Origin of the sequence: Erythrobacter rubeus (assembly GCF_014705715.1) — a bacterium.
Classification (GTDB): Bacteria; Pseudomonadota; Alphaproteobacteria; order Sphingomonadales; family Sphingomonadaceae; genus Erythrobacter; species Erythrobacter rubeus.
Genome location: NZ_JACXLC010000001.1, coordinates 2,149,360 through 2,206,838, shown reverse-complemented (window position 1 = coordinate 2,206,838; position 57,479 = coordinate 2,149,360). Strand labels below are relative to the sequence as shown.

Genomic DNA, 57,479 nt, shown 5'->3' with positions numbered 1-57,479 from the left:
GGTCGATGATTGTTGCCGGGCCCAGCTCGGCACGGAAGGTCGGGTTGATCCCGATCCGCTCTCCATCGAAGAAATCGCGTTGATTGTTGAGGTCTTCGTAGGCTGCGTTGATGCGCAGCGCGGTGCTCTCGCTGGTGGCAAAGTTGACGTCGATCTGGCCGGTGAAGGCACCGAAGGTGTCGACCGAGCCGAGATAGCCGACAAATTGCTGGCCGATTGCGCCCTTCTTGGTCACGCGGTTCAGCACGCCGCCGGTTCCGCCGCGACCGAACAGCAGCGCGTTCGGACCGCGCAGGATCTCAACCTGTTCTAGGTTGTAGAGGCTGCGGTAATACTGCACGTCATCGCGCACGCCGTCGACGAAGAAATCGGCGGTCGAACGCACTCCGCGAAATACGACTGCGTCGCGGTGGCCTTCGCCTTGCGAATTGGTGACGCCGGGCGTGTAAAGGACGATATCGGCGATACTGTCGAAGCCCTGCTGAATGATCTGTTCCTGCGTGACGATCGAAACCGATTGCGGGACATCGATAACCGGTGTCGGGGTCTTCACCGAATTGAGCTGATCGCTGTAGAGAACATCGCCGCGCACTTCGATTTCGCGGTCGCCGTAATCGACCGAGTCCGCAGCGCTGTCTGTAGTTTCTGCAGCTGCCGGGAATGCAAAAGTGGCGCAGCCAAGCAGGAGCGCCGCGCGCGAGAGGCGATGAATCATTTGGGTAATTTCCTTCCGTCCGTTGAAAGGCTGCTATTGCAACTTACTCGCAACTGCAAGCTGTAATTGAGAAAAGATCGCAAAAGGTCTTTGATGTGGCAAACAAGTCGCGCCCGGGTTAGCGCGTTGAATCGAAACGGTTAGGAGATCAGGGCATGAAAGCGACCATCTGGCACAATCCGAAATGCGGGACGTCGCGCAAGACGCTCGCGATTCTTGAGGACACGGACGGCGTGGATTTGACGGTCGTCGAATACCTCAAGAACCCGCCTACGCGAGACAAGCTTAAACAGCTTTACAAGGATGCAGGGATCACCCCTGCGCAAGGCCTGCGGCTGCGCGGAACCGATGCCGAGGAGCGCGGCCTGCCCGATGCGGATGCCGACACCGTGCTCGATGCGATGGTGGCCGATCCGATACTCATCAACCGCCCGCTGGTCGAAACCGAAAAGGGCGTGGCGATCTGCCGTCCGCAGGATGAGGTGCATAAGCTGCTTTAGGCGCTCTCGCGGGTCAGCTTGCTGTCGAGCTGGAGCGTCCGAGCGCCGACCAGTGCCACGATCAGGCATAGCGCGATGATGAGCCCGAAGCCGAGCCAGTCGCTGACATTGTAAAGCCACACGCCGAGCGCGGGCGCATAGATGAAGCTCGCTCCGGCAACCGACGCGACGATGCCCGAGGCTTGTCCCTGCTCAGCGCGCGATACCGCCAGCGATGTCCCTGCCGTCGTGCCGGGCCGGAACAATCCGAACCCAAGCGAGGCGATGGCGTAACCCAGCGCGATCATGTGCAGATCGCCCGCCGCGCCAAGCAAGGCGACCCCCGCCGCCGCGACGAGGATACCGGACAAAGTGGCCGCTCGCGGGCCCAGGTCGAAACGCGGGATCAGCCCCCACTGCGCCAGCAATGTCGCGATGGCTCCGCTCATCAGCACGATACCGACCGGGCCTGCGCCCTCCGCCGGGCTATCGCGCAGGCCAAGGCGGTCGAGGACGAGGAAGCCCGATATGCCCAGCACCATCGCCTGCGCATGACCCCCGATCAGCCCGGAGATGACCCAGGGGCGCAATCGAGGCTCGAACCACCGCAGGCGCTTGACCGGCGCGTCCGGTAACGCCGCGGGCCCGCTTTCCTGATCGTCGTCGTCATCGTGATCGTAATGCTCATGCGGCGCGCCTCCCGAGCCATTGGCATAGGGTGCATCATACGCGCGGCCTCGCGCGGGGAATTGCGGCTCATCATTGGGCAGGCGCAGGCGCAGCAGGATCAGCGCGGCGAGGCCGAGCACTGCGAAGCAGATGAAGGGCCCTGTCAGGCCGAGGCCAAGGAAAGGCAGCACCATCAGCGGCGCAAGCGCGGGGCCGATCACCGTGCCGAGGCCAAAGCTCGATGCAATCAGCGAAAGCGCCTGCGTCCGCTCGGCGCGCGGAGTTCGCGCGGCAACGTAGGCCTGAACGGCGGGAGGGGCCGCGCTGCCGAACCCGCCATAAAGGCTGCGCGCGGCCGCGAACGCGATCAGTGCCCAGAACGCGGTGATCCAGCCCGACAGACCGGCCCACAGTACAAGGCCGCACAGCGCCATCGACACGATAAAGCCAGTAAGACCCAGCGCCATCATCGCCTTGCGCCCGCGCCGGTCGGACCTGTCGGCCCAGATCGGGGCGCACACGACCCACAGCAACGCCGACCAGCTATAGGCTAAGCTGATCCAGACATCGTCCACGTCGAGCGCGGTGCCGATCGACGGCATGACCGATTGCATCGCCGTATTGCCCGCCGCCGTGACCAGCATGACCGTGAAGAGCAGCGCCATGCGCCCGCGCGACACGGGCCGGGGTGCGGTTACGCTCGGAAGAGGTTCGACGTCGGCCATCAGGCGGATTGGCTAAGCCAGCGGCTGGGGACTTGCAAACGGATATGCAGTCTGCGAACCGAAGGCTCTGTTTTCAATCGATGATCCGGCAGGGCCGGGCGGCAGAGGAATATGACCGGCAACAACGTAGCACTCGGAAAACGCGGCGGTTTTCGCGCAAGATGGCGCGATTATGCGGCGCAGTGCTCCGTCTTCTTTCGCGGATTTTTGGAGCACCCGCGGATGGTCGGATCGATCATTCCATCCTCCCGCTTCACCGTTCGGCAAATGCTCGCGCCGGTCGATTGGGGAAAATGCGAGGTCTTCGTCGAATATGGTCCCGGAATCGGCACTTTCTGCCGTCCCGTGCTCGATAAATTGCGCGGCGACGGCGCGCTTGTGGTGATCGATACCAACCCGATCTACATCGACTACCTCAATCGCTCGATCCGCGACAAACGGTTCCACGCTGTCTTGGGATCAGCGGAAAATGTCGAGCAGATCCTGCGCGATCTCGGTCTGGGTCAGGCCGATTACGTCCTCTCCGGCTTGCCCTTTTCGACGCTTCCCGCAGGCGTCGCCTCGGCCATCGCAAAGGCGACGCATGATGTGCTGAAGCCCGGCGGCGGCTTTCTCGCCTACCAGTTTACCTCTGCAGTGAGGGACGAATCCGCACCCTATTTCGAACGGATCGACGCGGGCTTCGAATGGCTCAACATCCTGCCCTGCAAATTGTACTGGGCATGGAAAGCGCCTGAGCGCGGCTGACTGAACTCATTCAAAGGTAGACGTCAGCTCCGCCTCGCTCGGTCCGGCGAGCTGCCCGTGCATGGCGACCGCAAGTCCGGATACGATCATGCCGATGCCCATGCCCAGCAACCCGTTGGTGAGCCCGAGGATCAGCATGGCAACCACGCTGTCGCCAGCGAGCGCTGCGATCAGGCCAAAGATCGAAGTGAGAAGCAGCGCGACCACCATATATGCTGCGAACAAGACGCCCCAAAACAGCATGATCGACCACTTTTTCGGGCCCGTCAGGCGGAAGCTGCGCGAAACCGCCTTGATAGGATTGAGCGTCCCTTCCAGCACGAGGACGGGCAGGCTCATCGACATTCTTGCAAGCAGGAAGACGACAAACGCGAGAACCACGATGGCCGCGATGAAGGCCAGGGACGCGAGCCCCGAGAGGCTGACAATAATGCCGACCGGCACCGAAATCACGATTGCGCTCAAAACATACGCAAGGATGAAGATAACGAGCACACCGAAAGTGCTCGGCACGACTTTCAAGCCTGCCTTCAGTGCGTCGCCGACGGTCGGCCGCGCATTGCCCATCAGAGCAACCATCGCGCCGTAACCTGCAAACTGGAATATCATCGCGACGATCCCCACTCCAAGGAGCGGTCCAAGCTTGTCCTGAAGCTGCGCTGCAAGAACCTCGGGATCGGCGGCGGGGTCCATGACCGCCTGCAAATCGGGGATGAGCAGGTAAGCAGCGAGCGTCGGCAGCAACAGGAAGATGCCTGCGATCACCACCAGAAACTGGAAATTGTCGCGCACCAGCTCCATCGCGCGCGACCATATCTTGTTCATATCAAAATTCATCGATCCCCCGCGCGCATCTCGCGTCTTGTCCCTTGATCTGAACACTCAATGCCCCCACCAACAAGGGATGGCAAGCATCGCTCATCAGCAGGATGGTTTTGGTCCCATGGAATGGCGGCGCGAGAGCGCTCAAATCCCTTATCGTGCCGCGCTCGATGAGATGGAGGCGCGCAATGCGGCTGTTTCCGCAGGCGATGCCGCTGAGCTGATCTGGCTGCTTGAACATCTGCCGGTCTACACCGCCGGCACCAGCGCCGATCCCAGCGAGCTTGTCGATCCGCGCTTCGAAGTTGTCGAAGCCGGGCGCGGCGGGCGCTACACCTATCACGGTCCGGGGCAGCGGGTCGGCTATCTCGTGCTCGACCTAAACAAGCGCGGCAAGGATGTGCGCTGCTTCGTCCATGCGATCGAGGGGTGGGTAATCGACACGCTCGGCGATTTCGGGATCGACAGCTGGCGAGCGGAAGGGCGCGTCGGCATCTGGACGCAGGATATCGACGGGCGCGAGGCCAAGGTCGGCGCAATCGGCGTTCGTGTCCGCCGCTGGGTGACGATGCATGGATTTTCCGTCAATCTCGACCCGGACCTGTCGCATTTTGGAGGGATTGTGCCGTGCGGTATCGAAGAGTTTGGCGTGACCAGCATGGCGAGGCTCGGGAAACAGATCTCGCCTCAGGAATGGGACGAGGCCTTGATCGCCCGTTCACAGAGCTTTCTTGACGCGCTCGACAAATCTGCGCGAAAGGCGCGGGCGACATGATGAAGCGATCGATCACTGCCTGTGCGGCTTTCGCACTGCTAGCCGCCTGTGGGAGCGATGATCCCTCCGGCGAAGACACCGCGGCAAATGAGGGCGGCGAGGTGACCGGCAATGTACTGGGCGGTTCGATCAGCGACGACATGCTGCCTCTCGATCAGCTGACATCGCAGTCCCCGCCGATCGAACCCGTGGATGAGGCAGCCACATCAACGACGACTTCGGACGATGGCGATGACGACGGGGAGGCTGAGAGCGAAAGAACGCAGGCGGCTGACGCTGCGAGCAATGGCGAAGGAGGCTCCCTGCCTGTCGCTCCGCCCCAGCCTGCACCACCGGCGCCGCCAGCGGTGCAGGAAGAGGGTGAATAGGGTCTGATCAGGCTGCGTTCGCGGCCTTCTCTTGCTCCATAGTCGGATAATCGATGTAGCCCTGCGGGATCGGGAAGTACCAGCTTTTCGGCACGTCCTTGTTCGGATTGAACGGCGCTCCGGCAGCGATCCGCTTTTCAAGATCTGGGTTGGAGATATACGGCCGGCCAAAGGTCACTGCCTCGCAGCGTCCGCTCGATACATCGTCGGCGGCTTCCTGCGCGGAATAGTCGGAATTCAGGATCAGCGGCCCGGTGTAATTCGCCCGGATGACGGGATCCTGCTTCGGAACATCGGTGCTGCCGAAAGTCCCATCGGGCCCCGGCTGGCGCAATTCGACGAATGCCAGGCCGAGCTCTTCGCAAACCTTGGCAGCGGCACCGAAAGTCGCGGCGGGGTTGCTGTCGTCGGTTCCTTGCGAGTCGCCATTGGGCGAAAGCCGGATACCGACGCGGTCCGCGCCCCACACTTCGATAAGAACTTCCAGCACTTCGCGCATAAGCCGCGTGCGGTTTTCAGGCGATCCGCCATATTCGTCGGTGCGCAAATTGGTCTTGTCGCGCAGGAACTGGTCGATCAGGTAGCCATTCGCACCGTGCAGTTGGACGCCGTCGAAACCGGCCTTCTTCGCGTTCTCCGCCGCGCGGCGATAATCGGCGATCGTCGGGTCGATATCTTCCTTCGTCATGGCCCGCGCCTCGGCGTAGGGCTGCTTGCCCTCGGGCGTGTGCGCTTCACCGGGCGCAGTCGTTGCGCTGGCAGAAAAGGGCGGGTTGCCATCGAGGAAAACCGGATGGACGATCCTCCCCATGTGCCAGAGCTGCATGACGATAAGGCCGCCTTCGTCATGAACGGCCTTGGTAATCGGCTTCCACGCTTCGGTCTGCTCATCGCTCCAGATACCGGGTGCCGAAGGCCAGCCCAGACCTTCGCGGCTGATCCCCGTAGCCTCGGTCAGGATCATCCCGGCACCGGCGCGCTGGCGGTAATAGGTCGCCATCATCTCGTTGGGCACGAACATCGGATCGGCAGCGCGCCCGCGAGTGAGCGGGGCCATGAAAATGCGGTTCTTCGCCTGTAGGGCACCCATGGTGAGCGGCTGGAACAGAACGTCGTGCATAGCGGTGTATCCTCCTGCTGTATTGCTTGGCTATTCACTTGGAGACGAGCGCGCTAGGGCGCAACCATGGAAAAAGAGGGGATCCGCGAAGCAAAACTTTATGATGCGCGCGCAGCCTTGCTGCTCGCCGCACTGCTCGCTGGTAACATCGCACTGGCGCTGGGGCCGTGGCTGGTGCGGCTGGCCGATACCGGTCCCGTCTCCGCCGCTTTCTGGCGCGTCTTCCTCGCTCTGCCGTTCCTTATCGTATTCGCGAAGATGGCGTCGCAGCCGCTGTTGGGAATGCCGCGCAAGACGCTGATCCTGGTCGCGGTCGGATCGACGGCCTTTGCGCTGGACCTTGCCAGCTGGCATGTCGGCATCGGGCTGACCCGGCTGGGCAATGCGACCTTGTTCGGCAATGCGGGGTCGATCATCCTGATGTTCTGGGGCTTTGTTGCCGCCCGGATGCTGCCGCGAGGCAGCGAATGGCTCGCTATCGTTTTTGCGCTGGGCGGGGCGGGCATCCTGCTCGGGCGAAGTCTCGAAATCTCCGCCGAAACGTTCATCGGAGACCTGTTCTGCCTGACGGCGGGCGTGCTCTACGCGGTCTATCTCGTCACCTTGCAAGGGGAGCGCGCGCGCTTCGGATCATGGAGCCTTCTCGTGTGGGTCAGCATTTTCGCCTGCCCGGTGCTGCTTATGCTCGCTATCGCGCTCGGAGAGCCGGTGTGGCCGAAGGACTGGACGCCGATCCTCGTGCTGTTCATTACCAGTCAGCTAATCGGACAGGGTCTGCTGGTCTTTTCACTCGGCCATTTCCCGCCGTTGGTGATTGGCTTGGCGCTGTTGACCCAGCCTGCAATTGCCGCGGTGATCGGGTTTAGCGTTTTCGGTGAAGTGCTTACCCCGCTCGATATCGCAGGGATGATGCTGCTCGGCTGCGCGTTGGTGGTGGCGCGCGCAAGTCAGGCGAAACCATCTGCCGATACCCGCGAACCCTAGCGAACTTGTGAGAAACGCTCTTTGAACGCCTGGTGCTTTTCGCGGACGCGTTCGAGATCAGGTCCCGCTAGCTCGGTTTCGGCCTGTTCGATTAGCAAACGCGCCTCTTCGCGCAGAAGCCCCCGGCGTCCGTCATGGGGGATCGGCAGAGCGGCGTCGGCGAGCACATCCAGCATCACCAGACAGGCATTGGAACTCGCGGCGACAGCGCTACGGATTGAGCCGAAACCGCGCCCGACATAATGATCGAAGCTGTCGGCGAGCGGGATGACGGGGCAATCCTCCGCATCCTCTCCGCACACGTCCTTGCGCAGATCGCGCCGCCCGATGTCGGAAACTGCCGCGCCAAGCCAATGCAGCGCCGTGATCGCCGTAAAAGGATCGTTGATGCCAGGGGAAAGCGCGCGCAGGCCGATCTCGACCAGCTCATCGATAAGGAACTGCGGATCCTGTTCCGGCGTTCGCACCGGGCCGAGGGTAATATCCTCGCGAACGCGCTCTTCGATCTCCTCGGGATCGGCGCCTTTCACGTCCATCAACGGTAGGCCCCGGTGGACGAAGTCTCCCGTGCGCACCCGCAGCGAGAACACGCAATCGCTTTCGCGAGCCTTCTTTTCCAGATCTTCAAAATCGATCAGCTGCACATATCCGGTCGCCCATGCCGTCACCGTCTCGCCGCCTTCGCCCTCGCGGGCATCTGCAAAGGAATCCTCAACCGGGTAGGTTTCGCGGATCGTATCAAGCAGGCGGCGCCCGATCGCTTCCAAGACCTTGTTGATGCGGATGGAGGAAGGGACGTGGTTGAGGAAGAACACCAGTACCGCGACGCATGCCGCCATGAGAATATAGGCGACGAGCAGCGACAATTGCGGCGCGAAACCGGGCAGCATGTCCGCGCCCGCCTGACCGGCAGAGGCAGGCGATTCTCCCTCGGCGCGAACTGCGCGCAGTACGATCAGCGTGTAAACGAAGGTGCCGATAAAGGTCGCCAGGCTGACTTGATTGCCCTTGTCCTCGAGGAAGTTGGTAAGCAGCCGCGGGCCGTAATTGCCGCTGGCGTAGGTCACCGCGACGAGCGTGATCGAAAACACGGTGGAGGCGACCCCAATCATTGCGCCGGCCATGACTGTGAGAATGTCCGAAGCCCCGCTCGGGCGAACCGGGACGAGCCAATCGGTGTCGTTCAAAAATTCGGAGAAACCATACCGGTCGAGATAGACCATTGCGAAAGCGAGCAAAGTTGCAAGAATCGCAAAGAGGGCCGGATAGAACCAGTAATTGGCGTTAAGGCGCGCCCAGAAAAAGCGAATTTCAGCGGTCATGCGCGGTTAAACGCATGAGACGCCGAAATGGCCCACGCTGATCAGTCCCCGCTGGGCACTTCGTCTTCGGGAATATCCTCGATCTCGACTGCGCCGATATCGCCTTTGCCGACGCTGCTGCTCGCCATCTCAAGCATGCGGTCGAGGCTTTCCTTAGCCTTCAAACGGAGATTTTCCTCGATCTCGATCCGCGGTTCCAGATCGCGCAGCGCGACGTAGAGCTTCTCCATCGTGTTGAGCGCCATGTACGGACAGATGTTGCACGAACAATTGCCGTCCGCCCCGGGTGCGCCGATAAAGTTCTTCTCCGGCAGCGCCTTTTCCATCTGGTGGATGATGTGCGGCTCGGTCGCGACGATCAGCGTGTCGCCTTCGAATTCCTGCGCGAACTTCAGGATTCCGCTGGTCGAGCCGACAAAATCGGCGTGATCGACGATGGTTGGCGGGCATTCCGGGTGCGCAGCGATGGGCGCGTCGGGGTGCTCCTCTTTGAGCTTCAGAAGCTCGGTTTCGCTAAAAGCTTCGTGGACGATGCACACGCCCGGCCACAGCAGCATTTCGCGATTGAATTTGCGCGAGAGGTATCCGCCAAGGTGACGGTCCGGGCCGAAGATGATCTTCTGATCTTCAGGGATCTGCTGAAGGATTGTTTCCGCGCTCGAACTGGTGACGATGATGTCCGACAGCGCTTTCACTTCGGTCGAGCAATTGATGTAGGTGAGCGCGATGTGATCGGGGTGGGCTTCGCGGAAAGCCTTGAACTTTTCCGGCGGGCAGCTGTCTTCTAGGCTGCACCCTGCATCCATGTCTGGCAGCACCACGATCTTTTCGGGCGACAGGATCTTGGCCGTATCGGCCATGAATTTCACACCGCAAAAGGCGATGACATCGGCATCGGTCTCCGCCGCCATCTGCGAAAGCTGGAGCGAGTCCCCGACATAGTCGGCGATATCCTGAATATCGGGGGTCTGGTAATAATGCGCGAGGATCACGGCATTGCGCTCTTTGCGCAGACGGTCGATTTCGGCGAGCAGGTCTTCACCGGCAGGAACTTTGGTCTCGATGCTCATGGTCAGCCCTCAGTAACAATATTTCGCTTCATCTAGGGAGGCCCGCGCGCAATTTCGAGCGAATTCGGCAATCAGCGCGTACGCCAGATTTCGACGCCAGCCTCGTGCGAGCGGCCTGCAAGGCCGCGCTTTTCCAGGTCGATGAGATGTGCGGTCACGCTCATTTCTGCGGCAGGGATAAGCCGCTCATCCAGCCCCTTATACATCTGCGGAATAAAGGCGGAGACGGGCCGGGCCTGTTCGCCCATAAGCCGCAAGATCTGGTTCTCGCGCTGGCGCCGGTGGCCGATCATGCCGCGCACCAATTGTTTGGGCTTGGTAATCGCAGCGCCGTGCGCCGAGTGATAGACCGTGTCCTCGCGCGCCTGCAGCTTTTCGAGGCTCGCCATGTAATCGCCCATGTCGCCGTCGGGCGGAATTACCACGCTCGTCGACCAGCCCATCACGTGATCGCCGGTGAACAGAGCGCCGCTCTCTTCGAGCGCGAAGCAGAGGTGGTTGGACGTGTGGCCGGGCGTCGCGACAGCGGTCAGCGTCCAGCCGGTCCCGCGCATCTGCTCGCCATCTTCGAGCACGCGGTCAGGTTCATAAGTGGTGTCGAACGCCTCATCGGCGCGCGGCAGATCGGTCTTGAGCACCAGCGGCGCGCAGCCGACAATCGGTGCCTGCGTGAGTTTCGCCAAGGGCGCAGCAGCGGGTGAGTGGTCACGGTGTGTGTGGGTACACATGATTGCGATGACCTTCGCATCGCCAACCGCTGCCATAATCGCTTCGATATGTGCAGGGTCATTGGGGCCCGGATCGATTACCGCCACATCCGCGCCCGCTCCGACCACATAGGTCTGCGTGCCGGTGTAGGTGTAGGGGGAGGGGTTTGGAGCAAGCACGCGCTGCACCAGCGGTTCGAGCTGTTCGGCCTCGCCCGTAGGCCATGGTTTGGGAGGGATGCCTGCCATACCTTTCCATATGGAGCCCGGCAGGGGGTCTGTCGAGGTCATCCACTTGCGGTGACCGCGCGAGCGATTTAGCTCTGCATGCCAAGAGAGGGGCGTTGCCGAGAATTCCGCTACGCTCAAGCAGCGAAACGGTGGCGCAGAAAACATGTCCGACTACATCCTTGTCCTCGACGAAGGCACGACTTCCACCCGGGCGATGCTGTTTGCGAGCGACGGAGTTTTCGTCGCGTCGGCGCAGCGCGAGCTGACTCAGCACTATCCGCAAAGCGGATGGGTGGAGCATGACGCGGCGGAGATCTGGGACAAGACGCTTGAATGCGCGCTCGACGTCATCCCCAAGGCTGGCGGCGCGGCCGCGATTGCGGCGATCGGCATCACCAACCAGCGCGAAACCGTGGTCGCGTGGGACAAATCCACCGGCGAGCCTTTGACGCGCGCGATCGTGTGGCAGGACCGGCGGACCGAGCCGTTCTGCGCGGAATTGCGCAAGGCCGGGCATGAAGAGACCGTGCAACAGCGCACGGGCCTACTGCTCGATCCCTATTTTTCGGGCACGAAAATGCGCTGGATCCTCGACAATGTGGCGGAGGTCCGGGCCGCGGCGGACAAGGGCACGCTGGCATTCGGCACCGTCGAAAGCTGGCTGACCTTCAAGCTGACCGGCGGCATGCACGTCACCGATGCCAGTAATGCGAGCCGCACTTTGTTGCTCGAGCTGGCAGGCGCGCAATTCGATGAAGGGCTGTGCGACCTTTTCGGCGTGCCGCGCGCCGCACTGCCCGAAGTTATCGATATGTCGGGCGCGCTCGCCGAAACCGACCGTTCGCTGTTCGGGCGCTCGATCCCGATCGCGGGCATGGCGGGTGATCAGCAATCTGCCACCATCGGGCAGGCCTGTCTCTCACCTGGCGAGACCAAGGCGACCTATGGCACCGGCGCTTTCGTGCTGACCAACCAGGGTTCAGCGATCCCGCATTCCGACAATCGCCTGCTCGGCACAGTGCTGTCGCAGATTGGCGGGACGCGGACCTATGCCATCGAAGGCTCCGTATTCGTCGCGGGAAGCCTGGTCCAATGGCTGCGCGACTCGCTCGGCATTGTCGAAGTGGCGAGCCAGACCGAGGAACTGGCGCGTTCAATTCCCGATTCAGGCGGAGTCACGATTGTACCCGCGCTGGCAGGGCTCGGCGCCCCGCATTGGCGAGCGGAAGCGCGCGGCGTGATCTCCGGTTTGAGCTTTGCCAGCGGAAAGCCGCAATTGGCGCGCGCCGCGCTGGAGGCGATGGCGCATCAGACGCACGATCTCGCGAAAGCATTCTCTGCAGATGGTACCGCTTGGGAAACGCTCAGGATCGACGGTGGTATGGCGGCCAACACCTGGATGGCGCAGGACCTAGCCAATGTGCTGAACCTTCCGGTTGAACGACCGGATTTCGTCGAGACGACCGCTCTCGGTGCGGCGATGCTGGCGGCGGCCGGGGCGGGGCTTTACCCGGATTTGCAGAAAGCGGCCGATGCCATGCGCGGCAAGCTTACGCGGTTCGAGCCCGACATGAGCGAGGATATCCGGTCGGCGCGGCTGGAAAGTTGGGCGAAAGCGCTCGCCGCGGCCTAATTCAGCGCTGCGCGGGGCCTGATTTAGCGCTGCGCGGGGCCGGGCTGGCGCAATTCCATGCGCGAGAATTCCTGACCGATCCGGTGCTGGAAGACGCGGACCGGCGATCCCATGTCGAAACCTTGCCTCCACGCGCGGTCCAGCCGCGCGATGCGCCGGTGCAGTGCTTCGGTCTCGGCGATCAGCGCGCATGTTTCAGGTTCGAGCAGGTCGAGCTGTTTCTGATCGGCCGGGCTATCGGGCGGAAGCGCGCCGTGATTGCGCACCTGGTTGTCACTCAATTCGCCCGAGAAGAACGCCCGCTGGTTCAGCAGCCATGCGAGCAAGTGCATCATCCGTGTGGTGGTCTTCAGACCCTCTGTGGACAGAGCGAGCCTTGTGCTCGGATCTTCGCCAGTGGCTGGCTCCCGCGTACCGAGCGCGAAAACCGCGCGCACTTCGTCGGCTAGGACGAGCGCTTCGCTGTAGAGTGCCTCGATTATCGGGCGAGAAAGATTGCTTGTGCGGGCCATGTCTGCATGGCTCGCTACGCCGCGATTGCACGCAGGGCCATACGGGTATGGTTACTATCCGCGCAAAATTTCACTTCGTCTCTCGGCGGGACAGAAATGCGCGGGCGTTCATGAGACGAGGTGCCCGCTGCGTGCGGCAATCTCGCCGAAGTCCATCAAATGACGCCGGAAATTTGGGCGATCACGCGATGATGTCGGGCAGCAGCGTATCCTCGATGATCGAAATCTGATCCTTCAGACGGAGCTTTCTTTTTTTCAGCCGGGCGATCTGAAGCTGGTCGGAAGACCCTGCTTCAGTGAGCGCCCCGATCGCTGCATCGAGATCGCGGTGCTCCGATTTGAGCAGCTCCAGCGTCTTGACCAGCTCTTGCTCATTCATTCGACCAGTTTCCCTATTCTCGCGCTGCCTGCGCCAACCATTTGCCGCGCAATTACGCGCACACACCGTTTCACCCAAATGAAGTGCTTTGCAAGTTAACCCAACTGTGGTTTCATCGAAATTAGCGGCCCGGCCGCCTTGTGCCGAGTCGTTCCCCCGGGGGCATTCCCCCGATCTAAAGGAGAACCTGTATGGCATCGTCCCACGTCAACGCACTCCAATCCAAACATGCCGGCCTCGAAGCCAAGCTTCGCGAAGAAATGGCCCGGCCCGTGCCTGATACTGCGACGATCCAACAGCTCAAAAAGCACAAGCTGCGATTGAAGGAAGAAATCCGTCGATGTTGACGGGCGCACGCTCGCTTACTTCCTGACCGACGGCAAATTCCGGAGCGATTGCGAGCTTTCGTGCACGCCGCGCTTTCGGAATGCGCGGGCAGTCCGGTCGCAATGCGCGAGGCAGCGCGGGCCGCACCGCTTGGCTTTGCTTTTGCGCGCCGGACTGCCTAAGCCGAAACTACAATGACCGCCGCCGCTTCAGCACGCCAGATTCTCACGAGCCTTCACGAGGTTATGGCCTCGCGCCTGCACGCGCAGGCTAAGCTTGATCGCGTGGTGGAGATCGTCGGCGAGAGCCTGACGAGCGAGGTGTGCTCGATCTATCTCTTGCGCGAAGGGAGCCTCGAATTGTTCGCGACGCGCGGTCTGAACAAGAGCGCGGTCCACGTCACCCGCATGGCCATCGGGGAAGGTCTGACCGGCGTGATCGCGGACAATGTCGAGACGCTCAACCTCGCTGAGGCGAAAGCACATCCCGATTTCCAGTACAGGCCCGAAACCGGCGAAGAGAAATTCCACTCCTTCGCAGGCGTACCGATCGTCTACCGCGAACGCGCGGTCGGCGTGCTGTGTGTCCAGCATGTCGAGCCGCGCCGTTACGAAGAGGTCGAGATCGAGGCGCTGCAGACCACCGCCATGGTCCTGTCCGAGCTCATAGCCAACGCCGAGCTGGTCGATGAAGAGGAAGCACGCGGCCTGATCGAGGGCAAGACGGGCCAGCAGACGGTTTCCGGCCTTACCCTGGTGACCGGCCTTGCCGTGGGTCATGCCGTGTATCACCAGCCGCGTGTGCAAATCACTCAGGTTGTGGCCGACGATATCGAAGCCGAACGTCAGCGCGTTTACCGCGCGTTCGACAAGATGCGTGAGCAGATCGACAATCTCACCGGCCAGGCCGAATTCGGCATAGGCGGCGAGCACGAGGAGGTCCTCGAGACTTACAAGATGTTCGCCTATGACGAAGGGTGGTCGAGGCGGATCAACGAAGCGATCGACAGCGGCCTTACCGCCGAAGCTGCGATCGAGCGGGTTCAGCAGCACACGCGCATGCGGATGCGCGAGATCGATGATCCGCTGCTGGCGGACCGCATGCACGATCTGGAGGATCTGGCGAACCGCCTTGTGCGTATCGTGTCCGGTCAGCTGGGCACGGCGGCGTCGCAGGGTCTTCGCCGCGATACGATCCTGATCGCTCGCAATCTGGGTCCGGCGGAATTGCTCGAATACGATCGGCGGCGGCTGAAGGGCGTCATCCTCGAAGAAGGCTCGCTCACCGCGCATGTCGTAATCGTGGCGCGGGCCATGGGCGTGCCGGTCCTCGGTCGGGCGAATGGCATTCGCGGCATCATCCGGGACGGCGATGAAGTCCTGCTCGATGCAAGCGCGGCAACTGCCACCATTCGCCCTACCGCGTCGGTCGCCGAGGCGTTCGAGGCACGCTTTGCGAAATCACGCGAGAAGCAGGCAGCCTATGCCGAGCTGCGCGATGTGGAACCCTTCACCCGCTGCGGCACGCGCATTCAGGTGATGATGAATGCAGGCCTGCGCGACGATATCAGTTCGCTCGCCATGACCGGCGCGGACGGGGTGGGGCTCTTTCGGACCGAATTCCAGTTCCTGGTTTCAGCGACCTTGCCGCAGCGCGAGCGGCAGACCCGGCTCTACCGTGACGTCCTCGATGCGGCTGGCGAAAAACCGGTGATCTTCCGCACGGTCGATATCGGCGGTGACAAGTCCGTGCCTTACCTCGCCTCCGACATCGCTGATAATGACGAGAACCCGGCGATGGGATGGCGCGCATTGCGACTTGCTCTGACACGAGAGGGTCTGATGAAGGCGCAGGCGCGTGCGCTGCTGGAGGCGAGCGGCGGGCGCTCGCTCTACGTCATGTTCCCGATGGTTTCCGAGCCGTGGGAATTCGACGCTGCCAAAAAGGTTTTCGACGAGCAGTTGGCGTTTCTGAGGTCGAAGAAAAAGCTGCTACCCGAAGCGATCCATTACGGCGCCATGCTGGAAGTCCCGGCGCTCGCCGAAGTGCTCGATCTGCTGCTGCCCAAGCTCAGCTTTTTGTCCGTTGGGACCAATGATCTCACCCAGTTCCTGTTTGCTGCAGATCGCGCCAACCCGAAGCTGGCAGAGCGCTACGATTGGCTCAGCGTCCCGATCCTGCGTTTCCTCCGGCGGGTGATGCAATCCTCGATCGGCAGCGGTGTCGATATGGCGGTATGCGGTGAGATGGGCGGAAGGCGGCTGGAGGCTCTCGCGCTGCTGGGGATCGGTTTTCGCCGCCTGTCGATTACACCGGCCGCGGTCGGCCCGATCAAGGAACTGGTGCGAAAGGTCGATCTCGCCGAGCTCGGCGATGCGATGTCGGGCTGGCTGATGGACCCGTCGGTCAATTTGCGCGAAGAGCTTTCCGCGTGGGCTGCCGCAAGAGATATCGATACTGATTGATCGGCGGCGGCCGGAGGTGAAATGCCCTGAGCGAGCGCCCGGCTGCTTTTCGAATCGTTGACAGAAGTGACCGAAAAATATGGTGTGCCGGGCACCAAAAACGTCTAGACCCGCGCGCAAACGGGCAGGATCATGACAGAAGAGCACGACAGCAGCGAAGACGACCTGATCGCCGAGCCTGAAGAGGCACAGGCGACAGCAGGCGGCTATTTGCGTGCCGCGCGCGAGCAAAAAGGGTTTGAGCTCGATCATATTGCCGCCGAAACCCGCATTCCCGTCCGGCATTTGCAGGCCATCGAGGATGGTGCTTTCGACGAACTGCCTTCCCGTGCTTACGCCATCGGTTTTGCGCGAACCTATGCGCGCGCAGTCGGCCTTGATGATGGCGATGTCACTGACCTCGTCCGAGAGGAACTGGCTGAAGGCCACGCCCGGCAATCCGCACTCGCCGGCGGTATGGAACCGGGCGATCCGGCCAAGCTTCCATCGGCGGGTCTCGCATGGTTCGGCGCTGCCGCCGCGATCATTCTCGCCATAGGTGTATTCTCTTTCTACCAGACATATTTCGGAGCAGGCACCACACCGGCCCCGCTAGTTGCCGAGACGGAGGAGGATGAAGCGGCTGAACAGCTCGCCGCGTCCGAAGACGGCGAAGGTACGGACGGAGCCGGGCCCGGTATCGACCCTCAAGGTAAGGTCGTCTTTACTGCGCTTGAGGACGGGGTCTGGGTCCGCTTTTACGAGGATAATGGCGAGCGTTTCTTCGAGGCCCAGATGGCAAGCGGCGATACTTTCGAAGTGCCGGCGGACTCCGAGGCTCCCCTTATAAACACGGGGCGGCCAGACGCCTTTGCGATCACAATTGACGGGCAGGAAGTGCCAAAGCTCGCGGATGAGCCAATCACGCTCGGCGACACGCCGATATCTGCCGCCGCTCTGCTCGCAAGGGCCGAAACCGGACCCGCGGCTCCGCCGCAGCTAAACTGAAGCGGACAACGGCTTAGCAGCCTTTCCCACTGTTTTGGCGACCACTGCGCTCGACTTGGCAGAGCGTAGGCGGCACAGATTCGGCTGACATTGATGCTCGGTCCGGCACACACGCCATTTCGGGAAAGAGCGGCTGATGCGAGCATTCAGCAGCGTGCAACGCCACCTCGGAAACAGCCGCGCGCACACATTAAGAGAAGGAGCAGGCAGGCTCATGAAAATCGCTCTTCGATCGAAAATTTCAGGCACCGTCATGCGCGCTGGGGCGGCATTCGCCATCGCCGCGACGGTGGCGACATCGCCCGTGCCTACGATGGCGCAAGACGGCGTCTCGGAATCGCGCGTCCGCAAGATCGAAGCGGAGATCCGCGCGCTGCAACGCCAGGTCTTTCCGGGCGGCGATGAGCGCTATTTTGAACCGCAGATCACCTCGGAGCAGGGCACCGGTAACCAGTCCTCACCGAACGCACCATCGACCACTGCCGTAACCGACATCCTTGCGCGGCTTGATGCGATGGAAAGCCAGTTGCAGCGTCTCACCGCGCTCAGTGAGGAGAACACCAACTCGATAACGCAAATGGAAAGCCGCCTGGCGCTTCTTGAGGCGGCTCCTGCCGCAGGCGCAAGCGTCGCGAGCACCGTCGATACAGATGACCTGCCTTCGACCGAAACCAATCTCGACGCGATGACGGGCGGCGCATCGTCCGCTGAGCCCGCTGAACCTGATCAAAGCGCCGCTGACCCCCAGACCGGCCCGAGCGCAGAGCGGCTCGCAGCTGTTCAGCAGATCGCAAAGCCGCAGACCGGCGATGCCGCGGACGATGAATATTCCTACGGCTTCCGCCTTTGGAACGCGGGCTTCTACCCTGAGGCCCGCCAACAGCTGTCGAGTTTTGTGGAGCAATATCCGGACCACTGGCGCGTTACCTGGGGGCGCAATCTGTTGGGCCGCGCATTCCTGGATGACGGCATGGCGGAAGAGGCCGCGCGGTGGTTCCTGCGCAACTACCAGGCGGACCGAACTGCACCGCGCGCGCCGGACAGCCTGCTCTATCTCGCCGAGGCGATGATCGCGATGGAAGACACCCGCCGCGCGTGCATCGCGCTTGCCGAATTCGGCGATACCTACCCTGCTGTGGCCAGCGGGCGTCTGCTCGATCAGTACGAGGCCAATCGCCGTAGGATCAATTGCGAAGCCTGACCATGCAGGCTCAAGGGGGCGCTGATTGATACCGAGCTTGACCCGAAGCTGATCGCGCGGTTCCGCGCCACGCTGGAGCGTTTCGGATTTGCCGATGCGCGGCTGGGCGTCGCAGTTTCCGGTGGGCCCGATAGCCTGGCGTTGCTTCTACTGGCGCATGCGGCAAGCGGCGGCGGAAAAGTTGCAGCCGCGACCGTCGATCACGGCCTTCGCCAAGAGAGCGCCAGCGAGGCGGACTTCGTTTCCGATATCTGCGCAAAGCTGGGTGTCGAGCATACAGTGCTGAACGTCGAGGTCTCCGAAGGAAACCTTCAGTCGAACGCGCGCGCGGCGAGATACCTCGCGCTTGGTCAGTGGCATGACGAGGCGCGGGTCAGCGCAGTCATGACCGCACACCATGCCGATGATCAGGCCGAAACTCTCCTCATGCGCCTCAATCGCGGCAGCGGAGTACCCGGCCTCGCGGGCATTCGATCAACCACCGAGATTCCCGGCTGGGGCGGGAGCCTGTTCCGCCCGCTGCTGCGCTGGAGCAAGGCCGAGCTGGAAAGTGTCGTAGCGCAGGCGGGTATCGAACCGGTGCGCGATCCATCGAACGCCGATGAGCAATTCGACCGGGCAAGAATGCGGCGGTTTCTCGCAGAGCAGGACTGGATCGACAGCCAGGCGCTTGCCGCCAGCGCCGAGCATCTCGAGGATGCCTGGCGCGCTATCGAGTGGTTTGCCGCGGAAGACTGGGAAACACACGTCGTCCCCGATTCCGATGAGCAGGGGCGCGGCTTTCGCTACTACGCCAACGTCCCGCGCGCGATATCCATCGAAACGATCTGCCGGATCATCGCCGAGCTTGGCGGAGCGACAACGCGCAGCGAGGCCGGGATGGCTTTCGATCGGCTATGGAACGGCGAGAATGCATCGCTCGCCGGGGTGCTCGCAATCCCGGGCACCGAAAAGATCGAGCCAACGGGCGTGACCATGCGCGTCTGGCGTTTCAGCCCGGAGCCCCCTCGCAGCGCAGGTTAGACGGGTCCGGGCGTTTATCCATGAGCGCCAAACTGGTTGGCGATGCTCACCGACAGGCGCAGCATCAGGGCATAGGCGCGTTCGATCGGATCGATAAAGTCCCTGCCGATTTGCGCGTACCCTTCGCTGGAGGCGTCCGGGTAATCGGCAGGCGCATCCATCGCGAAATCGCCGGGCTCCGGAAAGTGCGTCGGGAAGGCCCGGCGCATCTGCGCAAGCGCCTCGTCGATCCGCAACGAGAACACCATTTCGAGCACATCTTCGCGGCTCACGTCGTTTGCGCGGCTGAAAACCGGGACCGAGACCGCTTTCAGGAAAATGTGCTGCATCAAGGCGAGCCGAACGGACTGTGCCGCCCCGATCATTCGCCGCGTATTCTCGCGTTCGCTGTCGCGGCTTTCGGCGGGCAGCAGGTCCAGCAGCCGGTGGAATTTAAGTGCATCGACCCGCAGCCGCGATGCGAGCCTCCGATAAACGCCTGTGCGATCATCCTTCGTCAGGAACTCGGCCAATGTCTCGCACGCCGCCGAAAGATGCGGCTCGGTCCCGCGATAGGGGCGGCTCGCCCAATAGGCCGAGTTGAAAAGCTCGCCGTGCGCGGCGACAGTTTTGATACTGGCCAGCGCGTTCGAAGCACGCGCCAGGCCCATCAATTGCCGCCCGCGCCGGCTCGATTCGATGAGGCTGGCGAGATCTTCGTAATTGCCGTCCGCAGCGCTGCCGATGCCGGAAATCACGTTCACCGGGTAGCCTAGCTGCTGGAGAATGGAATTGTGCGGGATCGCCCGGATCTGCCGCAGGTTCATGTCGCGGTCGGCGGAGATATCGGACTGGCGGCGCGAGACCCGGCTCCCGGTTGAATTCAGCAAGCCCAGACCGAAAGCGGTCACCGCGCGTGAATATGTTGCGCTGCGCAGATGGCGCCGCTGGTCGGCGCGGATCGCGCGGTAGAAATCGAGGCTGAGGTCGGTCCGGTCGTAAAACGGATCCTTCGCCGCTTTCGGATCGTGGCGCGGCGCGCAGGCGATACGGGTGAGTGTCGCGAGCGCCAGTTCCGGCCGTGCGAAGAACAGATAGCCATCGCCGCCCTGAAAGCTGACTTCGGGCTCCAGCTCGATCTCCGAGCGAGCAAACCGATCGCGGGCCCATGCGCTCATCGGCCACGTCAGGCGTTCCTCGAACCCGCCCGGATGCGCGCCCCGTCCCATGCTTTCGCCGTGGGTGTTGAAGATCAATGCGGCGACATCCGTAAGATCGTTCTTGGCCATCGCCTGCGCGAACCGGCCCTGTAGGCGCTCGATAGCGAGGCTCGCCGGAATCTGTCCGACAAATCGGCCTGCATCGGAGAAACCTGTCTGAATGCAGGCGCGACCGCGCAGGCGGACGTAATTGCGATATTGGTCCTCCGCGCACAGCGCATCGAGGAAGCGGCCCCCATGTTCGAGAGCGCTTTCGGTTTCGAACAGCGGGGAGACATCGACCATGTCCTCAATGCCGAAAGCTCGCGCGAAATAGAGTGCGGCAAGGATTGTCGACGGCTGCTCGCATTCCGCGATCAGCATCCGGATCGGCGTATCGGCATCGATATGTTCGAGGATTTGCGCCATCGCCAGGAATTGCCGGATCGCTGTCGAGCTTTCGATGGCGAGGCTGGCGAAATTGGTGCGCATCGGTTCGATCCGGGCGAGCAGCGTGCGCAAAGCGGCCATCGCGCCTTTGCTGGCGAGGTCGAGGTTCGGCTGATCGGTCAGGCGGCTGCGAATGGCGTTGTGCAGCTGTTTCGCGTTCACGCGGAAATGGATGTGGCCCATCCCGAGGCCGTCGGCGCGCATGCACGAGGCGAGCGTTTTCAGCGCAATAGCCTGCTCGCTGTCTTCGGCCAAGCGCGCCTCGTTTTCGAGCCGCTCGATGATCGCAGCCAGCGAAGTCAGCTTGTCGGGATGATCGTAGGTCAGCCGGTTGGCGGCCTGAGACAGGGCTTCGGGTTCGGACAGATCGCCCGCAAAATCCTCGGCACTGCGGGCCGCATGGTCCGAGCCGGCGCGCAGAGTTTCGACGATCTCGTGATCGGCATCGATCTGCGCGAGGTCATCGGCGAACCGGCGCAGCCGCTCGGCCTTCTCCGACAGTCGGAAACGGATCGAGGTGTACCACTTGATATCAGTCCGCCCATCCATGTCGTATCCGACCCAGGTTGCGAACCGGAACGGCAGGGGATCGAGGTCGAGCCATTTGTCCGGCCATTTGCTGGCTGCATGCGTCAGCGTGTCACGAACGATCTGCGCCCGCGCGTCCTGCGCGTTGGCCAGGGCTTTGCTCACCTCTCCATGTTCGTAATCGAGCGTGATCTCGGGCCGCTCGGAATGCGGCGTGCACACGGAGCGCGTCACGGGAGCATCGGTGCTTGCGGCTTCAGCCACGGCGGCGGTTTGAACAGGCGTCAGCAGAAATGTCGGGTGAGCGGTGAAAACGGCATGCAGCCGGGGGCTCTCCCACGCTTTTCGGAAATCTTCGAAATCGCTCGTTGCCGATAGCGCCTCGGAAAGGGCGGAGTGGTTGGCCTCTGGCGTGACCGGAGCGACAAGCCGTTGCAGCCGCTTGGCACGCGCTTCGACGCCCGAACACTCGAGTTCCTCCACCAGCGCCTCCAGCGCATCGAGATCGGTCGATCCTGCTTCCAGCGCCCGCGACAGATCGAGCCCCAGCTGAAACACCGGGTTGAACAGCGGTGTCTCACGCGTACGTGCGTGCAGTTCCTGAAGGCGCGCGCTGAGATCGGCGGTGGATTTGAGCGGCAGGGTCATGCGCGATTTTCTCCGAGATATTCTTGAGCGAAGGCCGCTGCGGCGCCGAGCAGGCCGGGCTGTGGATGGGTGATGAGCTTGACCGGCAGCGACGCCATCAATCCCGCGAACCGTCCCTTGGCAGTAAACCGCGAGGCAAAGCCGGACGCCCGCAGCGTTTCGCGGATACGATATCCGAGTCCGCCAGCAATCACGACACCCTCCGCGCCCTGGATCAAGGCGATGTCGCCCGCAACGGAACCCAGCGCAAGGCAGAACCGGTCAACCGCTGCGGCGGCCAGGGTGTCCTCGCCATTCGTGCCCGCCGTCCAGATCTCGACGTCGCTTCTTTCCTTCACCGCGCGCCCCTCCATTGCGGCGAGCGCGGCGTAAATATCGGTGATCGCCGGGCCCGAAACGACGCGTTCATCCGATACGCGGGTGTGCCGTTTTCTGAGACGCGCGAGGATGGCATCCTCGATCGCATCCACTGGAGCGAAATCTCCGTGCCCGCCTTCGGTCGCCTGCACGCGGTAGGCACCATCCGTGCTCCGGTGGAAATAGGCCACGCCAAGGCCCGTACCGGGGCCGAGAACGCTGATCGTGCCGGAAGCGGGCAGCGTGACCTCCGGGCCGGCCAGATGCAGAAAATCATCGCCCGGCGCTCTGGCGGCGGCATGTGCGACAGCCTCGAAATCGTTGACGATCGCCGCCTGCGAGCATCCCAGCTTGCTCTCGATCATGAGCGGGCGGATGATCCAGGGATTGTTGGTGAAACGGATGAGATCGGGACTAATCGGCCCGGCGACCGCCATGGCGATACTACCGGGGAGCGTTCCGCCCATCCGTTCACGGTAGTGCTCCCAGGCTGTCTCAAAACTGGCGTGGTCATCTGTGTTGAGGGTGATCGGCTCATCGAGGGTGATCACACCGAGTGGGTCGATCGTCGCAATTGCGAAACGGGCGTGCGTGCCGCCGATATCGACCGTGACGATTTTTTCGCCGCCGCTCACCGTGTTACAGACCCGCGCCTGCAAGGATCGCCGATGCGCCCTTTTCGGCGCTGTCGGCCTGGTTTTGCAGCATGCGGTACATTTCGCGGCCGACGCCCCATTCAGGCTGAGGCTCGGGCGCGGGCGTGCGAGCGGACAGATCGGCAGCGGTCGACAGCGTTCCCGTTTCTGCGCACACCCTTACCACGTCTCCATCCTGCAGGAGTGACAGCGGTCCCCCGCCCAGCGCCTCGGGCGTGCAATGGATCGCGCTGGGAACCTTCCCGCTGGCCCCGGACATGCGTCCATCGGTGACGAGCGCGACCTTGTGCCCGCGATCTTGCAGGACGGCGAGTGAAGGGGTGAGCGAATGCAGTTCGGGCATGCCGTTGGCGCGCGGCCCCTGGAACCGCACGACGACCACGACATCTTTGTCGAGCTCGCCTGCCTTGAAAGCCGCGACCACATCCTTCTGGTTCTCGAAAACCCGGCACGGTGCCTCGATTGTCCAGCGCTCCTTCGCCACCGCGGACGATTTGAAGCAGGCCCGCCCAAGGTTGCCGGTGACGAGCCGCATGCCGCCATCGGGTTGGAACGGATCGGAAGCGGAGCGCAGCATTGTGTCGTCGCGGGTTTCGGTCACCGGGGCCCATGCGAGTGCCTCTTCATCACCGATCACCGGCTCGGCCGTGTAAGCATCCATCCCGCCGTCCCAGACGGTCAGAAGGTCGCCATGCGCCAGTCCCTCTTCGAGCAGGGTCCGGGTGATGTACGACATGCCGCCTGCCGAGTGAAAGTGGTTCACATCGCCCGACCCGTTTGGATAGACCCGCGCGAGGAGCGGGACGACGCTCGAAAGCTCGGCCATGTCGTTCCAGTCGATGATCACGCCAGCTGCGCGGCCCATCGCCGGGATGTGGATCGCGTGATTGGTCGACCCGCCGGTTGCGAGCAGGCCGATGACCGCATTCACAATCGCCTTTTCGTCGACGACCTGCGCCAGGGTGCGCGTCGTCGTGCCTGCGAGTTCAGCGAGGCGGTGCATGGCGGCGCGATCGAGTGCCTGCCGCAGCTTTGTACCGGGCGTGACGAAGGCGCTGCCGGGCACGTGCAGCCCCATCATTTCCATCATCATCTGATTGGAATTGGCCGTGCCGTAGAACGTGCAGGTTCCGGGTGAATGATACGAACCGAGCTCGCTTTCGAGCAGCTCGTCGCGCCCGATCTCGCCCGCGGCGTATTTCTGGCGGGTTTCCTGCTTCTGCTTGTTCGAAATGCCGCTGGGCATCGGTCCGCTGGGCACGAATATCGCGGGCAAGTGGCCGAAGCGCAGCGCACCCATTAGCAGGCCCGGCACGATCTTGTCGCAAATGCCGAGGCAGGCGATGCCGTCATACATCTGGTGCGAGAGCGCAACCCCGGTCGACAGGGCAATGATATCGCGGCTGAAGAGCGACAGCTCCATCCCGTCTTCCCCCTGTGTTACGCCGTCACACATGGCCGGGGTTCCGCCCGCGACTTGTGCCGTGGCGCCGACTTCACGGGCGTAGATCTTCATCCGGTCCGGATAACGGCCATAGGGTTGATGCGCGGAAAGCATGTCATTGTAGGCGGTGACGATGCCGATATTCGGCCCGCGCCGGTTCTTCATCGCGTCCTGATCCTCAAGCGCACCGGCAAAAGCATGGGCAAGGTTGGAGCAGGCGATATCCTTGTGTTCGGGTTTGCGATCTGCTTCGCGCTGCATCAGCTCAAGATAGGATGAACGGGGGCCGCGCGAATTCTCGATTACCCGCTCGGTCACGCGGTGAATGGTATCGTTGAGCTTATTCATGCCAGCTAACTCCGTCCCGCTCGGCAAGGGCGATGGCCGCGCTCGGCCCCCAGCTTCCGGCGCCATAGGTTTTTGGCTTGATGTCGGCGGCTTCCCAGACCTCGCGAATGGCATCGACCCAGTGCCACTGCGCCTCGACCTCGTCGCGGCGGACGAACAGGGTCTGGTCGGCGTTGATCAGATCGAGCAGCAGGCGTTCGTAGGCGATGCGGCGATGCTGACCGACAAAGGCATCGGGCATGGTGATTTCCAGCGGAACTTCGCGCAGCCGCACGCCATCGACGCCCAATCCCGGAACTTTCGCCATAAGCGACAGCGTGATGTTCTCCTCCGGCTGAATGCCGATGACGAGGCTGTTGGGCTGCATGGTCGCGCCCATCTGTTCGAAGATCGAATGCGGCACGCAGCGGAAGCGCACGACGATTTCGGTCACGCGTTCCGGAAGCCGTTTGCCAGTGCGCAGGTAAAAGGGGACGCCTTTCCAGCGCCAATTGTCGACATGCGCCTTGATCGCGGCGAAGGTTTCTGTGTCGCTTTCCTTGCCCAGTTCATCGTCATAGCCGGGCACCGCTTCGCCCTTGATCGCGCCTGCACGGTACTGGCCGGTAACCGTCTCGTTCGCCTCGACCCGGCGCAGCGCGCGCAGGACCTTCACCTTTTCGTCGCGCACCGCGGTGGCATCGAAGCTGGTCGGCGGCTCCATCGCAACAAGAGCGAGCAATTGCAGCATGTGGTTCTGCACCATGTCGCGCAGTGCCCCGGCATCGTCGTAGAACGCGACGCGGCCCTCCAGCCCGACAGTTTCGGCGACCGTTATCTGGACGTGCTCGATATAGTTGGAATTCCAGATCGGCTCGAACAGGATATTGGCAAAGCGCAGCGCCAGCAGGTTCTGGACCGTTTCCTTGCCGAGATAGTGATCGATGCGGAAAATCCGGTCTTCGGTGAACGCATCGGCCACCGCATCGTTGATTGCGCAGCTCGATTCCAGATCGGTGCCAAGCGGCTTTTCGAGGCCGATGCGGACATGGTCGCCTGTCAGACCAGCATGTTTCAACCCGGCGATGGTGGGACCGAACAGGCTCGGCGCGGTCGACAGGAAGATGGCGAGCCCCCCATCTTCGTTGGCGTTGTCGGAAGGGCCAACCTTCTCCGCCAGGGCTTCATATCCTGTCAGAGTCGTCGCATCGAGCGCCTGATACGACAGTCGATTAAGAAATGTCGCCATGCCGCCGCGTCGCTCTGCGGGCAGAAACGTCTCCAGCGCCTCGCGCGCCATATCGCGAAACGTGTTGTCGTCCATCTCGCTCCGCGCCGTGCCGATGATCCGCAGATTCTCGGTCAGCAATCCATCGGCATCGAGAGCGCACAGGCTGGGAAGCAGCATCCGTCGTGCCAGATCGCCGGTGGCGCCAAACAAAAGCAGGCGATCTGCCGTAATCGCTGGTGCGACCATAAAGCGTATTTCCTCTGTTCGCAGGGGGCCGGGAAGGGGATTCCGCGCCTCTTTCCAGCAATATTAGCGAGATGCACGCGTAGGGGCTATAGTCCCGTGCTAGTCTTCGTGCTCGGTCACTTCGACGTTGGAGTACAGAAACTGATTGCGCCCGAATGTCGTCAGGAAGCTGACATCGGCGGCATCGCGCCCGACGCCGATTTTGGCGGTTTTGGCAGGGTCGGCCATCCCCGTCGCATCGATGATCTGCCATGCCCCTCCGTCATCGCGGCTGGGATCGGCCAGAAACACCTCCGCTACTGCATGAAAATCGGGCGGGGTGACGCCCGGCGCATAGCAGGCGACATAGCGCGCCGGGATGGTCGAAGCGCGAGCGAGCGTAATGAGAACGTGAGCGTAGTCCCGGCAGATGCCCTCTCTGGCGATCATGCTGTCGATCGCGGTGGTCGAGGGATTGCTGGCGCCGGGCGAGTAACTGAAGTGCTGCTGAAGCCACTGCGAAATCGCGTCTATCCGCTCGCCGCCGCTGCTTTCGCCAAATTCCGAAGACACGAAATTCTGGAACCGGTCCGCATGGCAATAGCGGGAGTCGAGCAGGTACTGCACCGCCTCGCCTGGCAGATCATGCGGGTCGAGCGCGGATAGCGGCGCGAGGTCGGTCGCAATACGCCGAGGCTCGACCACCGCTTCGTAGCTTACCTCGAAACGTCCTTTCGAACGGATCCAGATGCGCTCTCCGATATCATCCTGCGCGGCGACCCGTGCCAAGTGCTCGGCATCGCTCAGTTCGGTACTCGCCGAGACAATACCCTGTTCCGGCAGCGCCGCCGCTTCGAACTGCAAAAGCGCGTCGGTGGGCTGCTCGGTCTCGAAGGCGAAGCTGGTTTTGATCTGAATGGCCATCACCTAGCCAAGGGTCCGCAGGCCTAGTGGTTCCCGATTACGGGCACTGCAGCTGAATTAAGCGCAAGTTGACGTGTGATCAGGCGATCACGCCGAACAGATCATGTGCATCGGCGTCCTCGATCGCGGCATCGACGACATCGCCCGCAGCCAATGTGCCCGGCACATTGCGCAGGTATACTGCACCGTCGATTTCCGGCGCATCTGCCTGACTGCGCCCGGTGGCGCCGATATCGCCATCTTCGTCCGCCTCGCCGACTTCGTCGATTATGACCGGAATGGTCCGTCCGACTTTCGCCGCCAGTCTGGCCGCGCTGATCCGCTCGGTTACTTCCATGAGCCGGGCGTAGCGTTCTTCTTTCACCTCTTCGGGCACTGGATCTGGCAGGTCGTTGGCGGCTGCACCCTCGACGGGTTCGAACCGGAATGCTCCAACACGGTCGAGCTGCGCCTCTTCGAGCCAGTCCACCAGATATTCGAAATCGTCCTCGGTTTCACCGGGGAAGCCGACGACGAAAGAGGATCGCACCGCGATGTCCGGGCATATCTCGCGCCACGCCTTGAGGCGGTCGAGCACCTTGGCCTCGTTTGCGGGGCGGCGCATCAGCTTGAGCACCCGGGGCGAGGCGTGCTGGAACGGAATGTCTAGGTACGGGGTCAGCAGGCCTTCAGCCATTAACGGAATGACCTTGTCGACATGCGGGTAGGGGTAGACATAGTGCAGACGAACCCACGGGGCGCGGTCATCGGCGGTGCGCAATTGGCCGAGCTCACGGGCGAGATCGGTCATGTGCGCGCGGACGGGCGAACCTTTCCAGTCGCGTTCCTCATGCCGGGTATCGACACCATAGGCGGACGTATCCTGGCTTATGACGAGCAATTCCTTAGTCCCTGCGGCGACCAGCTTTTCCGCCTCGCGAAGGACCGCATCGATCCGGCGGCTGGCAAGCTTTCCGCGAAGCTGCGGGATGATGCAAAACGCGCAGGAATGATTGCAGCCTTCCGAGATTTTCAGATAGCTGTAATGGCGCGGGGTCAGCTTGATATCAGGCTGCGGGATCAAGTCGACGAAGGGGCCTTGGCTGGGCGGCGCGTGTTCGTGGACGGCCTCAACCACCTGCTCGTATTGGTGCGCCCCTGTGACTGCGAGTACCTGAGGGTGCGCGGCGCGGATCGCGTCGGCTTCTTCGCCCATGCATCCGGTCACTATAACTCTGCCGTTTTCCGCGATTGCCTCGCCAATGGCCGAAAGACTTTCTTCTTTCGCGCTGTCTAGAAAGCCGCATGTGTTTACGAGCACCACATCCGCGCCTGCATAATCGGGCGACATCGCATACCCGTCCGCGCGCAGGCGAGTGAGGATGCGCTCGGAATCGACCAGCGCCTTGGGGCAGCCGAGCGAGACCATGCCGACGCGTTTCTGATCAGGGAGAGTGGTACTGCTAACGGTCATGATGCGCGGCCCTCTACACCGCAACAGCGTTTTGCGCTAGCTTAGTCAAACGGCAGGGAGGACCAGGATGGATGATTTTGCACTATGGCCGGTGCTTGCAGGTGCCGCGGCATTCTTCGTCGTAGGCGCGCTCTGGTACGGCGTCATCTTCGGTAAGGCGTGGCAGAAGGCAGCCGGGATATCGGACGAGCAGGTCCAATCCGGAAACATGTTTCTGATTTTCGGACTGACATTTCTGTTCGAAATGCTGATCGCAATGGTGCTCTGGCACCTGCTTGCGCGCACCAATCCGGCACCGCATGTGATCATGATGATGGCGGTCGGTTTTGCAGTCGGCGTGATGATCCCGGCAATCGGGATCAACTACCTCTATCTGCGCAAGACCTTCACACATTTCCTCATCGATGCAGGCCACTTCCTCGTCGGCATGGCAGCGATGGGCGGGGTGTTCGTGCTCTTCCGCTAAGCGGCTTTAGTGCCCGTCGCCTTGGGTTGTACCGTTCTCTGTCGCAACGATTTCGACGATGACGTCGCCGGGTTGGAGGCTCTGGCATTCCTCTTCCCAATACCCGATCGCGCGCCCGTTGCGGTAGATCCGCAGGCCCCGGCCACCGCTGCTTAGCTCGGCGATCGAGCTGCCGCATTCCTCCTCCTTGACCACCCGTTCGACTAGTTGGACGCGGCCGGTGACGGAGGCGAGGTCTGAAAGGTATTCGGCGATATGCGCGCCTTTGGCCGAGCCTGCGAGCAGCAAACCGGTAAATCGGACCGGATTGATGACATTGTTCGCGCCTGCCTGACGCGCGAGCAGTTCATTGTCGTCTGCGCGCACGACCACGCTGATCGGTACTTTCGGTGCGAGGTGGCGCACCGTGAGCACGATGAGGATAGAGGTGTCGTCACGCCCCGCGGACACGAGCACAGTCTGCGCTTCCTGAATGCGGACCGCTTTCAGTGTCTCGTCGCGAGTTGCGTCGGCGGCCATGACATTGACGCCCAGCTTCTCTGCGGCTGTGAGGCGTTCTTCGCTGGGATCGACCACCACGATCTTGCGGGCATCGGTGCCGCGCTCGATCAGTTCCTCGACGCTTTGCGAGCCCGAAATGCCGTAGCCCAGCACGACCACATGACCGGAAAGTTTCTCCTGGATACGGGCCATTCGCCATTTCTCCCAGCTGCGCTTGATAATGAAATTGTAGGCGGTGCCCACGAAAATGAAAAAGACCGCGAACCGGATCGGCGTCACGATCACCGCTTCGATCAGGCGCGCGCTGTCGGTGACCGGAGCAATGTCGCCGAACCCGGTCGTCGTGATCGAGATCATCGTGAAATAGACGATGTCGAGGAAGCTGACTTCGCCATCGACGCTGTCCACCAGTCCGTCGCGATCGAACCAGTGGATCATCACAACGATAAAGATGAGGAACAGTGCAAGGCCGATGCGGATGCCGAGATCGCCCCAGACCGGGATTTTCACTGCGCGGCGCAGCGGCTTGAACTTGCTCGCAGCGACAACCTTGTCCGGCTTGGCCGTGAAGATGCGGTCGGTTTCGCGTTTTGCCATGGTGTCCCCTGCCGCGCCGCCTAATCCCGAAACCGTGCTGCCATCGCATCGAGCGATGAATGATGCGTCAGGTCGAGTTGAAGCGGCGTAACGGCAATATAGCCATCATCGATCGCTTCCAGATCGGTGCCTTGGTCGAGGGTGTGCTCGATGGCGTGCAGACCAAACCAGAAATAGCGGTGACCGCGCGGGTCCTTGCCTTCGACGATGGAGCCGCGTGAATAATCGTGAAAGCCTTGGCGGACGACCCTGATGCCTTGCACGTCATCCGGCGCTCGGGGTGGGAAGTTAATGTTGACGAGTGTTCTATCGTCGAACGGGGCATCGAGCAGCGGCTTGAGCACTTTGGGCCCCCACTCGCGCGCAGCGGCGAACAGGTCCCCATTTCCCGCGCTCTCGCGTGAATAGACCTGGCTCAGCGCGATCGCTCTGACTCCGGCGAGCGCGCCTTCGATAGCGGCGGATACCGTCCCCGAATAGGTGATGTCATCGCCCAGATTGGCTCCGCGATTGACGCCGGAGAGGATAAGATCCGGCGGACCATCCATAACCTCGCGCAGGGCCATCATCACGCTGTCGGTCGGGGTGCCGGTGACGGCAAAGCGGCGCTCGGCGAATTGCTGGAGACGGACCGGATGATTGAGCGTCAGCGAATGCCCTGCGCCCGACTGCTCCTCGGACGGGGCGCAGACCCAAATATCGTCGGAAAACTGCCGCGCGATCTCTTCCAGCACCTCGAAACCGGGGGCGTGGTAGCCATCGTCATTGGTGAGGAGAATACGCATCAGGTGGTCGGCTCCAGCTTGGTCAGCCCGCCTATATAGGGATGCAGTGCCTCGGGCACGATAACGCTGCCATCGGCCTGCTGGTAATTCTCGATCACCGCGACCAATGTCCGGCCGACGGCCAGGCCGGAGCCGTTCAAGAGATGAAAATACTCGGTTTTCTTTGATCCTTCCGGCCGGTAGCGGGCGTTCATCCGCCGCGGCTGGTAAGTCCCTCCATTCGAACACGAGCTGATTTCGCGATAGGCACCTTGCCCGGGAAGCCAGACCTCAAGGTCGTAGGTCTTCATCATGGTAGCGCCCATGTCGCCTGCGCACAGCGCCATCACGCGGTAATGCAGACCGAGCGCCTGCAGCAGTCCCTCGGCAATCGATGTGATCCGCTCATGCTCTTGCGCTGCATCTTCGGGAAGCGCAGCAACGATCATCTCGACCTTTTCGAACTGGTGCTGGCGAATGAAACCGCGCGTATCGCGCCCGGCGGCGCCCGCTTCGGATCGGAAGCAGGGCGTGAGCGCCGTCAAGCGCATTGGAAAGTCGCTTTCAGCGTAAATTTGTTCACGGAACGAATTGCCGAGCACCATTTCCGATGTGGAAATCAGCAGGCGATCGTCGGTCGTGCGGAACAGATCCTCTGCGAATTTCGGCAATTGCCCTGTGCCGTATCCCGCCTCTTCATTGATCAGGAGCGGCGGATTGCATTCGGTGAAGCCATGCTCGCGCGTGTTGGTGTCGAGCATGAATTGACCCAGCGCACGGTGCAGACGCGCCATATCGCCGCGCAAAAATGTAAAGCGCGCGCCCGAAATCTTGGCACCGGTTTCGAAATCCATTCCGAGGGCCGGCGCCATGTCGGCATGCTCCTGCGGCTCGAAGTCGAAATGCGGTTTCTCACCCCATTCGCGCAAAAACACATTGTTTTCTTCGCCCGCGCCATCCGGCACCGATGGGTCGAGAACGTTGGGTAGGGATAGCAGCGCGTATTGCAGCTTGTTTCCCAGCTCCTTCTCGCGCGCTTCGAGCTCGGGCATGTCCTGTTTTATCTGAGCGACTTCGGCCTTGAGCGCTTCCGCTTTCTCGGTATCGCCCTGACCCATGGCCTGCCCGATTGCTTTCGAGGCTTCGTTGCGGCGGGCCTGCACCTCTTGCAGCTCGGTTGCCACCGCGCGGCGTTCCTCGTCCAGCGCGAGGATGCCCTTGGCCACCGGGTCGATGCCTCGGCGTGCAAGCGCTGCATCGAAAGCTTCGGGATCGTCCCTGATCAGGCGGATATCATGCATGGGGAGCGCCTATGCCCGCTTCGCATGACATTTGAAAGTGCGCAGAAGGGGTTGGGGCCGGAGAGCGCCCGAAACGTGCGCTTGCCGACCCCTTGGAGAGAGCGTCAGAAGTTGACTTCGGCTGTCACGTAGAACCTGCGCGGATCGCCGTAAAAGCCGGTGAGCGTGCCTTCGAGGCCGAGCGTCGGGACAAACGGTGTGCCGGGCGGGGTTCCGCCTGCGACGAAATTGTAACCTGCGACGATGTATTCCTTGTCGAACAGGTTCTTACCGTGTGCACCGATCGAGAAACGCCCGCTATCGGCGGTGTAGACGATGCTCGCATCGACCAGCACGAAGCCATCCTGATCGAGAAACGGGTTGGGCACTTCGAACTGGCTCGCATCCGAACGCAGCGAAGCGTTGCCGAGGAAATCGATAATTCCGTCGGCTGCCGGGATGCCGAGAACGAAGCCCATATGCCCGGTGATGTCCGGCGTGTTCTGGAAAACTCTTTCATCGGCGACATCATTACCGAACGCATCGATGAAGGTGTTGAATTCCGCATCGAGGATGCCAAGCGACCAGTTCACATTGAGGCGGCTGCCTTCGCCGGCAAAATCGCGTCCGACCAGGGCGTTCCCTTCAAACTCGATGCCGTTCACATCCGCGCTTGCCGCGTTGGATGTGATGCCGATGAAGCTGTCGTTGACACCATCCCCGTTGGTGTCGAGCCCGACCGAACCGGGGATCTGGACGTCATCATACGAGCCGAGGAAGCCCGCAATTGCGATGTTCAGGCGATTGTCCAGCAGCGATGCCTTCCATCCCAGTTCATAGCTGTCCACCGTTTCGGGTTCGAAGCGCAGGAATTCGAACTGGTCGTCGAAATCCACATCGCCATCGCCGTCCAAATCTGGCGCGGCAGTCGTCTGTCCGCGCGGATCGAAACCGCCGCCTTTGAAACCCTGACTGAAAGTGAAGTAGAAATTGTGATCCGGTGTCGGCTGATAGCTGATCGAGGCGCGGGGATTGAAGTCCTCGAACGTCTCGCTGCCTTCGAAATCGCTGGTCACCGCGATGGGGATCGCGGCGCTGTTCGGGTCGAACAGATCGGAGAAGCCGCCGATGAACGTCGTGCGAAGGACGCGGCTCGTGCGCTGATCATTCGTGTAGCGTCCACCGAGCGAGACGCTCAGCGTGTCGGTTATGTCGAAGGTGAAATCGCCGAAGACCGACCAGGTTTCAGTCCCCACATCGCCTAGGGTCTGCGCGTTCAGGCCCGGCAGCCCGATCAGGTCGCCGGTGGTAAACAGCGCGACGTCGAAAGCGGTAAAGGCATCGGCGTCCAAATAGTAGAAACCAAGCACACCGGACAGTCGGTCGCCTTCGTAAAGGAGCTGCAATTCCTGGCTGAATTGATCGTTCTCGTAGATCGCCGGGACATCGAGATCGGCGGCGGGCAGGCTGTCGAAATCGATCGGCGTGGTCGATTTGTCTTCGCGGTAACCGGTGATCGATTTCAGTGTGACCCTGTCGGTTAATTCAATCGCGATATTGAGCGCACCGCCATAGGCCTCGACCTCCTGTTCGACGATATTCAGACCCGCGCGGGTATCGAACACGTCGTCCAGCACGGGAGCGCCGGAGAGGAGGCCGGGGATAAGGCGCGAGCCCTGCCGCGCTTCGCTTTCGTCGATGATGTAGTCGCCCGACAAGCGAACGAATACCGGACCATTGTCAAACTCGAGCGTCCCGCGCGCAGCCCACACGTCCTTGTTGTAGTTTTCGGTGCCGAGATTGAGATTGTCGCCGAAGCCGCCGCGCGACAGCCGTGCTCCACTCGCACCGATCTTCAGAGTGTCGGTAATCGGCGTCGAGCCGCTGATGATCAGGTCGGCCTGATCGAACGAGCCGTATGTCCCCCTGATCGACAGGCTGGTGTCGTCAGGCAATGCAGCAGTGACATACTTGATCGCGCCGCCGATGGTGTTCCGGCCGTAAAGCGTTCCCTGGGGTCCGCGCAGCACTTCGATCCGCTCCACGTCATAGACGTCGAGCACAGCAGCCTGCGGGCGGTTCAGGTAGACGTCGTCGATATACAGGCCAACGCCTGCCTCGAAACCGGCAACCGGATCCTGCTGACCCACCCCGCGGATGAAGGCGGTGAGCGTGGTGTTGGTGCCGCGGCTGACCTCCAGCGTAATGTTGGGCACTTGCTGGGCGACCTGGGTGATTTCGAGGACGCCCTGCTGTTCGAGCGCCTCGCCGGTTATCGCGGTAATCGAAAGCGGAACGTCAACCAACCGTTCCTCGCGCCGCCTCGCGGTGACGATCATGCCCTGGCCCTGCGTTTCCATCGTCGGCGGTATGGTTTCATCGCCAGCCTGAGTGTCGGGCGCATCGCTATCCTGCGCGAAAGCCGGCGCGGCAAGCATGGCTAATCCCGCGCAACCTGAAAACAATGCGGCGCGTTTGACGAACGTCTTTTTCATAGTGAGGCCCTCTCCCAAATGCCCTGATCTCTGTTCAATATTGAAAGTTGAACCAACTTTCAAGTTTAGTCTTGTGCATGACCGCTTGCGCCCGTAACCCTTGCGTGGGAGGAGTAGCGGATGACGGATCGAGGGGGCAGCCAGACCAAGGTCGTAAATGCGGCATCAGCTGATGCAAAAACGCCGCGCACGGAACGCGGTCGGCGCACTTTGCGCAAGCTGCTGGATGCGTCTGCCGTGGAGTTTGGCGAGAAAGGTTTCCACGAAGCCTCGGTCAGCTCGATCACGCGCCGCGCCGGCGTCGCGCTGGGTAGTTTCTACACCTATTTCGACAGTAAGGATGCGCTGTTCCGCGCGCTCGTCGCGGATATGAGCGAGAACGTGAAATCGAGCGCTCGCTCGGCGCTGGCGCCCGATATGACCGCGCTGGAAATAGAGCGAGCGGCGCTTGCAGCGTTTCTGGATTTCGCGCGCGAGCACAAGGAAATTTACCGTATCATCGACGAGGCGGAATTCGTCGATCCGGAAAGCTACCGCACGCACTATGAAACGATTGCTGAGCGTATCCGGATGAGGCTGGAGGCCGGATCGGCCAGTGGTGAGTTCCGCGCTGGTCTCGGCGAGCTGGAAGCGTGGGCCGTGATGGGTATGAATGTTTTCGTCGGCTTGCGTTACGCCGTATGGGCCGACAAGGGCGAGGCACGCCCCTCAGATGAAATTGCCAGCGCGGTCAACGCCTTGCTGGCCAAGGGTATTGCTCGTCGCAAGTGAGCGCTAGCGGATCGTGGGATAGTGCCTTGCTAATCCTTCGCGAACGCCGAAAGACCACATCAGTGCCACCTTCAGGTAGATGTAGTTTGCGCGAAGACTTCCCAGTTTTGTGATCCGCCGATCGGATGTCTTCACCCATCGATGGACAATCCGCGTGCGCCCCAACTGCGCGAAGTTGGTACAGAGGCCGATTTCCTCCATCACGGATAGGCGTTCGTCGCAGCCACCGATCTCGATGAAATCCACGCGGCGGAAGAACATCGCATGATCACCGAAAAGCAGGCGAACGCCGCGGAAAAACAGATGAGGCCGGAAGAGCAGGGGCGCGTACCAGGTCTTGACGTAATTGTGCAGGGTGGAGCCCCAGCGCGTTCCACGCTTGCCGACGAGCCGGGGCAGAAAGCTCGCGAGCGATGTTCGCCGGTCCGACATTACCTTTCGCATCACTGCGACCGCATCGCGCGGAAGCTCGCTATCGGCATGGAGCACACAAACGATCTCGCCGCTCGCGTGTTCGACACCGTGGTTGATCTGCGCACCGCGTCCCTTCCGCGGCGCGGTCATGCATTCAAAGCCTGCTTCCTCCGCGATAGCGCGCGTAGCATCCTGACTGCCGCCATCGACCAGCAGGATTTCATCAGGCGACGGATCGAGCTTGCGGAGCGCCGCTATTGTCGCAGGCAGGGCCCGCTCTTCATCAAGGGTCGGTATCAGGATCGTGACCCGCGTCACGCACCAAGGTCCGGCCAGCGCTTCAAATCTTCGGGTCGGTCGCAATCCGCCAGCGTATCCAGTAGCAGCGGCTCGATCTCAAGCTCCGAGAGCTTTCGAAGCGTTTCGGGAAGCACCCGGTCAGTGCTCCAGGGAATGTCTTCGACAAGTTCGTGGATCGGTTCGCGCATCGCGATAAGGTAATAGCCGCCATCCTCCGCCGGGCCAATCACAACCCGGTGGGTGGCAAGTCCCTCGATCGCCGCGTTGACATGAGAAGGTTGCAGATCGGGCGTGTCAGATCCGAAAAAGATCACCGGGGCCCGGTCGACAAAAGGCTTCAACCGTTCGGTAAGCCCGCCCTCCGCTTGCTGCTCGTAGCGGGCTTCGCCGCCAAGCCATTCCTTGAAATCTGCAGCGGGCGCTCCGGTGAACGCGACCGTGACTGGCGCGTCTGTCGCTGCAAGAACTTGGAAGGTCTGGTGGGCGAGCTGGCGATGGATCGCAGCTGCGCCTTCGGCTCCGACAGCCGGGATCAGCCGCGTCTTGCAGCATCCCGGCGCCGGATACCGTGTAAACAAAACCAGTGTCGGACGGACGATGAAAACTACCTTTGCGCGTGATCGAGAGGCGCAGATAGCTACAAATCACAGCTCTTTCTAGGCGTCGTTGAGCGACCAGTCGTAGTCGTAGCCGTCGATTGTTTCGGCGCCGTCGAGCAGTTCCATGGTTGGGCCGCGGGCATATGTGCGTGCATGATCGAGCACGCCTTGCGGAGAACCCCAATCGACCTGGTACCAGTCGTATATGCTGGATGCGATGAGCTGCCCGGGCTGACCGCCAAAGCCGCGCGGGTGGTTGACGTAATCAACCGCGGCCGCTTCCAGCATCTCTTCAAGCTTGTCCGCGGTGTAGGCTTCGGCGGCGAGATTGGGACAGCCGATCGACGCGCAATTCACAGCATAGTGAATGCGCGGATCCTGCCATTCGGGCCGCAGGATGTCATGTTCGATATTGTCGAGGCTCAGTGTGCGGCCCGCCACTGTCACCGCGTCATCCTTCCACGGACCCGATCTCAGCAATCCGATGTCGCGGATCGAATCGAGGGGCAGGTTCTTCAGGATGACGTCCACGGTGGCAGCGTTGTAGAGATTGACCCAGAAGGCGAACTGCTCATCCCGGCCGTAATCGTCGATAGCAACAGCTTGCATTGCTTGCAGATATGACGCGAGGGTATCCCCCGCTTCGGTCTTGAGCTTTTCATACTCGACGAGATTCACGCCGTTTTGGCCCTTGACGACATATTGTTTGAGCAGCGCGTCCCACGCAGAATGATCGATCGTGTCGGTCGATGCGTCATTTGATGCAAAGCTGTCGTCGCCAAGGCCACCGGAAGAGGGCGCTCCGCAGGCGGCCAGAAGAGCGGTGGCTGGAATTGCGGCAACCATCGTGCGGCGCGACATTGTCGGTACGGCAAGGCTGGGTGAAAGATGGTCGGGCTTCATGAAATCGTCCTTCGGATTTTCGGTAAATTCATTAGGCTTACGATTGGCGTTCCGGTTCCGTTACACTTGGGATTGCGGAGCAGCGTTGGTGATCGTGACCGGTCGCTTTCGCTTCTCGGCTGCTCCGAAATCTCCGAATGCTTCACGCGCAATCACAAACAGGATCTTGGCGCCTGCGGCGAAGACACCGCGGATCGTGCCGGAGATTTTCGACTGCCCGACCCGCCGCCTGTAGCTGACGGGCCTCTCGGCCACGCGCAAACCGGTTTTTGCGGCGCGGACCTGCATCTCGATGGTCCAACCGAAATCGCGGTCGGCCATCGCTAGCGAGTCGAGCGCGCGGCGCTCGATCGCGCGAAACGGTCCAAGGTCGGTATACCGCACGCCCCAGATGGCGCGGACCAATGTGGGGGCGAGCCAATTGCCGAGACGTTGCGGTGCGGTCATCGCGCCTGTTTCGACTTTGCCCAGGGCGCGAGATCCGATTACCATCTGCGCATCGCCCGAAATGATGGGATCGATCAGCGATTGCGCCTCTTCCGGCAAATCGGAAAGGTCCGCGTCCATAAAGAGGATGACGTCGGTCTCTGCGGGAAGAGCGGCGAGGCCCGCCAAACAGGCCGCGCCATATCCGCGTTCAGCTTCGTGAACCACCACCGCGCCTGCCTCGCGCGCGATTTGCGCCGTGCGGTCGGTCGAGCCGTTATCGGCGACGATGACCTGGTTCAGCCCGCTTGGTGCGGCATCGATGATCCCGCGCACCGTTTTGCCGATCGAGGCTTCCTCATTCAATGCCGGTATGATCGCCGTGACATTGGGGTTCTCGATCGGAGCACGGCGCTGCGGCACGCTCGCGCGCGCCATTATGCGCCTAAGTCCATCTGCGCACAGCGCCACCGCGATCGCAATCCATTGGACCATTGCCGCGAGCGGATGAACTTCAAAATCGCTCAAGGCGGGATCGTCGAGATTGAGACCGGTAAGGTAAGACAGGGGGAGTACTGCGCTGGCGACATAGGGCCAGATGTCCCTGCCGCCGATCGCGAAGGGCAGCACCCAGAGGAGGTACCAGGCGTTCACCGTCGGGGCAAAGAGCAGGATTGCCCCGAACACATATGCCAATGGAACCTGTTCGAATTTTCGGGCTTTCGCATGCGCCCACAAAACTAAGGTTCCGGCGATGAGCAGGGAAGCCATGCGTCCAAGATCAGGGCCAAAGATTGTATCGAGCGCCACAAACGCGAACGGATTGAAATACCAATCGGATGCAAAAACGGCGGTCGTCCCGAAGCCGATGCCTTGTCCTTGCACTGCGAAAATCGCGTAAAGTGCTGCGAGCGTGGCCACTGTAGCGATGAGCGCTCTTGGCGGTAGCCGCAAGAGCATGGGCCATGCAGCGAGCGCGACCAGTTTCACCCCGGCGGCAAGGCCCAGCATCGCTCCAGCCAGTGCCGGATACCGACGTCCGAGCAGGAGTGCGCCGACGATGGGTAACCCCATCAGGATATCGGGATGAAGGTGCAGCGTGGTTTCCGCGACGACCAGAGGGTTCCAGGCGAACAGCGCGACTTGCGACGGGCTGAACCGGCGCAGCGATAGCGCCACCACCAATAGAGAGGCTGAGCCGAACAGCAGTCTCAGCCCAAGCGGATCGGATCCGAACCACGCGCTGTTCAGCGCGAACGATAGCTGCAGGGACGGACCGTAGATCGTCGAAAGCTCTGGATAGTTGATCCAGTCGAGAACCTCCTGCATGTCCGCAGGGATCGAGAGGTCGTCGTAGAATTGCAGGGGAGCGATCCCATAAGGCGTGCCTGTTTCGAGCACACGCCAGCCATCCCAGATAAAACGGTAAAAGTCGTCTTCGAAGAACGTGTTGCCGAACAGCGCAATGCCATGACCTGCAATGGCCAGAAGCATGACCGTACGGGCCGACAGCGTATCGGCGCGCCACAGGCATAATGTGACCACCGCACCGCCAATCAACAGCGGGATAGCGTAGTGCAGGATCGATGGCTCATCGACCCAAGAATACCGCGTCAACCACGCAACACTCGCCAGGAATACGGCCCCGGCGAGTGCTGCGCGAATAGTATCGGCTTTCATGCTTTATGGCAGGGCAGCACGCTCAAACGGCTGCACTGCAAAATCAAAATCTGTAGCGATCACGAAGGTAGAGCAGAACTGCTTGCCTGTCGCGCTGCTTGATCTCGAACTCGCCGTTGACAACGGCCTGAGCGACTTCGACCGCCGTGTTCTGATTCAAGCGATCGTGGTAGGCGCATTTCTTGCAGGTTATGTGTTTGCGGACCTGCGAACGACCGCGGCGGATCTGCCGTTCGGCCTGCTGGTTTACGGAGTTTTCGAAATTCGCTCCACCGCCAAATCCACCGCCTCCGCCGCGTGAACCCGACCCGGAAGCGTGTGCCGGTGCGGCCAATCCACCAAGAACGAAAACAGCTGCTGCGAGCACGTGCATTTTCATGAGTGCATCCTTTCTTACCCTGATCAAATGATAGTGACGTCGGGCGTTCGTGGCGGGCACACAAAAGGTTACAGGATCCGGTATATTTTTTCGCATTTCAGGATCGAAATCTCGAAGGAAGCCGTCAGGTGCTGCTGTTGAATGGACGGAAAAGGTAATCCTTCCAACCCGATAGCGGCCGGTGCCCTTCGATCCCGGTGGGATGAAAGGTCTCATCCTCGGGCATGTGCTGCGTGCCGAAAATCCGATCGTAGAACGAGAAGAAGGAGCAGTAATTGCGCCCCCAATGCTCGATTGCGCGGGAGTGATGGTAGTGGTGGTAGACATTGTCGGCCAGCACGTGACGCAGTGCCGGCGGGAAGGACACCGCCGGGTTGTCGCTGTGCATGTAGTAGTTGGACACGATATAGAATGTCGTGAGGAGCACCAGATGCTGCTGCGGGTTCTCGATCAGGAAGACGAGCGGGACGGTGATGACCGAAAGATACAGGGCATCCTGCGCCCAATGCGAATAGCTGCGCGCAGCGTTGAGGTGTTCGATCTGGTGATGGATGGCATGCAGGCGCCAGAGGATCGGAATGTCGTGAAGCGCCCGGTGCAGCCAATATTCGAAGAACCCGAGGGCAAGCATATATAGCAAGGGAAACACGATCGAGAGCGAACCGAGACTGTCGGCGCGCAACAAGGGTTCGAATTCCAGGGTAGAGACCCAGGCAAACACGATGACTTGCAGCGTGGTGGCGATGACGATCGCGGTCGCCCCGTAAAGCAAGCCTTCGGAATAGCGTTCGCGAAAATTCGTGAAGCCGAATTGCCTCCATTCGAAGAAGCCGAAAAGCAGGACGAGGGCAAATAGCGTCATGACAGCGTTGGCTGTTGCTGCACTCCAACTTGCCATCCCGATCGAAAAACCCGCGTCGAATACGGCCCAGCCGATCTCTTCCTGCATGTAGGCAACGACGCGCAAAAGCCCTTCGGCAGCGATAAGCAGGACGGCAAAAGTCAGCAGGAAACGCCACACGGAGCGCGGGCCTGCGTCCGGTGTCGTGGCGCTTTCGGGAGCCATCGTCTGTTCAATCATCACTGCGTGCCTGCATTTCGAAGCGTTCGATTGTTCAATGCAGGTTCGCCCCAACACCGCATTGGGTTACACTATGCCTTCCAAAAACACTCGCCTTGGCGAAGTTCTCGGACCAGACGAAATCCCGCGGTGGTCTCGTCTTTCTCACTGCCAATTCAGCGCGCCTGCAAAATAAATGTGCACAATCGCCGTAGCCGTGTAACCGCAAACTTCAGCACCGCGTACAGAACGTGTCAGAGGACCATCCGGTCGAAAAATCACTCATACTCGGAGGCGTGAGATGAGCAGCCACCTGAAACCTATATCGGTATCCAAATGGGCGCTGCTCGCGCCGTTTTTCCTGCCCAGCGCAGTTTGGGCACAAGAAGCCGAAGAAACGGAGACGGATGAAGCATCAGCCGGTCTCGATGTAATCCTCGTCACGGCAACCAAGGATGTGGAGGATGCGCAGGACGTCCCGATTTCGCTGAGCGTGGTCGACAGCGAATCGCTCACGCTTTTCCGGGGCGGCGGAGATGATACGCTGTTCCTGTCAGGCCGCGTACCCAGCCTGAATATCGAGACTTCGTTCGGCCGGATATTCCCGCGGCCCGGCATTCGCGGTCTCAACAACACCGATTTCGATTTCAACGCTTCGCAGCCCGTCTCCTATGTCTATGACGAAGTCGTTTGGGAGAACCCGGTGCTCAAAGGCTTTCCCGTGTTCGACCTCGCCCGTGTCGAGGTGCTGAGAGGGCCGCAGGGCACCTTGTTCGGTCGCAATACGCCGGCGGGCGTGCTCAAGTTCGAAAGCGCGAAGCCCGAGGATGATTTCGATGCCTATGCGACCGCCAGCTACGGCCGTTTCGACACCGTCCAACTCGAAGGTGCGGTCAACATCCCGATCAACGACGTTGCTTCGCTGCGCCTCTCCGCAATCTATCAGGAGCGCGATGATTTCATCGAGAACGTGATCGATGACGATCCGAGGGCGGATGCAGGTGGTTATGAGGACTTTGCCTATCGGGCCCAACTTTTGCTCAAACCCACCGATAATTTTGCATGGCTGATAAATGCCCACGGACGTCACCTGACCGACGGCCAGACCAGCTTTCAGGCCAACGCCTTTCTGCCCGGTTCGAACGATCCGCGGCCCGGCTTCGATCGCACAGTCACCTTCGCCGATGCCCAGCGATTTTCTGTGCTAGACACCGACACATTCGGAATCACCTCTCGTGCCGACTGGAATATTGGCGGGGTCGATCTGACTTACATCTTCGGCTGGGAAACGGCGGAAGCCTTCTCTCGCGGGGATGTGGACGGCGGGTTCGGCGCGGCATTCCTGCCGACCGGCGGCGGTCCCGGTCTGATTCCGTTTCCGGCGGAAAGCGGTGACGGTATCGATGATCTCGACCAGATCACTCACGAGGTGCGCATCACCAATGCCGATGCAGAGCGGCTCAACTGGACGGCTGGCTTTTATTACTTCGATGAAGATCTCGATATCTCATCGTTCAGCTTCGACACTCTCGCTGGCGGTATCGAGAATGGAAGCGCGTTCCAGAGCCAGGATACGACATCCTGGGCGGTGTTCGGTGCTGTCGACTACGAATTGACCGACCGCCTGACTTTTGCGGGCGGCGTGCGGTACACGGATGACGACCGGAATTTCGTCGCGGAACGCGTCGTAGGCACATTCGGGGCACCGCCCGCCGGTCCATCTACGCGCGATGTGGGCGATGACGAGATCAGTTTCGATCTCGCCTTGACCTATGAGCTGAGCGAAGACGTCAACGTTTTTGCGAAGATCGCGCGCGGCTTCAGGGCGCCCTCGATTCAGGGGCGTATCCTGTTCGCGCCGATCACCCCCACATTCGATGGCATCACCGTCGCCGACACCGAGACAATCATCTCGTACGAAGCCGGACTGAAATCGAACTTTCTCGATGGGCGCGGCCGGTTCAATCTCACTGGATACGTATATTCCATCGACGACCAGCAGCTGACCGCAATCGGCGGCGCGGGCAATTTCAACCAGCTCGTAAACATCGATCAGGGCCTTGGATACGGCATCGAGGCGGAACTCGATTTCGCTCTTACCGACGCGCTGACCCTTTCGAGCAACTTCTCTTGGAATGAGACCGAAATCAAGGATGAGACGGCGCAAACCGCTCCGTGTGGATCGGCCACCCCGTGCACGGTGCTTGATCCGATCGACCGGGCAACCGGCAATGCGCTGATCGACGGCAATCCTTTCCCGCAAAGCCCGCGTTTCATTGCCAACGCTGTGCTGCAGTACAATCGTCAGATCGGACCGGGTGAATTCTTCGCCACGACCGATTGGTCGTACCGCTCATCGTCGAACATCTTCCTTTACGATTCGGTCGAATTCGAAGCCGAACCGCAAGTTCTCGGCGGGCTGCGCGTGGGGTATCAGCTCGACAGCTGGACCATCGCGGGATGGGCGCGCAATATCACGAATACGGTGGGTACGGTGTCGGCGATCGACTTCAACAACCTGTCCGGTATCTTCAACCAGCCGCGCACTTATGGTGTGGAGATCGGCTGGCGCTATTGACGAGGTGACCGGTCTGCGCCGCCTGTGGAGCTCCTCGCTCCAAGCGCAGACCGGCCGCTCGCCAATCCGTGATCAGCCCGCGTCCGACCAGACCTGCGCGAGCCGGCGATCGCGGCCGCAATTGCTCCGATAGACCCGGTAACGTACGGGGTTCTTCTTGTAGTAATCCTGGTGGTATTCCTCGGCGAGATAGAAATCGTCGCGATCGATCACCATCGTTGCGAATTCTCGCCCCAGTTTGGCCTCGAGCGTGTCCTTCGTCCCCTCGGCTGCTTCCCGTTCGCTGTCTGACTCCGGAAAAACGGCGGCACGGTAGCTGCTGCCTTTGTCACAGAACTGACCGGCCGCATCGAAGGGGTCGATATTCTTCCAGAACACCGAGAGCAGCTCATCGTAGGTCACCTTGGTTTCGTCATAGGTGACCAGAATAGCCTCATAATGGCCGGTATCGCCGAAAGTGACCTGCCGATAGGTCGGGTTCTCCCGGTCCCCGCCGGTGTAGCCAGAGACGACGTCGATTACGCCTTCGACTTTCTCGAAATCGGCTTCCGCGCACCAGAAGCAGCCCATGGCGAACACGGCGGTCGCCTGGTTCTCCGGCAGATCTGCGCTGCTCACTTTGGTGCTTCCTTCGGCGGCCTTGCCGTCGGCAGGCGCCTGATAAGCGCATGCGCTCAAAGCGATCGCCGCGGCAGTCAGCACGCCCTTCGCGAAGAGGGTTGGTTTGGGCAGTTTCATCAATCTATCCTTACTCTATCCAAGTCTTTCAACATAACTGATTGAACATTCAATTTACGATCTCGGTCCGCTCCTGCACGCTTGGCATTGCCAGCGCGAAAGGAGGCATGTGAATCCTTGAATCGAGCGAGAGCCCGATAAGCCATCCGATTGCAATGACCGCGAGGGGCCAGGGCTGCGGGGACCACACTCCCGAACCGAGCCAGAGGTCGAGGACCTCGTAGGTTACCGGAACGCTCGTAACCCACAGCAGAACGGTCCAGCTCGGCCGAAGTGCCAGAAACGGGACTAGAATCATCAGATACCATGGGAAAACCACAGGGCTCACCAAGAGCGGAGTGGCCAAAGCTGCGGTGCAAGCGAGCAGCGCCTTTCCCCGCCAGGCCAGAAAAGCCGAAACCAGCAGCCCTCCCGCCGCCAGAGCTCCGGTAGCGAGCGCCAGCCCGGGCCCGTCAAGGATTTGCTCCAGCGCGAAAAAGACAGGCGATCCTCCGCGCCATTTTTCCAGGAATTCCGGCAGAATTCCCAGAGGGACGTAGCCTAGCAGCAACGCGGAACCATAAACGCCGGCGATGACGAGCAAAGCAGACCCGGCGACCCGTATGAAAGCGGGGCGATCAAGAATGAACAGCAATGGGACGAGCAGCACGAGCGGCGAAAACTTGACGCATGTCACGACGCCCAGAGCGGTGCCCATCAATGCCCAGCGTGATTGTGTCTGGGCCCACAACATGATGGCCAGACCGAGCACCAGGATCGCATCCAGGTGAGCGCCAATCCCCGTTTCAAAAACAAGCAAGGGCGAGAGGGCCAACAGCGCGAAATGTTGCTCGCGATCATAATATCGCAGCACCTTGAGCATGAGGATCAAGCTTGTGATACCGGCGAGAGCTAGAATCGCTTTCCAAACCCAAAACGCCAGATCCGGTCCGAACGACGCGGCGAAGGCGAAAAGCGCGAGCGCCGCCGGAGGGTAGAGCGTCGCATATTGCGCATGTTCGGGCGGTGTCGCCCAGAGCCCGCGAAGGCCAGCCACCGAGGGATGATCGGGAGCGGTCTGGTAAGGATCGAACCCGGCGAGCGCGACGGCCCCATCCCATAGGTATCGTTCCGAATCGTTTGATGTCACGGGATCGGCGAAGGCCACTACCAGTCGTAAGGCGATTGCAAGCCACAGCAAGCTGCGCACCGATAACGACGCGCGCAGCCAAACGGCGAGCATCACGAGGGTCAATGCCGCATGAAGAACGATATAAGCAGTTCCCGGTGCGACACTGCGTGGCAGCCAAGGGAAGAGGAAAACAATCGCTATTGCGATGCTGGCGATCACATAGCTTGCGCCTTCCACCCGCCGCGAAGAACGAGCGATTGAATGATCCTGACGAAAAATCATCGCTAGAGGATCACTTCGTCAGTCTGCAGAACCTCGTCCTCGATAGTCGCCAGCTCCTTGCCAGCGCGATGGATCATTCGGCCTTGCAAAAAGGTGTAGAAAAAGCCTGCGCAGAACGGAGCGAGGAAGAGCGCCCCAAGCCACCATCCGCGCAGAGCGAACATGAGGACGAAGCCAAAGAATATCAGGCTCAATACGAATTCGAGGCGATCCGCACCGCGTGCAGTCAGGGCAGGGTAGTCGCTCAATCTGGCTATCGACCGGGCTTTCTCGACCTCGCTCAAATCTCCGCTTTTGGGAGTCCTGACGAAGGCCGAAACCTGGCCAAGCAGAGCCTCGATCACAGCTCTGGAATTGTTCACGCATAGGCCGATCGATGTTGCAAAAACAGCCGGCATCAGAGCCATCCGCTGCAATATGCCGGACCCCAACCGATGTTGACCGTAGAGGTAGTAAAGACCGTGGCTTAGGCTCGCGAAAACGAACAGCGGGATGTCCAGCCAGAGCCAATAGGCGAACTCGCTATTTTGCCGAATATGAATGGATGGAACCAGAAACAGGACGCAGTCGATAAGCATCAGCAGATAGCAAATGTTCCCGGTGAGGTGGAATGTGGATTCCACCTTGATGTGCAGCGAATGATCGCTCTTCCAAATCGAAGGCAGGACCTTCTTCATGACTTCGATCGCGCCCTTCGCCCAGCGGTGCTGCTGCGCCTTGAAAGCGGGCATCGTGGTCGGCAACTCGCTGGGGCACTCGATGTGCTCGAGGTACTCGAACCGCCAACCGAGCAGCTGGGCGCGGTAGCTGAGGTCCATGTCTTCCGTGAGCGTGTCCGACTGCCAGCCGCCCGCATCCTCTATTGCGGTCCTGCGCCAAACGCCGCCAGTGCCGTTGAAATTGAAAAATGCGCCCGAACGAGAGCGGATGACCTGCTCAACCGCGAAATGCGCGTCGAGCATCAATGCCTGTATCCGGGTAAGCAGGTTCCGCTGCCGGTTGAGGTAGCTCCAGCGGGTTTGCACCATACCTATTCCCTCGCTTTGAAAACAGGGAATGGTCTGTTTGAGGAAGTCGGAATTGGGCAGGAAATCGGCATCGAAAATCGCGATGAATTCCCCGGTCGCAGTCTTCATCGCATGGTCTAGGCCGCCCGCTTTGTACCCGATGCGGTCGGCTCGCCGAACATGCTCGACCTCGATACCAGTAGCAGCGAGTTCGCGGATTTTGCGGGACGCAATCGCCGATGTCTCGTCGTTTGAATCGTCGACCAGCTGGATTTGCAAACGGTCTGCTGGCCAATCGAGTTCGGCGACTTTTTCCAGAAGTCGCTCGACAACATATTTCTCGTTGAAAATCGGCAATTGCACGGTGACTTTGGGGCGAAAGTCCTCCTCTTGGGCCGACGATTCCGCCGCCCAGCTTCGATCCTCCCGGGTCCACGGCCCGAGAAAAAGCAAGTGGTAGAGCCGATGCGCGCCATACGCGCTCAGCCCTGCCAAAAGCGAATAGTGGGCGAACAATATCGCCCACTGGACCACGGTAATGGCCTGCTCATTCATCGAAAATTACTCGAGCTAGAACTGGCCGACGACCGCGAACTGAAAAGTGGTCCCTTGCAGGGTGTTGTCGCCATAGATGTTCGGGGCTGCGGTAAATTCGAAGGCAAAACGGTCCGTGAATTTGTATCCGACGGTCGCTTCCAGACGTCCGAGATCGAACTCGAGCGGTATGGAGGGGTTTGCCGGATTGGCTGTGGCGACATCGGCTGCGTTGCCAACCGACAGAATGCCGTCCAGTTTTGCCCTGGTATAGAGGCTGTCGGTAAGATCGAACCCGTACTCGACCAGATAACGGATTTCGTCCGACGGCTCTTCCGCGCGGTAGCGGTATCCTATCTCGGCGCCGAAATAGCCGAATTTCCCAAGCGATCGTCCGACGAGCAACCGCCCTTCTAGGTCGAGTTGTCCGTTGCCCAGCGGAAGGGCTGCGTTTTCCGAATAGAGGTACGGAAGCTTTGCCAAACCCTGCACAGACACCACGAACGGACCGTCGCTGATGCTGTATTTGAGCCCAAGATCGACGTCACCGATCCCTGAATTGCTGGTCGTGACGCCGGCCGAGCGGTTTTCCAAATCCCTGTATGGAACCTGCACGATCAACGTCGTTTTCTCATCAAGGCCGAACTCGGCATAATAGGCCAGCGTGAAATCCTCGAAGTTTTCAAATTCGGGGAGATCATCGCCGAACCGGTCACTCGTATCGAGAATGTTTATGGCGATCTTCTGATAGCTTTCGCCTTCGCCTGTCGGCCAGGCGCCAGCGTGGGCTGCAGTCGAAAAGGTTGCACAGGCCGCAACCAAGGACCCTCGGATCAACACAGTCATTATTTCACTCCAGAACGCGAAATTATGCGCGCGCGCGCAGCCGCGTGTTCGGAGCAAATCCCCGCTCAGTTACTGCTGATGCAAATTATTCTTGATAAGCGGGCAGCGCACCGCCTAGCCGAATACCCGCTGGCCGAAGGTCACCCGGTCGGCCATGGCCATGGTGGTCATCTGAGCGTTGACCCTCATGCAACTGGGCATCACGCTGGCGTCGGCGACCATCACGTTGGCGGTGCCGTGAACTTTCTGGTCGATATCGACCACGCCCTTAGCCGGATCAGCGTTGATGGTGTTGCCACCATGTGGATGGCTTGATGAGAGTACCACATCATCGGGTTCATGAATGTGGTCCACGAAAAACTGGTCGATATCCGCATCGCTCATCCCGGCTTTCAAAGTTTCGCCGTGCAGCAATGCCGGGTAAACCTCCGATGCGCCGCCCGAAAACTGGATCTTCGTGAGAACCGCAAGCGCCCGGCGCAGGACGGCCAGATCCGCTTCCTTGAGCTTGAAGCTCAGCTTGCCGCCCTTGATCTCGCCAACGCGGTCGACGGGGAACAGTATTCCCGCGGACGCAAGCCGGTTGTAATTGCGCATCCGCTCGAAATGTTCATCGAACCAGCCGGGTACAAGCGTCGCCATACTCATCGGGGGCTGGAAATGACTCTCGATCAGGAAGTCGCCGCGATCGATGTACGTCGCCATCTGGTCCTCGTCCCAGGCCCGTACAGGATCGGGCATCAGGGCCGGGACGGGGCAGGCGATGTTGAGCGAGACGCCTTTGCCGGTTCCCGTTATGCCACTGGCAGAGAGGATGTTGGTGGATGCAATGGTGCCCGCGGCGACGACTACGCCCTTGGTGACGCTAACCGTCTTCGCGCGGCCGTCGGGCAGCACGACCTGCACTGATGTGGCAACACGCCGTCCATCGGGTGCAGGCGCGCCCCAGCCGATTTGAGAAACCTCGGCGTTGGGCAAAATTCGCGCCTTGCGCGGTGCGGTGAGGGTGGCGTGATGCAGAAAGCTTTCGGGCATGGCACGTTTGCGGCCGTAGGGGCAGCCCGTGTTGCAGTAGCCGCAGGATATGCAGCGATTGTCTTCGGTTTTTGCGCCCCAATTCTTGCGGAACCAGCCGGAGGTCGCGCGCTGGTCCAAGGGGTCGCTTGAGCCCGCGCGATAAGCATTCCAACCGCTCAGCAGACGCGTGCCGTTGTTGAGACCGAGCCTGCGATCGATTTCGTGCACACCCAGCCGCGCCTCCACCCGGTCGTAGGATGCGTCGAGCTCATCGGCAGCAATCCCGGCTCCAAGCGATTGCCAGGTTGCGAGTACGTCATTGGCGTCCGGATGGGTTTCGCCTTCGCGTTCCAGTCGCAGGCAGATTCCATTGTTGATGACCGTCGATCCTCCAACAGTGCGCCCTTGGAACACGACGATATCGCGGTCACTTGTGGTCTGGATGGCGCCGCCTTTGAAGAGGGTGGACGACATACGGGCCTCGTGAGGCGATATGCGGCTGCTCGGCAGATAGGGGCCCGCCTCGACGATCAGCACCTCATAGCCTTGGTCTGCGAGGTTCGATGCGGCCACGGCTCCCCCTGCGCCGGAACCGATAACGACCACCTCAACGCTGCTTGGTATCGCGTCTTCGCCAACGAACACGGTATCCGGCAGATCGTTGGCCGTGTGCTCCTCTATCGCCGGATCATCCGGCGTACCTGCGCGGGTGCGATGACGGGGCAAGGTGAAGCCCAAGGAATCGAGCACGGGATTGGCGCGGTTGGCATCTTCCTCCGCTGCCTGTCCGGTATCCGCGGGGTCTGCATCCAGCCAATGACCGTAATAGCCTGCATAAACGATGCCCCGTATGCGGGCCATGTCCTGAAACAGGTCGATCCGGCTGTTTTTCAGTCGCCGCTCGATCCGCCAGATGCGAAAGCGCCGGGGAGCAAAATGCCAAGCCGGCCCGCCGAGCACTGTCCAGGTGGCAACCACCGAAAGCGCCGTCTCTGCCGGTGTCCGACCCGTCATATAGCCAAACATGCGTTGAAGGTTATCGACCACCTGGCTGGGACTGATCGCCATGTCGCGAGGCTCGACAAACAAAGTCTCCGCCAATCTTTTCCAGATTGCGGCTACAAACGGACTGAACGGCTTGGTTGGCATGATACGCTTCCCCCTCGCCGGTCTTTTTACCCTCACCGAACCTCAAGCGATTGTAAGGTTTCGCCGCCGATGCGAGACTGTTCTGGTCGTAGCACGACATGACGATCCGTCCGGACGATTGCGGTAAAGGCTGCCCCTCTACCGCGCCAAGTCTACCGACACAGCTCCTGCTTTTCGAAAGCTGCGGCTCGGGACATCTGTCTTGCTTCAGTAATGGTAAGTCCGCTTGCAAGTTGTAGAGCTATCACCGAACAAGCGTATATGGAATCGCACGTCCATATCCCCTTTCTGCGCGAGGTATTGGTGTTCCTGCTGGCAGCGGGCGTTGCGGTTCCTTTGCTGCAGCGTTTTATCAGCCCCGTTATCGGGTATTTCATTGTCGGCAGCATTATCGGCCCCTTCGGCCTGGGACTGCTGGCCGACATTTACGAACCCGTTTCCTATCTCGTCATCACAGATGTTGAGGGCGTTACCGTCCTTGCGGAACTCGGTGTGATCTTCCTTCTGTTCGTGATCGGACTTGAGCTTTCGTTCGAGCGACTCTGGGCGATGCGCAGGCTCGTTTTCGGGCTTGGTAGCGCGCAAATCCTCGTCACGGGCGCGGTCATTGCCGCAGTCGCTGTGATGTGGGGCAATGCCACTGCAACGGCGATCATCCTGGGTGCGTGTCTGGCGCTATCATCGACTGCGATAGTCACCCAGTTGCTGATCGAAGGGGGACGATTGGGAACGCCGAGCGGCCGCGCGACATTTTCGATCCTGCTGATGCAGGATCTTGCGGTGGTGCCGATCCTCTTCGCGGTAAGCGTGCTGGGCACGATGGCGGTCGGAAATGTGGCATTGGGCTTCGGCCTTGCCGTGGGAGAGGCATTGCTGGTCATTGCGCTCATCTACGCGGCAGGCAGGTTGCTCTTAAGGCCGCTGCTTCAGCTGGTCGCCGGCGCAGACAGCCGAGAGGCTTTCGTAGGGATAATCCTGCTCATCGCTGTCGGCACCGCTGCGATCACCGGCTTCGCCGGGCTCTCGATGGCGCTTGGCGCGTTTCTGGCCGGATTGCTGATCGCGGAAACCGAATTTCGCCACCAGGTGAAAATCGATATCGAGCCGTTCAAGGGCTTAATGCTCGGGCTGTTCTTCCTTTCGGTCGGGATGGGCATCGACTGGCGGATGGTGATCGACAGCCCGATCCTGATCATCGCTTCTGCGATCAGCCTGGTTCTGCTCAAGGTCGCGATCAATTTTGCCCTCTGTCTCGCCTGGCGGTTGCCAAGGCATCGCGCCGCCGAAGTCGCAATCATGCTGGGGCAGGCGGGTGAGTTCGGGTTCCTCGTGATCGGGCTCTCGGTCACGGTGGGGCTATTCCCTTCGGAAACCGGACAGTTCATGTTGATTGTCGTGGGATTGACCATGCTGGCAACGCCTGGGCTGGATTGGTTGGCTCGGCGCGTAGGTTCCGCGCTCGAGCACGATGGCGAAGACGCTGGCTTTGAAGAGACTTCGTGGGCAACCGAGATGGGCGGTCATGTGATCCTCGCTGGCTATGGACGGGTTGGCGCCACAATCGCAGGCGTGCTCGACCGGCAGGATATCCGCTACGTCGCGATAGATAGTGATCCTGAACTTGCGCGCAAGGCTGCCAGTGATGGCCGCCCGGTCCGTATGGGCGACGCGTCGCGGCTGGAGGTCCTGCGGGAAGCGGGGCTCGACAAGGCCGCGGCGGTCGTGGTTACCATCGGCGACAAGGACGCAACCGAAGCGCTGACCCATGAAATCAATCGGCTCGCCCCGCGGCTGCCGATCCTCGCCCGCGCACGCGATGCCAGCCACGCGGACAAGTTGCTGGATGACGGGGCCAATGTGGCAGTTCCGGAGACGATTGAGGGGAGCCTCCGGCTGGCTGAAATGCTATTGATGGAATTCGGGATCGACGGCGACATCGCCAATCGGGCTGTTGAGATGGAGCGACCGCTGAAGGAAAGTTGAGGGAGAAAACAGAGATGTACCGTTCTGCCTTAATCGCGCTTGATCGGGAGGACGAAGCCGGATCGAAGCTTATGGGAGGGCGGTGCCGGGCCCTTATCGCTGGACCTGAAGTCGCGATCCACCTCGTCCATGTTCGCACACCGCTCCCTCGTTCCTATCTGGCCGAACTGCCGAAGAACTGGGAGGCAAACGAGCAAAGCAGCGCTGAAAAGTGGCTCACGGATTTTGCCGAGCGTTATGGCCTCTCCGTGTCATTGGCAGGCGTCCACGCCCCATATGGATCGATCGCGCGCGAAGTGGTGAAGCTCGCGGAGGCGCTCGAAGTGGAAACGATCTGCGTGACCGCGCATAAGCTCGATCTGGGGCGTCTCCTGCTTGGTACAAACACACATGCAATCGTTCGGGATGCGCCGTGCGATGTTATCGTGGTGCGATAGCCGACGAACCCGAAGATTGGTCGATCTCCATGCGTCGTCTCGTGACCTCCAAGTAATGGCCGGGATCAAGCGATTCGCTTGCAGCGCCGATACGATGTGCGCAGTCCGAGAAGCTCAGTGAAATTATGGTGGGCGCGGCAAGGATTGAACTTGCGACCCCACCCGTGTGAAGGGTGCTGACGAAATCGGCGATGCATCTGATTTATCGCCGAAAAATGCAGGAGTGATCAGCGGCGTGTACGGAGATTGTACGAGCACCTTGTTGCCAGAGTGGTTCTTTCCGATGGAGGCTCTTCGGCCTATAATTGCTATCTTCGCGCCATGACCATCATCTCAGCCCTTGCCATTGCCCTATGCCCAGCGCCGCCCAGCGAGCGCTTCACGTGCGTCCACGACGGCGACACATTCTGGCTCGAGGGGGAGAAGATTCGCATTGCCGACATCGACACACCCGAATTGAACGGGCGGTGCGAGCGCGAAAGGCGGGTTGCCCGCGCAGCGCGCGAACGCTTGGTCGTGCTTATAAACGAGAGGGGAATGCGTCTCGAGCGTGTCGGAACCGACCGTTACGGCCGGACGCTTGCGAGAATTGGCACCATTTCGGATGTATTGATCGCCGAAGGACTTGCCCGGCAATGGGGCGATCGGCGAGGATGGTGCGGGTAAGCCGTCGAATCGCGTCGGCAATATCTTTGAGGGGTGTAGGTGCTCACTTCGCCGATCTACGATGACGACAAACGCCTGCGAGCGCTCAAATTCGAGCTTTCACGAATCTCTGACTTGCCGGGGTTCAAGCGCGAACAACACGGCTATTGGCTGAATTTTCGGGCAGCAGTGATGGAGCTGCTCAAGTACGCGCCGCACACCGAGTATGAAGCCCTGCGCCTCGCGTTCGAATGTGTCGCCGAGTTCCCGGAGCTGTTGCCGGACGAGGCGGACCGATGGATGGGATTGAGGCAGGCGACCGAGCAACTGTTCTGCACGGACTGGAAAAGGTTGCCCTGGAGCGGCGCAGATACTCCTACTTCTCGATCACAAGAGGTCAGCGCTGCCGGATTGGATATGTCACCGATCGCTGGTCGACTTGCCCGTTATCCGTCGTAATCTCCACGGTGACCGTGTGATCCCGACCGAGTTCACCGCCGGCGACCCGCCAACTGACTTCGCCACCCTGTACTTGGCTCTGAGAGATAATCAGCGCGTTGCTGTCGGCGAGCACTTGATGGCTGGCGATTGACAAATCATCACCTAGCCAAGCGGTCCAGCTCATCGCATGATCGAGGATCGACGCCGGATCCTTGATCGGCGCGGTAAAACTTGTGCTCATCCGGAATTCCTTTTTTCAATTGTGAACTCTCGCAATTCGTCGCCGACATTGAAGAAACCCTCTTCCGCGGTCACGCCGAAGATGCTCAAATCCGACCCAACAACAAACTCGCGCTGTTGAGCGATGATATTGAAAAAGCGGTTTTCGGGCTGCACTTCGAAGAATAGGATCGGATCGAGCGCGTCTGGCGGCTTGACGATTGGCGAACTAGCAAAATGGGCACTGTAGGCATCGGTCGGCGCCAGCGATGAGCGCGAGACAAGTGCGCTTGCCGCTAAGGCGTGGACATGCGCCAGACCGCTTGGCGACAACGCAGAGCTCGCGTTGAGCGCGCACTGCGAAGAGCTGGCGCCATGCAACACGGACGTTGGCGAAAGATTGAATAGGGGCGCAACGCTGGCATTATCTAACGTGTGCGAATGAGCGGTGTCATTCACCGCGAGACTGGCGAGTGCGCTCAGGACAGGTGCGCTCGCGACTTGATCGTGGGAGATCGCAGCTGGCGCAAGACTTCCGCCAACGGACAGCGATGATTGATCGGCACTATGGTTACTCAGCACGCTCTGCGACGAGAGGGCTGAACTACTCTGCAGCGCTGGCACGCCTGAGGTGTGCGAGGATGCCACCGCCTCAGGGGCTATCGAATTTGATGCGCCTAGCACCAACTCGGATGCCAGATGAATGTGCCTGCCCGGCGAAATGCTTAGCGTACCTGCAACACCGAGCAGTGTCACATCGGCGCTGTGACCGTGATCGACGTCTGCTGGCGACAAGGCAGACGCAGGCGCCAACGCCGCTTGTGCGGTCGCTTGCGCGTGGCTTGCACCCGCCGGCGCGATCAAAGACGCCGGATGGAGCTCCGGCGAGCCTATCGGGTGATCGTGTTGCGACGAGCTCGGCGAGATCGACCCTTGAACGGTCAGCGTCGATGCGGCGGCCGCATGCTCGTGCGATGAGGTGTCGGGTGCAAGCGCTGATTGCGAGGCAAGACTGATCGGGTCGGCTTCATGAGAATGAAGCGTTCTCCCCGGCAGCAAGACCGATTCCGCCGCCAGCGCAGTTGAAATGACTTCGTGAGCGTGATCGCCGTCCTCGATCGCGAGGCTGCCGGCGACGCCAAGCGATGTCTGATCAGCTGAATGCGCATGGGAGACCGGAATCACCGACAGCGCAGCGGCAGCATTGAGCGACGCCTGCTGAACGACTTGAACATGTCCTGCGCTATCCGGCAACAGGGACGATTGCGCATCTATGGCAGCATCATCTGCAGCATGGCCATGTGAGGCGTCTGACGGAGCCAAAGACACAGACACCGACAATCCAGCTTGGCCAGCGGCCTGCGCGTGCGCTGAGGATGATGGCGAGAGCGATGAGGCGGGCTGCAGGGTTGGTTCAGCAGCGCTATGCCCATGCGCCGCACTTTCGGGAGTGAGCGTCTCTGATCCTGCCCCAGCGCTACCGGGATTGAGCGCTGACAGATCGATGACGCCGCGGCTGAGCCGGACATTGTTGCCGGATCGGTGAACCCAGTGCTGGATCGTGCCGGCGGCATCGGTGATGCGCCCGGTCAGACGGCCCCTTGCGTGAGCAGTGCCGGTCCCGCTGGTTGTGGCGAACCATTCGAGCGCAAGCTTGTCGAGATCTCGATCCGTAGGCGCACCAGCTGGGAAACTCGTGGTGCCGTATGTGCCGTTCGTTTCGGCGAAATTCGTGTCGAGCGTTCGCGTGACGCCCATCTCTGAGTTGCCAAGCACATAAGCATAACCGGTGCCATCGTTGCGCGCATTCCCATCGCCCTCGGTCACCGAGAACGTGATCGACGTTGTATTCGCGCCAGGCTGTACGAACGCCAGCACATCGGCGAGCCCTGTTTCACCGCCTGCATCGCCTTCCATCGACGCTTCAATGATCGTGGCATTCGCCCAATTGCTTATATCGACCGGCGATCCGCCGGCACCCGTGCTGTCGCTGCGCAGATCGCACGTTTCGATTGAGCTGTCATGGCTTGCCGAGCGGGCATAGCCGATGGTCCAATTCGAGCCGGTGAACTCCACCACATCGACGTAGACCGTGATCGTTTCGCTGCCCGATCTCCCGCGCGAGACGACCAAATTGCCGCCGCTATCGATATGGCAGGCAACGGTCGTAACTTCGTAATCGCTGGTGCTTGTGACTCCCGTGCTAAGCCCTGTCAGGAACGGAACCGCCTTGCTGCGATCCACAAGGCCCGGAACCGCGACGCTTGCGCTGGTGCCAGTGAGCGTGACTGCCAGATGGCCGCGCACGATGAATTCGTTCGGCCCGCCCGCCGCGCCGGAATAGCGCCAGACCTCGCCGACCTGTTTTGTTGCAACCGTGCCTTGCTTACGGAACGTGAGCGTATCGGTGCCGGTCAGCTGTATCCCGCAATGCGCATCCCGCGGCGCGTTATTGCTGGTATTTCCGACCCGGCCCGTCGCCTTGTCGGTCGCGGTGATCTTGCGGACGAACGCGTTGGCAAGGTCGCCGACATCATTCGTGAGCGTGTGCGTCTGACCTCCCGCCGAGGCATCGACGTCGAATGTCTCAATCTGGATCGCATCGGTTAGGTCCGGGTCTGGGTCCGGTCCGCCGCCTCCACCGCCGCTGTCCCACACCGCGAAGGTGTAGAGGTTTTTGCGCGACGCGCCTTGCGACCAGTTCGGCGGATCCTCGACTTGCGCCGTGACGGTGCGATTGACGCTTAGCTGAGTTCCCCCTGCGTTATTGGTATAGTCTGGGCCAGCGCCATTGTTGTCCGCGCTATAAGGGTCCGCGTACCCCGTAGGTATTGAGCTCGAGGGGGGAAGTCCAGTAGCGCCGAACATGCCGGTGAAGACGAACAAATCCTGCGATGATCCAGCATCGACGGCAGGACTATCGACCGGAGCATCGAGACTCTGATTGTCGGTCGCTTCGGCAACAACGCTGTCCGCCCCTCGGAAGTGATGGACGATGACACTATAGGAAGCCGCCCCGGCCGGGATCGTGAAGTCGAAATTGGTCGGCGGCGATGCGCCTGCGACAATCGAATAGATCCAGCCCGAACCGGCGCTCGATGACACCAGATTGAACCGCTCAATTTCAAGCGTCCAACCAGGAGAAGCCGTTTCACCATCGGTGTTGTTTCGGCCG

Annotated in this window: 50 protein-coding genes (1 of these 50 running past the window's edge); 19 read left to right on the top strand and 31 right to left on the bottom strand. The window is 60.9% G+C overall.

The features are described from left to right. Positions 1-715 carry the beginning of a TonB-dependent receptor gene (locus IB285_RS10925; RefSeq protein WP_190788208.1) on the bottom strand. Its footprint begins 1,427 nt before the window's first position, so the window shows 715 of its 2,142 coding nt (coding positions 1-715); the start codon lies at positions 713-715; the stop codon falls past the left edge of the window. A gap of 155 nt (positions 716-870) precedes the next feature. Between IB285_RS10925 and arsC the strand changes: the two genes are divergently transcribed. Beyond that, positions 871-1,215: an arsenate reductase (glutaredoxin) gene (arsC, locus tag IB285_RS10920; protein WP_190788207.1), complete on the top strand. Its 345-nt coding sequence runs from the start codon at positions 871-873 to the stop codon at positions 1,213-1,215. Here the strand turns inward: arsC and IB285_RS10915 are convergent. Then, positions 1,212-2,588 (bottom strand): MFS transporter, encoded by a 1,377-nt coding sequence (locus IB285_RS10915; RefSeq protein ID WP_190788206.1) that lies wholly within the window; start codon positions 2,586-2,588, stop codon positions 1,212-1,214. The genes arsC and IB285_RS10915 overlap by 4 nt on opposite strands. Positions 2,589-2,699: 111 nt before the next feature. Between IB285_RS10915 and IB285_RS10910 the strand changes: the two genes are divergently transcribed. Further along, entirely contained in the window at positions 2,700-3,335 is a 636-nt protein-coding gene (locus IB285_RS10910) for a class I SAM-dependent methyltransferase (RefSeq protein ID WP_190788205.1), read from the top strand. A gap of 6 nt (positions 3,336-3,341) precedes the next feature. On the opposite strand, the gene IB285_RS10905 is transcribed toward IB285_RS10910, so the two are convergent. Continuing rightward, complete coding sequence (locus IB285_RS10905) at positions 3,342-4,160, bottom strand: hypothetical protein (protein WP_190788204.1); 819 nt, start codon at positions 4,158-4,160, stop codon at positions 3,342-3,344. A gap of 79 nt (positions 4,161-4,239) precedes the next feature. Between IB285_RS10905 and lipB the strand changes: the two genes are divergently transcribed. After that, positions 4,240-4,932: a lipoyl(octanoyl) transferase LipB gene (lipB, locus tag IB285_RS10900; RefSeq protein WP_190788203.1), complete on the top strand. Its 693-nt coding sequence runs from the start codon at positions 4,240-4,242 to the stop codon at positions 4,930-4,932. Further along, positions 4,929-5,300: a hypothetical protein gene (locus IB285_RS10895; protein ID WP_190788202.1), complete on the top strand. Its 372-nt coding sequence runs from the start codon at positions 4,929-4,931 to the stop codon at positions 5,298-5,300. The genes lipB and IB285_RS10895 overlap by 4 nt, the downstream gene beginning before the upstream one ends. 7 nt (positions 5,301-5,307) lie before the next feature. Here the strand turns inward: IB285_RS10895 and IB285_RS10890 are convergent, their stop codons facing one another. Continuing rightward, on the bottom strand, positions 5,308-6,420 hold the full coding sequence (locus tag IB285_RS10890) for an alkene reductase (protein WP_190788201.1): 1,113 nt from the start codon (positions 6,418-6,420) through the stop codon (positions 5,308-5,310). 66 nt (positions 6,421-6,486) lie between these two features. Between IB285_RS10890 and IB285_RS10885 the strand changes: the two genes are divergently transcribed. Next, positions 6,487-7,404 carry a DMT family transporter gene (locus IB285_RS10885; RefSeq protein ID WP_190788200.1) on the top strand — a complete coding sequence of 306 codons (918 nt, stop codon included), beginning with the start codon at positions 6,487-6,489 and terminating at the stop codon, positions 7,402-7,404. On the opposite strand, the gene IB285_RS10880 is transcribed toward IB285_RS10885, so the two are convergent. From IB285_RS10880 to IB285_RS10870, 3 genes are all read right to left on the bottom strand, one after another. Then, complete coding sequence (locus IB285_RS10880; protein ID WP_190788199.1) at positions 7,401-8,726, bottom strand: DUF2254 domain-containing protein; 1,326 nt, start codon at positions 8,724-8,726, stop codon at positions 7,401-7,403. The genes IB285_RS10885 and IB285_RS10880 overlap by 4 nt on opposite strands. A gap of 41 nt (positions 8,727-8,767) precedes the next feature. Next, positions 8,768-9,796: a quinolinate synthase NadA gene (gene nadA, locus IB285_RS10875; protein ID WP_190788198.1), complete on the bottom strand. Its 1,029-nt coding sequence runs from the start codon at positions 9,794-9,796 to the stop codon at positions 8,768-8,770. A 71-nt stretch (positions 9,797-9,867) separates the two neighbouring features. Then, complete coding sequence (locus IB285_RS10870) at positions 9,868-10,752, bottom strand: MBL fold metallo-hydrolase (protein ID WP_190788197.1); 885 nt, start codon at positions 10,750-10,752, stop codon at positions 9,868-9,870. A gap of 145 nt (positions 10,753-10,897) precedes the next feature. On the opposite strand from IB285_RS10870, the gene glpK reads away from it, so the two are divergent. Further along, positions 10,898-12,367: a glycerol kinase GlpK gene (gene glpK / locus IB285_RS10865; protein WP_190788196.1), complete on the top strand. Its 1,470-nt coding sequence runs from the start codon at positions 10,898-10,900 to the stop codon at positions 12,365-12,367. 23 nt (positions 12,368-12,390) lie between these two features. On the opposite strand, the gene IB285_RS10860 is transcribed toward glpK, so the two are convergent. Together IB285_RS10860 and IB285_RS10855 are read right to left on the bottom strand one after the other, a co-directional pair. After that, entirely contained in the window at positions 12,391-12,879 is a 489-nt protein-coding gene (locus IB285_RS10860) for a DUF1465 family protein (RefSeq protein WP_190788195.1), read from the bottom strand. Positions 12,880-13,060: 181 nt separating this feature from the next. Further along, a complete protein-coding gene (locus tag IB285_RS10855) occupies positions 13,061-13,258 on the bottom strand; it encodes a YdcH family protein (protein ID WP_190788194.1) in 198 nt (65 codons plus the stop codon). A gap of 191 nt (positions 13,259-13,449) precedes the next feature. Here IB285_RS10855 and IB285_RS10850 point away from each other — a divergent pair, with 191 nt between their 5' ends. From IB285_RS10850 to tilS, 5 genes are all read left to right on the top strand, one after another. Further along, the gene (locus IB285_RS10850; RefSeq protein WP_190788193.1) at positions 13,450-13,605 is read left to right on the top strand and encodes a YdcH family protein; all 156 of its coding nucleotides are present in this window, start codon (positions 13,450-13,452) and stop codon (positions 13,603-13,605) included. Between the two features lie 174 nt (positions 13,606-13,779). Further along, on the top strand, positions 13,780-16,050 hold the full coding sequence (gene ptsP / locus IB285_RS10845; protein ID WP_190788192.1) for a phosphoenolpyruvate--protein phosphotransferase: 2,271 nt from the start codon (positions 13,780-13,782) through the stop codon (positions 16,048-16,050). Between the two features lie 132 nt (positions 16,051-16,182). Further along, positions 16,183-17,037 carry a helix-turn-helix domain-containing protein gene (locus tag IB285_RS10840; RefSeq protein WP_190788191.1) on the top strand — a complete coding sequence of 285 codons (855 nt, stop codon included), beginning with the start codon at positions 16,183-16,185 and terminating at the stop codon, positions 17,035-17,037. 214 nt (positions 17,038-17,251) lie between these two features. Further along, complete coding sequence (locus tag IB285_RS10835) at positions 17,252-18,238, top strand: tetratricopeptide repeat protein (protein WP_234033125.1); 987 nt, start codon at positions 17,252-17,254, stop codon at positions 18,236-18,238. Positions 18,239-18,259: 21 nt separating this feature from the next. After that, a complete protein-coding gene (gene tilS / locus IB285_RS10830) occupies positions 18,260-19,261 on the top strand; it encodes a tRNA lysidine(34) synthetase TilS (RefSeq protein ID WP_328705910.1) in 1,002 nt (333 codons plus the stop codon). Positions 19,262-19,275: 14 nt separating this feature from the next. On the opposite strand, the gene IB285_RS10825 is transcribed toward tilS, so the two are convergent. The 6 genes from IB285_RS10825 to rimO all read right to left on the bottom strand — a co-directional run bounded on the left by IB285_RS10825 (position 19,276) and on the right by rimO (position 28,682). After that, the gene (locus tag IB285_RS10825) at positions 19,276-22,065 is read right to left on the bottom strand and encodes a phosphoenolpyruvate carboxylase (protein ID WP_190788190.1); all 2,790 of its coding nucleotides are present in this window, start codon (positions 22,063-22,065) and stop codon (positions 19,276-19,278) included. Continuing rightward, entirely contained in the window at positions 22,062-23,057 is a 996-nt protein-coding gene (locus tag IB285_RS10820) for a glucokinase (protein ID WP_190788189.1), read from the bottom strand. The genes IB285_RS10825 and IB285_RS10820 overlap by 4 nt, the downstream gene beginning before the upstream one ends. Before the next feature lie 4 nt (positions 23,058-23,061). Next, entirely contained in the window at positions 23,062-24,870 is a 1,809-nt protein-coding gene (edd, locus tag IB285_RS10815) for a phosphogluconate dehydratase (protein WP_190788188.1), read from the bottom strand. Continuing rightward, positions 24,863-26,326, bottom strand: coding sequence for a glucose-6-phosphate dehydrogenase (zwf, locus tag IB285_RS10810; RefSeq protein WP_190788187.1), 1,464 nt, complete (start codon positions 26,324-26,326; stop codon positions 24,863-24,865). The genes edd and zwf overlap by 8 nt, the downstream gene beginning before the upstream one ends. 99 nt (positions 26,327-26,425) lie before the next feature. Continuing rightward, complete coding sequence (locus tag IB285_RS10805; protein ID WP_190788186.1) at positions 26,426-27,229, bottom strand: transglutaminase-like domain-containing protein; 804 nt, start codon at positions 27,227-27,229, stop codon at positions 26,426-26,428. 79 nt (positions 27,230-27,308) lie between these two features. Beyond that, on the bottom strand, positions 27,309-28,682 hold the full coding sequence (gene rimO / locus IB285_RS10800) for a 30S ribosomal protein S12 methylthiotransferase RimO (protein ID WP_190788185.1): 1,374 nt from the start codon (positions 28,680-28,682) through the stop codon (positions 27,309-27,311). Between the two features lie 67 nt (positions 28,683-28,749). On the opposite strand from rimO, the gene IB285_RS10795 reads away from it, so the two are divergent. After that, a complete protein-coding gene (locus tag IB285_RS10795; protein ID WP_190788184.1) occupies positions 28,750-29,148 on the top strand; it encodes a DUF1761 domain-containing protein in 399 nt (132 codons plus the stop codon). A gap of 6 nt (positions 29,149-29,154) precedes the next feature. Here IB285_RS10795 and IB285_RS10790 read toward each other — a convergent pair whose 3' ends face one another. The 4 genes from IB285_RS10790 to IB285_RS10775 form a co-directional block, all read right to left on the bottom strand. Further along, complete coding sequence (locus IB285_RS10790; protein WP_190788183.1) at positions 29,155-30,246, bottom strand: potassium channel family protein; 1,092 nt, start codon at positions 30,244-30,246, stop codon at positions 29,155-29,157. 20 nt (positions 30,247-30,266) lie between these two features. Continuing rightward, entirely contained in the window at positions 30,267-31,031 is a 765-nt protein-coding gene (gene surE, locus IB285_RS10785) for a 5'/3'-nucleotidase SurE (RefSeq protein ID WP_190788182.1), read from the bottom strand. Continuing rightward, positions 31,031-32,311, bottom strand: a complete 1,281-nt coding sequence (serS, locus tag IB285_RS10780) for a serine--tRNA ligase (protein ID WP_190788181.1) — start codon at positions 32,309-32,311, stop codon at positions 31,031-31,033. Before serS ends, surE begins: the two co-directional genes overlap by 1 nt. A 104-nt stretch (positions 32,312-32,415) precedes the next feature. After that, the gene (locus IB285_RS10775; protein WP_190788180.1) at positions 32,416-34,785 is read right to left on the bottom strand and encodes a TonB-dependent receptor; all 2,370 of its coding nucleotides are present in this window, start codon (positions 34,783-34,785) and stop codon (positions 32,416-32,418) included. Positions 34,786-34,905: 120 nt separating this feature from the next. On the opposite strand from IB285_RS10775, the gene IB285_RS10770 reads away from it, so the two are divergent. Beyond that, positions 34,906-35,556 (top strand): TetR/AcrR family transcriptional regulator, encoded by a 651-nt coding sequence (locus IB285_RS10770; RefSeq protein ID WP_190788179.1) that lies wholly within the window; start codon positions 34,906-34,908, stop codon positions 35,554-35,556. Positions 35,557-35,559: 3 nt separating this feature from the next. Here the strand turns inward: IB285_RS10770 and IB285_RS10765 are convergent, their stop codons facing one another. The 4 genes from IB285_RS10765 to IB285_RS14965 all read right to left on the bottom strand — a co-directional run bounded on the left by IB285_RS10765 (position 35,560) and on the right by IB285_RS14965 (position 39,878). Next, complete coding sequence (locus IB285_RS10765) at positions 35,560-36,288, bottom strand: glycosyltransferase (RefSeq protein ID WP_328705881.1); 729 nt, start codon at positions 36,286-36,288, stop codon at positions 35,560-35,562. Then, entirely contained in the window at positions 36,285-36,848 is a 564-nt protein-coding gene (locus tag IB285_RS10760; protein ID WP_190788178.1) for a TIGR04282 family arsenosugar biosynthesis glycosyltransferase, read from the bottom strand. The genes IB285_RS10765 and IB285_RS10760 overlap by 4 nt, the downstream gene beginning before the upstream one ends. Before the next feature lie 78 nt (positions 36,849-36,926). Continuing rightward, on the bottom strand, positions 36,927-37,772 hold the full coding sequence (locus IB285_RS10755; protein WP_190788177.1) for a DUF547 domain-containing protein: 846 nt from the start codon (positions 37,770-37,772) through the stop codon (positions 36,927-36,929). A 60-nt stretch (positions 37,773-37,832) separates the two neighbouring features. Next, on the bottom strand, positions 37,833-39,878 hold the full coding sequence (locus IB285_RS14965; protein WP_199803361.1) for a glycosyltransferase: 2,046 nt from the start codon (positions 39,876-39,878) through the stop codon (positions 37,833-37,835). Here IB285_RS14965 and IB285_RS10745 point away from each other — a divergent pair. Continuing rightward, a complete protein-coding gene (locus IB285_RS10745) occupies positions 39,877-40,179 on the top strand; it encodes a hypothetical protein (RefSeq protein ID WP_190788176.1) in 303 nt (100 codons plus the stop codon). The two genes, IB285_RS14965 and IB285_RS10745, sit on opposite strands and share 2 nt — an antisense overlap. A gap of 202 nt (positions 40,180-40,381) precedes the next feature. Here the strand turns inward: IB285_RS10745 and IB285_RS10740 are convergent, their stop codons facing one another. Further along, positions 40,382-41,338, bottom strand: a complete 957-nt coding sequence (locus IB285_RS10740) for a sterol desaturase family protein (RefSeq protein ID WP_190788175.1) — start codon at positions 41,336-41,338, stop codon at positions 40,382-40,384. A 280-nt stretch (positions 41,339-41,618) separates the two neighbouring features. Here IB285_RS10740 and IB285_RS10735 point away from each other — a divergent pair, with 280 nt between their 5' ends. Then, a complete protein-coding gene (locus IB285_RS10735; RefSeq protein WP_190788174.1) occupies positions 41,619-43,895 on the top strand; it encodes a TonB-dependent receptor in 2,277 nt (758 codons plus the stop codon). 72 nt (positions 43,896-43,967) lie between these two features. Here the strand turns inward: IB285_RS10735 and msrA are convergent, their stop codons facing one another. From msrA to IB285_RS10710, 5 genes are all read right to left on the bottom strand, one after another. Further along, positions 43,968-44,633 (bottom strand): peptide-methionine (S)-S-oxide reductase MsrA, encoded by a 666-nt coding sequence (gene msrA, locus IB285_RS10730; RefSeq protein ID WP_190788173.1) that lies wholly within the window; start codon positions 44,631-44,633, stop codon positions 43,968-43,970. A 49-nt stretch (positions 44,634-44,682) separates the two neighbouring features. Beyond that, positions 44,683-45,762 carry a glycosyltransferase 87 family protein gene (locus IB285_RS10725; RefSeq protein WP_190788172.1) on the bottom strand — a complete coding sequence of 360 codons (1,080 nt, stop codon included), beginning with the start codon at positions 45,760-45,762 and terminating at the stop codon, positions 44,683-44,685. 266 nt (positions 45,763-46,028) lie between these two features. Then, positions 46,029-47,588, bottom strand: a complete 1,560-nt coding sequence (locus tag IB285_RS10720; protein ID WP_190788171.1) for a cellulose synthase family protein — start codon at positions 47,586-47,588, stop codon at positions 46,029-46,031. Positions 47,589-47,603: 15 nt separating this feature from the next. Continuing rightward, positions 47,604-48,413 carry a transporter gene (locus IB285_RS10715; protein ID WP_190788170.1) on the bottom strand — a complete coding sequence of 270 codons (810 nt, stop codon included), beginning with the start codon at positions 48,411-48,413 and terminating at the stop codon, positions 47,604-47,606. Between the two features lie 114 nt (positions 48,414-48,527). After that, a complete protein-coding gene (locus IB285_RS10710) occupies positions 48,528-50,579 on the bottom strand; it encodes a GMC family oxidoreductase N-terminal domain-containing protein (RefSeq protein ID WP_190788169.1) in 2,052 nt (683 codons plus the stop codon). 261 nt (positions 50,580-50,840) lie between these two features. Here IB285_RS10710 and IB285_RS10705 point away from each other — a divergent pair, with 261 nt between their 5' ends. The 4 genes from IB285_RS10705 to IB285_RS10690 all read left to right on the top strand — a co-directional run bounded on the left by IB285_RS10705 (position 50,841) and on the right by IB285_RS10690 (position 54,103). Further along, positions 50,841-52,562, top strand: coding sequence for a cation:proton antiporter domain-containing protein (locus tag IB285_RS10705; protein ID WP_190788168.1), 1,722 nt, complete (start codon positions 50,841-50,843; stop codon positions 52,560-52,562). A 14-nt stretch (positions 52,563-52,576) separates the two neighbouring features. Continuing rightward, positions 52,577-52,999 carry a universal stress protein gene (locus IB285_RS10700; RefSeq protein WP_190788167.1) on the top strand — a complete coding sequence of 141 codons (423 nt, stop codon included), beginning with the start codon at positions 52,577-52,579 and terminating at the stop codon, positions 52,997-52,999. Between the two features lie 321 nt (positions 53,000-53,320). Further along, on the top strand, positions 53,321-53,665 hold the full coding sequence (locus IB285_RS10695) for a thermonuclease family protein (RefSeq protein ID WP_190788166.1): 345 nt from the start codon (positions 53,321-53,323) through the stop codon (positions 53,663-53,665). Positions 53,666-53,704: 39 nt separating this feature from the next. After that, positions 53,705-54,103: a hypothetical protein gene (locus IB285_RS10690; RefSeq protein ID WP_190788165.1), complete on the top strand. Its 399-nt coding sequence runs from the start codon at positions 53,705-53,707 to the stop codon at positions 54,101-54,103. Here IB285_RS10690 and IB285_RS10685 read toward each other — a convergent pair. Continuing rightward, a complete protein-coding gene (locus IB285_RS10685; protein ID WP_190788164.1) occupies positions 54,042-54,326 on the bottom strand; it encodes a phage fiber-tail adaptor protein in 285 nt (94 codons plus the stop codon). The genes IB285_RS10690 and IB285_RS10685 overlap by 62 nt on opposite strands. After that, positions 54,323-57,479 (bottom strand): hypothetical protein (locus IB285_RS10680; protein ID WP_190788163.1); only part of this gene is annotated, 3,157 nt, incomplete at its 5' end. The genes IB285_RS10680 and IB285_RS10685, both read right to left, overlap by 4 nt.

What these genes read in the sequence shown, in the direction of transcription:
- arsC (WP_190788207.1), top strand. Translation starts at nt 871, where the DNA reads ATGAAAGCGACCATCTGGCACAATCCGAAATGCGGGACGTCGCGCAAG.
- IB285_RS10915 (WP_190788206.1), bottom strand. Translation starts at nt 2,588, where the DNA reads ATGGCCGACGTCGAACCTCTTCCGAGCGTAACCGCACCCCGGCCCGTG.
- IB285_RS10910 (WP_190788205.1), top strand. Translation starts at nt 2,700, where the DNA reads ATGACCGGCAACAACGTAGCACTCGGAAAACGCGGCGGTTTTCGCGCA.
- IB285_RS10905 (WP_190788204.1), bottom strand. Translation starts at nt 4,160, where the DNA reads ATGAACAAGATATGGTCGCGCGCGATGGAGCTGGTGCGCGACAATTTC.
- lipB (WP_190788203.1), top strand. Translation starts at nt 4,240, where the DNA reads ATGGCAAGCATCGCTCATCAGCAGGATGGTTTTGGTCCCATGGAATGG.
- IB285_RS10895 (WP_190788202.1), top strand. Translation starts at nt 4,929, where the DNA reads ATGATGAAGCGATCGATCACTGCCTGTGCGGCTTTCGCACTGCTAGCC.
- IB285_RS10890 (WP_190788201.1), bottom strand. Translation starts at nt 6,420, where the DNA reads ATGCACGACGTTCTGTTCCAGCCGCTCACCATGGGTGCCCTACAGGCG.
- IB285_RS10885 (WP_190788200.1), top strand. Translation starts at nt 6,487, where the DNA reads ATGGAAAAAGAGGGGATCCGCGAAGCAAAACTTTATGATGCGCGCGCA.
- IB285_RS10880 (WP_190788199.1), bottom strand. Translation starts at nt 8,726, where the DNA reads ATGACCGCTGAAATTCGCTTTTTCTGGGCGCGCCTTAACGCCAATTAC.
- nadA (WP_190788198.1), bottom strand. Translation starts at nt 9,796, where the DNA reads ATGAGCATCGAGACCAAAGTTCCTGCCGGTGAAGACCTGCTCGCCGAA.
- IB285_RS10870 (WP_190788197.1), bottom strand. Translation starts at nt 10,752, where the DNA reads ATGGCAGGCATCCCTCCCAAACCATGGCCTACGGGCGAGGCCGAACAG.
- glpK (WP_190788196.1), top strand. Translation starts at nt 10,898, where the DNA reads ATGTCCGACTACATCCTTGTCCTCGACGAAGGCACGACTTCCACCCGG.
- IB285_RS10860 (WP_190788195.1), bottom strand. Translation starts at nt 12,879, where the DNA reads ATGGCCCGCACAAGCAATCTTTCTCGCCCGATAATCGAGGCACTCTAC.
- IB285_RS10855 (WP_190788194.1), bottom strand. Translation starts at nt 13,258, where the DNA reads ATGAATGAGCAAGAGCTGGTCAAGACGCTGGAGCTGCTCAAATCGGAG.
- IB285_RS10850 (WP_190788193.1), top strand. Translation starts at nt 13,450, where the DNA reads ATGGCATCGTCCCACGTCAACGCACTCCAATCCAAACATGCCGGCCTC.
- ptsP (WP_190788192.1), top strand. Translation starts at nt 13,780, where the DNA reads ATGACCGCCGCCGCTTCAGCACGCCAGATTCTCACGAGCCTTCACGAG.
- IB285_RS10840 (WP_190788191.1), top strand. Translation starts at nt 16,183, where the DNA reads ATGACAGAAGAGCACGACAGCAGCGAAGACGACCTGATCGCCGAGCCT.
- IB285_RS10835 (WP_234033125.1), top strand. Translation starts at nt 17,252, where the DNA reads ATGAAAATCGCTCTTCGATCGAAAATTTCAGGCACCGTCATGCGCGCT.
- IB285_RS10825 (WP_190788190.1), bottom strand. Translation starts at nt 22,065, where the DNA reads ATGACCCTGCCGCTCAAATCCACCGCCGATCTCAGCGCGCGCCTTCAG.
- edd (WP_190788188.1), bottom strand. Translation starts at nt 24,870, where the DNA reads ATGAATAAGCTCAACGATACCATTCACCGCGTGACCGAGCGGGTAATC.
- zwf (WP_190788187.1), bottom strand. Translation starts at nt 26,326, where the DNA reads ATGGTCGCACCAGCGATTACGGCAGATCGCCTGCTTTTGTTTGGCGCC.
- IB285_RS10805 (WP_190788186.1), bottom strand. Translation starts at nt 27,229, where the DNA reads ATGGCCATTCAGATCAAAACCAGCTTCGCCTTCGAGACCGAGCAGCCC.
- rimO (WP_190788185.1), bottom strand. Translation starts at nt 28,682, where the DNA reads ATGACCGTTAGCAGTACCACTCTCCCTGATCAGAAACGCGTCGGCATG.
- IB285_RS10795 (WP_190788184.1), top strand. Translation starts at nt 28,750, where the DNA reads ATGGATGATTTTGCACTATGGCCGGTGCTTGCAGGTGCCGCGGCATTC.
- IB285_RS10790 (WP_190788183.1), bottom strand. Translation starts at nt 30,246, where the DNA reads ATGGCAAAACGCGAAACCGACCGCATCTTCACGGCCAAGCCGGACAAG.
- surE (WP_190788182.1), bottom strand. Translation starts at nt 31,031, where the DNA reads ATGCGTATTCTCCTCACCAATGACGATGGCTACCACGCCCCCGGTTTC.
- serS (WP_190788181.1), bottom strand. Translation starts at nt 32,311, where the DNA reads ATGCATGATATCCGCCTGATCAGGGACGATCCCGAAGCTTTCGATGCA.
- IB285_RS10775 (WP_190788180.1), bottom strand. Translation starts at nt 34,785, where the DNA reads ATGAAAAAGACGTTCGTCAAACGCGCCGCATTGTTTTCAGGTTGCGCG.
- IB285_RS10770 (WP_190788179.1), top strand. Translation starts at nt 34,906, where the DNA reads ATGACGGATCGAGGGGGCAGCCAGACCAAGGTCGTAAATGCGGCATCA.
- IB285_RS10755 (WP_190788177.1), bottom strand. Translation starts at nt 37,772, where the DNA reads ATGAAGCCCGACCATCTTTCACCCAGCCTTGCCGTACCGACAATGTCG.
- IB285_RS10745 (WP_190788176.1), top strand. Translation starts at nt 39,877, where the DNA reads ATGCTTTATGGCAGGGCAGCACGCTCAAACGGCTGCACTGCAAAATCA.
- IB285_RS14965 (WP_199803361.1), bottom strand. Translation starts at nt 39,878, where the DNA reads ATGAAAGCCGATACTATTCGCGCAGCACTCGCCGGGGCCGTATTCCTG.
- IB285_RS10740 (WP_190788175.1), bottom strand. Translation starts at nt 41,338, where the DNA reads ATGATTGAACAGACGATGGCTCCCGAAAGCGCCACGACACCGGACGCA.
- IB285_RS10735 (WP_190788174.1), top strand. Translation starts at nt 41,619, where the DNA reads ATGAGCAGCCACCTGAAACCTATATCGGTATCCAAATGGGCGCTGCTC.
- msrA (WP_190788173.1), bottom strand. Translation starts at nt 44,633, where the DNA reads ATGAAACTGCCCAAACCAACCCTCTTCGCGAAGGGCGTGCTGACTGCC.
- IB285_RS10720 (WP_190788171.1), bottom strand. Translation starts at nt 47,588, where the DNA reads ATGAATGAGCAGGCCATTACCGTGGTCCAGTGGGCGATATTGTTCGCC.
- IB285_RS10715 (WP_190788170.1), bottom strand. Translation starts at nt 48,413, where the DNA reads ATGACTGTGTTGATCCGAGGGTCCTTGGTTGCGGCCTGTGCAACCTTT.
- IB285_RS10710 (WP_190788169.1), bottom strand. Translation starts at nt 50,579, where the DNA reads ATGCCAACCAAGCCGTTCAGTCCGTTTGTAGCCGCAATCTGGAAAAGA.
- IB285_RS10705 (WP_190788168.1), top strand. Translation starts at nt 50,841, where the DNA reads ATGGAATCGCACGTCCATATCCCCTTTCTGCGCGAGGTATTGGTGTTC.
- IB285_RS10700 (WP_190788167.1), top strand. Translation starts at nt 52,577, where the DNA reads ATGTACCGTTCTGCCTTAATCGCGCTTGATCGGGAGGACGAAGCCGGA.
- IB285_RS10695 (WP_190788166.1), top strand. Translation starts at nt 53,321, where the DNA reads ATGACCATCATCTCAGCCCTTGCCATTGCCCTATGCCCAGCGCCGCCC.
- IB285_RS10685 (WP_190788164.1), bottom strand. Translation starts at nt 54,326, where the DNA reads ATGAGCACAAGTTTTACCGCGCCGATCAAGGATCCGGCGTCGATCCTC.